The organism is Saccharothrix stipae (genome assembly GCF_054781895.1).
Genome location: NZ_BAAGTN010000007.1, coordinates 57672 through 115342 on the forward strand (window position 1 = coordinate 57672; position 57671 = coordinate 115342).

Here is a 57671-nt window from a genome sequence, read left to right on the forward strand (position 1 = left end):
CTGCACGACGTCGTGACCCACCACGTGACGGCGATGGTCGTGCAAGCCGAGGCGGCGCGGTACCTGGGCGGGTCTCCCGAGCGCCTCGACCAGGCGCTGGCCGCGATCACCGACACCGGCCGCAGGTCCATCGCCGACCTGCGGCACCTGCTCGACCTGCTGAACCCCGACCACGACGCCGATCCGCGCACGCCGTCCGTCGGCGAGCTGAGCGCACTCGTGGCGCAGACCAGGCAGGCCGGGCAGCCGGTCGAGTTCACCGAGGAGGGCGTGCCGCCGGCGGGGAGCGCGAAGGTGGTGGCGTACCGGGTGGTGCAGGAGGCGTTGACGAACGCGCTCAAGCACGCGCACGGCCGCCGGACCACGGTGCGCGTGCGGCACAGCGGGAACGAGATCGTGGTGGAGGTCGGCACCGAAGGCGGGGGTCCGTCCGCCGCGTCACCCGGTGGTGGTGGGCGTGGCCTCGCCGGGCTGCGCGACCGGGTCGGCGCGCTCGGCGGCGAGTTCAGCGCGGGCAGGCGGAACGGCGGCTTCGTCGTGCGCGCCCGCATCCCGGCCGGGATCCCGTCGTGAGCGCACCGGTGCGGGTGCTGGTGTGCGACGACCAGGCGCTGGTCCGCACCGGTTTCGCGACGATCATCGACGCGCAGCCGGACCTGGAGGTCGTGGGCGAGTGCGGGGACGGGCGCGCCGCGATCGACCTGGCCGGGCGGCTGCGCCCGGACGTGGTGGTGATGGACGTCCGGATGCCGGTGCTCGACGGCATCGAGGCGACGCGGCTGCTGGCGGGCGAGGGCGTGGCGAACCCCGTCAAGGTGCTCGTGGTGACGACGTTCAACCTGGACGAGTACGTGTACGAGGCGCTGCGCGCGGGAGCCAGCGGGTTCCTGCTCAAGGACGCGCCGCCCGCGCAGCTGCTGCACGGGATCCGCACGGTCGCGACGGGGTGGGCGCTGCTGGCGCCCGAGGTGACCCGCGAACTCGTCGGCCGGTACGCCGAGCGGATCCGGCCCGTCCAGGGCCTGCCGGACGACATCCCGCTGACCGCGCGCGAGCTGGAGGTGCTGCGCCTCATCGCGGACGGACTGTCCAACGGCGAGATCGCCGCGACCCTGGTGATCAGCCACGAGACCGTCAAGACGTACGTGTCCCGCATCCTGGCCAAGCTCGACCTCCGCGACCGGGTGCAGGCCGTCGTCTTCGCGTACCGGCACGGCCTGGCGACCTGAGCCGTGCCGCCCGGTCGGCGGTGTCGACCGGGCGCGGACGGGGGGAGGTCGCACGAGGGGGCTTCGCGGAGCTGCGGTTGTTGGGCAACGTCGAGGCGTGGGTCGACGGCACGCGGTTGGACTGGGCCACGCTCGGCAGCAGTGCGTGCCGGCCGTGCTGCTGATCGAGGCGAACCGGGTGGTGACGGCGCGGCAGGTCATCGACCGCGTCTGGGCCGAGGACCCACCGCACCGCGCGCGGGACGTGGTCGGCGGCTACTTCTCGCGGCTGCGCAAGGTGCCGGCGGCCGGGCGGCCGGAACTGACCGTCCGCGCTCAAGCGCACCCGTTCGACGAACGCGTGGCGGGTCAACTGATGCTCGCCCTGCACCGCGACGGCCGCCAAGCCGAGGCGCTGGTTCTGCTACGACCGGCTGCGCACGCGGTTGGCGGAAGAGCTCGGTGCCGATCCCGGTGCCCCGCTGCGCCGGCTGCACCAGCAGATCCCCACCGATGCCGAGGAAGTCGCCTCGCCGTCCCCGGCGGTCGCGGTCGTGGCCGGAGACCCGGCGGTCACGCCCCGGCAGCTCCCGGCGCCGCCCGAGTCGTTCATCGGCCGCCACGACGAGCTGGAGCAACTCGACCTCGCGTCGCACCGGAGCTCCACCGCCGTGGTGGTCTGCGCGGTGGCGGGCGTGGGCGGTGTGGGCAAGACCTGGTTGGCGGTCACCTGGGCACACCGCCACCTCGACCGGTTCCCCGACGGGCAGCTGTTCGTCGACCTGCGTGGCTTCAGCCCCGACCCGCGGCCGATGGAACCGGCGGTGGCCGTGCGCGGCTTCCTCGACGCCCTGGGCGTGCCACCGGACCGCATCCCGTGACCCCGCTGCTGCCCGGAGGAGGGACCTGCACCGTCCTGATCACCAGTCGGCACAAGCTCCCCGGCCTGATCACCGCGAACGGTGCCCGCCACGTGCCCTCGGACGTGCTCACCGAGCAGGAGTCCCGCGCCCTGCTGACCCGACGCCTCGGCGTGCACCGGGCGACCGCCGAACCGGCCGCGACGAGCGACCTGATCCGGTCGTGCGGCGGGTTCCCGCCGGCGCTGGGCATCGTGGCCGCCCACGCCCGGACCCGACCCGGGACCTCCCCGACGGCGAGGCGAACGCCTGGGGCACCATGGGCTACCTCGCCCACCGGACCGGTCGGCACCACGAGGCGGTCGACTGCTACCGGCGTGCCCTGAGCCTGCTCGGCGACCTCGGCCACACCTACCAGGTCGCCGCCATCCGTGACCGGCTGGGCGACCCGCACGCCGCCCTTGGCCTGCACGACCAGGCTCGCGACCTGTGGCAGGCGGCGTTGCGGGTGTACCGGGCGCAGCACCACGACGGCCGGGGACGGCGTCCAGCGACAGCTCGACGCCTTGGGCGACGTGGCGCGGAGCTGAAGCGGTGGTGATGACCGGCGCCCTGACCGGCCCCGAGGAGGAACGCAACGTCCTCCACGGGACCGGCCACGGCAACGTCGTGCGGTCCGGGTCGATCAGTAGTGGTTGCCGGGCACGTTGAGGCGCGTCTGGTAGAGGCCGAACCCGCCGCCGGGGGTGCCGGAGGTGATGAACAAGGTCCGCCCGTCCGGTCCGCCGAACGCCGCGTTGGTGGTGTTGCGGCCGGCGGAGATGGTGCCGAGGCGTGCGCCCGTCGGGGAGAAGACGTGGACGAGCCCCTCGTCGTAGGAGGCCCAGTAGAGGTTGCCCGCGCAGTCGACGGTGGCGCCGTCGGGCGTCCGCATGCTCGCGAACGTCGTGCGGTTGCCGGTGGTGCCGTCGGGGAAGACGGTGTACTTCACGATCGCGTTGCTGCCGGTGGCCCCCACGTAGAGCGTCCTGCCGTCGGGCGACAGGACGATGCCGTTGGGTTGCGGCAGCGTGTCGTCGACCAGGCCGACCACGCCGTCGCGGACGCGGAAGACGCCGGTCCGACCGCCTTGCTCGTCCGCGCGGTTGCCGCGCTGGTAGTTGGGGTCGGTGAAGTAGGTGGTGCCGTCCTGGCCGGTGGTCAGGTCGTTCGGGGAGTTGAACGCGCGCCCGAGGTGGTTGGCCGCGACGGTGGTGCGGCTGCGGTCGGTCAGGCTGTAGGAGGAGACGGTGCGGTTGTCGTGGGTGGCGGCGAGCAGCCGCGTGCCGTCGGAGGTGACCGCCAGGCCGTTGCTGCCGGCGTCGGCGATGAACGTCTCGAAGGTGGCCGGTGGCGTGTACCGGAGCACCGCCGACGGTTGGACGCGCTGCGGGCCGGTGGGGTTCTGCATGTGCGACAGCAGCAGGGTGCCCGTTCGCTGGTCCCAGGTGGGGCCTTCGAGGAAGTTGAACCCTCCCCGGACGAGCTGCGCCGCCACCGCCCGCGTCGGCAACGGCGGGCCGTAGCTCGTTCCCGGTGTGCACGGCGAGGCCGCCGCGGCGGCGGCGAACGCACCGGGCGCCGCGGGCGCCACGGCGCCCGCGATGGCGATCGCCACCGCCGTCAGCGTCCTCATGCGACGGTGACGCGGAGTCCTGCGGTGAGTCATGTGACTCCACCTTTCGTGAGCGGGAAGGTCGCGGGCCGGTCGTCCCGGCCCGCGACCGGTTCACCGTCCGAGCTCGACCTTGAGGATGCTCTCGTTGCTGTTGTTCGCGATGCTGTCCTTGTCGCCGCGGGTGCTGGTGGTCAGCCACAGGCCGCCGTCGGCGGACGGCTCCACGGTGCGCAACCGCCCGTAGGTGCCGGTGAGGTACTGCTCGACGTTGGTCAGGCTGTCACCGGAGATCTCGGCCCGGTACAGCCGCGCCCCGCGCAGGCAGGCGATGTAGAGGGCGTCGCGGACCACGGCGATGCCGCTGCACGAGGCCTCGGCGACGGGGTAGGTGCGCTTCGGTGCCACGAAACCCGGTTCGTCGCAGCTGCCGGTGGTGCCCTCGCAGCTGGGCCAGCCGTAGTTGCCGCCGCGGACGATCAGGTTGGTCTCGTCCATGACGGAGTTGCCGAACTCCTGCTCCCACAACCGGCCCTGGGAGTCGAAGGCCAGCCCCTGGGGGTTGCGGTGGCCGTAGCTCCACACCGAGGTGCCGAAGGGGTTGTCCGACGGGATGGTGCCGTCGCGGTTGATGCGCAGCACCTTGCCGGCGAGGTTGGCGCGGTCCTGGGCCCAGTCGGCGTTCTGGCCGTCACCGGTCGCGACGTAGAGCTTGCCGTCGGGACCGAAGCGCAGCCGGCCGCCGTTGTGGTACTTGTTGCGCGGGATGCCGGTGAGCAGCACCTGCGGGGTGCCCGTGAGCGCGCCGCCGGTGTAGCGGATGCGCACGATCCGGTTGTCGGTCGTGCTGGTGTGCATGACGTACAGCCACGGGTCGGCGGTGAAGTCGGCGGCCACGGCGATGCCGAGGACCCCGCCCTCACCGTCGGTCCCCGCCGCGCCCGGCACGCGCCCGACGCTGGTCTTCGTGCCGGTTGCGGGGTCGAGGCGGACGATCTCGAAGGTGTCGCGGCGGCCGTAGAGCACCTGCCCGTCGGGCAGGGTGGTCAGGCCCCACGGCAGGTCGGTCTCGGTGGCGACCCTGGTGACCGAGCACAGCGCCGTGGCGCAGGAGGCGCCCGTGGTGACGGCGACCGGCGCGCTCGCGGCGGAGCGGTTGGCCTGCGCGTCGCGTGTCCGCACCTGGTACTCGTAGCGGGTGTTGGTGGCCAGGCCGCTGTCGGTGAAGGAGGTCGTGGCCGCGCCGCTGGTCGAACCGACCTGGGTGCCGTCGCGGAGCACCTCGTAGCCCGTGACACCGATGTTGTCGGTGGCCGGCGACCAGCGGACCGTGACCGTGGTGCCGGACGCGGTCGCCGTCACGCCGGTGGGGGTGGTGGGCGGCACGGTGTCGGCCTGGCACTGCGGCACCGTGATGGTGACCGTGGGACTGGCCTGGGAGACGTTGCCCGCGGCGTCGCGGGCGTTGACGTACAGGCCCCAGGTGGCGCCCGGCACGACGGTCAGGGCGGCCGACAGCGCCGTGCCCGGCACCGAGGTCATGAGCTGGCCGTCGTGGTAGATGTCGTAGAACGCCACCCCGACGTCGTCGGTCGACGCCGACCACGAGAACGTCACCCCGGTGCACGTCAGGTTCGAGGTGCGGGGGTTGGCGGGCGCGGTCGGTGACGTGGTGTCGGTGGTGAGCCGGACCAACTGCCACTGCTGGTGGACGCCGCCGACGTCGGTCAGCTGGACGACCCTCGCGCCCTCGGCGGTGGAGGAGTTCTGCACGCCCGCGGCCTTGCCGCTGGCCCGGTTGAGCAGGCGCACGTAACCGCCCGCGGAGTCGGCCAACCGGAACTGCTGGCCGGTGCGGTTCGCGTCGGTGCTCTGCACCAGGCCGGCCCAGTCGGCGGTGGACGTGAAGCTCAGGACCTTGTTGCTGTGCTTGGACCTGATGCGGTAGTAGCCGCCGCCGGAGTCGACGAACTGCCACTGCTGCCACACGCCGTTGTCGCGGGTGTGCTGGGAGATCGGGGCACCGTCGTAGGTGGCGCGATCGCGTGCTTGCAGCACCTTGCCGCTGTTGCGGTTGACCAGCACGTACGACGCGTTGGTGTCGACGACGGCGGCCGACGCGACAGGTACCGGGAGTACGACACCGAGGCCGAGCAGCACCACCACGGTCGCCGCCACGAGGCGCGAGCGGGGGATCGGTTTCTTCCTGGTCGCGAGGGAATCTCGCATGGTGTTCCTCTCTCGCAAATGCAAGGCGATTCGCCTTGTTATCGCTAACAGAAGTGATGCGGCACCATGCTCCGTCGATGGCGGTCGACGTGCACCACAGTGATGGCGTTGTCAGACGCGCCGGTGGGCTCTCGCGGCGAGGGCGGAGCCGGGTCTGGCGTGGACCACTACCGGTCCAATGGCCATTTGCGCACGTAGAGCCATGCTTCGCCTCCTTGCGAGCAGGGTGCGTACTGGTCGTCGCCAGGTATCGGGCAGGCCCGATTGGGAGCGCTCCCAGGTCACCGTAGCGCACGCCGTTTGCCGCGGACAAGACCACCGCACGGCTACCCAATTCTCATTAGCGCTAACAAGATGAACCGGTTCGAATTCCGGGGGACGGCCGGGAGCACGACCCGGGCCGACGACCCGGCGGTATCGGCGGGCGCCGCGGGGTGCGGACGCGCGAGTCCGCACCCCGTCCGATCACCGCCCGGCCGGCGCGCCGTCGGTGACCGTGCCGGTCACCGTGACGCCGACGGAACCCGGTGTGAGCGAGGCGAGGTCGAAGCGGATCCGCTCGGCCGGTTCGGCTTCCGCGTCGGCCACCGTCAGCACGGACACGTCCTTGGTCACCTCCCCGCGCTGGAAGTAGGCCGTCACCTGCAACCCGGTGCTCGACAACGGCCGCGAGGGCAGCGGTTCCTCCTGGGAGACGCGCTGGCGGAACCACACCTCGTCGACGTCCGTTGTGGACAGTTCGACCCCGTCCGGGGCCTTCGGCAGGCCCCGGACCGTGAAGTTCGAGTCGGTCGGCGAGGACAGCGCCACCCGCCAGGTCAGGGTGCCGCCCTCGGCGACCACGTCGGTGACCGGGGTGGCGGTGATGGTCGGCACCGGGTCGTCGTTCGGCACCGTCAGCCGGTCGGTGTGGTGGCCGACGACCACGCCGCGCACCGCCTTGACGAGCACCAGGCGCCTCATGTCGAAGCTCCAGCGGGTGTTGCCGTTGACTTCCACCGGCACCTCGACCTCGCGCTGCCCGGGCTCGATCGCCACCACCTGCTCGGTGTACGCGCGGGCGTCCTCGTTCTGGACGAACACCCGCACGGAGCCCTCGCCGTCGCCGGTGACCGAGACCGGGAACCGGACGGTCCGCGTGCCGGAGTCGCCCTCCTCGACGGTCAGCGCACCCACGTCGAGGCGGGGCAGCGCCACCGGGCGCGGGGCCGGCAGGCCGGGTGCCCAGCCGTGGGCGTCGATGAGCCACGCCTGCCCGGAGCCGCCGTGCGGGACGAGCTCCAGCTCGGCGACGTGGCGCAGGTCGACGCCGTGCCTCGGCAGCGGCACGCGGACCTCCTGCGCCCAGCGCGCGGAGATCCGCTCGGTGGCGGGCAGCCCGTCCAGCGTCACCGACCCCAGCCGCGCGCGACGCCCGGCGGTGTCGGTGACGGCCACGTCGAAGCGGTTGGCCGCGGTGTTCGGCGGCACGGCCAGCCGCAGCGCCAGGTGCCGCGCCCCGGCCAGGGAGACCGGCGCGCCGGGGCGCACGGTCGCCGCCCGCCCGTCCTCGGTCCACCGCAGTGCCACGGCGAACCTGCCCGATTCCGGCACGATGCGGTTGAACCGGACGAAGTGCGGTGAGGGCCGGGTGTTGGCCGGATCGACGCACGCCGCGGCCGGGTCGGCCGAGACCTGCGCGCACACCTGCGCGGTCCCGGCCGCCGAGGTCGCGCCGTCGGGGACGACGAACGGGGAGCGCGCGCCGCCGACGGCGTGGCTGAGCACGCGTGCCGGGTCGGCCGAGGGCGCGCGGACGCCGGACCCGTCGAGCAGCGGCAGCACGCGCCGGTCACCCGCGACGAACAGTCGTGCCGCCGCGGCGATGTAGGTGGCGCCCGCGGTCTGCTGCTGTTCGGCCGTGAGCCGGGTGGCGGTGCCCGGCGAGCACACCGCGTCCTCGGGCGGGGAGCGGAAGTCGTCCTGCGCCGGGGCCTCCGCCTGACCGGGCGTCCACTCGGTGTTGAAGTAGTTGTGGTTGGCGCCGACGAAGTACAGCGCGCTGTGCAGGGCCGAGCCGCGGCTGACGCCGCGGGTCGCGTCCGCGTACAGCTGCCCCTGGAGGTCGGACACGTCGCCGTCGCAGCCGGGCAGGATCGTCACCGACGGCACGTCCGGCGCCGGGTTGTGCCCGAAGATCGTCGGTCCGATGAGCACGTCGCCCCTGATCGTCCAGCGCACCGGCCCGTCGTGGCCGCTGCCGGGGGCCGGTGGGGTGAGGCTGTCGATGGCCGCCCGGTTGACGCCCTCGCCGCCGCGGGAGTGCCCGACCAGGAGCACGTCGGCGAGGTCGGCGACGGGTGCGGCGCGCACGACCGCGGGCGCGGAGTCGCGACCGGCGCCCGCCCAGTCCGCCCACCTGGCCAGGTGGGCGCGGACCAGCGCCGACCGCGCGCCCGCGCCCGCCTCGACGTCCAGCGTGTCGTGGGCGTTGACCGCGTTGGCCGACACGGACACCGTCACGTAGCCCTGCGAGGCCAGCAGCCGCTGCGCCTGGAGGTAGCCGCGGTGGCTCGGCACCGGCTTGGCCGGCGCCGGGCAGGGCCACTCCAGCAGCATCTGGGTCCCGTTGTAGCAGGTGATGTGCCTGCCGTGGAGGAACAGCGCCAGCGGCCGCCTGCCCGGCGCGCCGGTCGGCGCGACGACCACGGCCTTCATCTCCAGCGGCACCGGGTAACCGGGCACGGTGATCGGGTCGAGTTCGTACTCCCCGTCGTGCGTGGAGAACGGGCCGGGCCGGCCGGGATCGGTGTTCCCGGCGGGCAGCGCCGCGGGCGGTGCCGCGACGGCCGCGGTCGACGGGGGCGCAGGTTCCTCGGCGTCCAACCTCCGGCCGGACAACCGGACCTGGAGCCGGTCGGCGTCGTCGACCCCGGCCGCGTCCAGGGTGAAGGTGCGCAGGTCGGTGGAGGGCCGCGGCACGCCAAGCAGCCGGTCGCCCTCCCAGAACTCGACCGCGGCGCCGCCCGGCGGGACGGGGGCGGGCGCGGTCCACGCCAGCCGCGTGCCGGTGATCGCCCACCCGGGCGGTGCCGGGTCCGGCGGCTGTCCGGCCTGGGCCGTCGCCGTCAGCGGCGTGATGAGAGCCGCTGCCACCAACGCGGGTAACAAGAGTGCCATCGAGCGCATGTGCGATCCCCCTAGACCGGCCGACGTCCGACCAGTTCTAGCGGTGCCGGACACCGCCCCACAAGCGTTGGCGAAACTGTTGCGGGGGGTTCCACAGTGGACTAACGCGGGTGGCCGGCCACGAGGCGGGTGAGGAACTCGGCGTTGTCGCCGGTCTGGCGCAGGCCGTCGAGCAGCACGTCGATCGCGTCCTCCTTGCCGGCGAGCGCCCGGCGCAGCACCCGGGTGGCCGCGTTCTCGCCCCGGGTCAGCAGGAGGTCGTCGCGGCGGGTGCCGGACTGGTGCACGTCCACGGCGGGGAACACGCGTCGGGCGGCGCTCCTGCGGTCCAACCGCAGCTCGGCGTTGCCGGTTCCCTTGTACTCCTCGAAGAGCAGCGCGTCGCCCGCGGAGCCGGTGTCCACCAACGCGGTGGCGATGATGGTCAGCGAACCGCCGCCCTCGAGGTTGCGGGCCGCACCCAGGAACCGCTTGGGCGAGGTGAGGGACCCGGCGTCGACACCGCCGGACAGGGTCCGCCCGGACGCCGGTGCGGCGAGGTTGTAGGCGCGGCCGAGCCGGGTCGCGGAATCCAGCAGCACCACGACGTCGCGGCCCAGCTCCACCAGGCGCTTGGCCCGCTCGACGGCCAGTTCGGCGAGCGCGGTGTGGTCGCGCGGCGGGTGGTCGAACGTGGCGGCGACGACCTCGGCCGGCACCCCTCGGGCCAGGTCGGTGACCTCCTCCGGGCGTTCGCCGACCAGGACCAGCATCAGGTGGCACTCCGGGTGGTTCTTGGCGAGGCCGTGCGCGATCGCGCGCAGCACGGTGGTCTTGCCGGCCTTGGGCGGCGCGACGATCAACGCGCGCTGCCCCTTGCCGATGGGCATCAGCAGGTCGACCACCCGCGTGGTCAGCTCGTGCGGCTCGGTCTCCAGCCGCAGCCGGTCGTCCGGGTGGGTGGGCACGAGGTCGGTGAAGGACGGACGTGCGGGGGAGTGGCGCGGGTGCGCACCGTTGACGGCCTCGACCGTGACCAGCGGCGCCATCTTGCCGCCGCGGGCGGTGGGTGCAACCCTGCCGTGGATCTCGTCGCCGCGCCGCAGCCCGTGCTCGCGCACCAGTTGCGCCGCAACGGCGATGTCGCCCGGGGCCGGCAGGTAGCCGTCGGTGCGGAGCACGGCGCCCCGGTCGGTGATGTCCAGGATGCCGGAGGTGAGCCGGTTTTCGGGATTTTCGTGGTGGTTCAAGGGTTTCTCCCTGATCTCGGGAATGGTGCAGACGCGGCCGTGCCGCGGTGGGACCCGTCGACAGGTCGGGAAAGGCTGCGAGAGCCACGTCCGGCCGGTTCGGGATTTCGTGAGAACGTCCGTGGAGGGGACTGAGCCGCCTAGATCCACGAGAACGAGATGCCACGCATGGTAGCCGTTGGGTCGGACGACGCGCAAGCGTGTCCGGGGCGCCGCTACCCGGCGGGGGTGAAGTCACCTCGGACGGAGTGGTCGCCGTCGGCGGCCGTGGCTTGCGCGCGGTAACCGTCGGTGCGGGCGTCGCGTGCGCCGTTGGGGTGGTTGTACTGGGCCGCGAAGGCGTGGTGGCCGGCGGGCACCGTGCGGTCCGGCTTGAGGGTCCAGCGGTGGACCAGCACGCCGTCGACCTCCTGCGTGGTGACGGTGAAGTCGTCGCCGGGGCCGGTCTGCCACTGGCCGGTGTTCTGCACGCCGCCGGTCTGCGTGATGCGCAGTTCCACGGTGAGCGCGGTGAGCGGCTGGGTGGTGGTGAGGACGAGCCTGCTCTGGGTCCAGTAGGCGTGGCTGTGCGGGTCGATCGAGCCCTCGGACGACAGCGGCCCGTCGGAGGGCCGCTCGTCGGTGGGCGAAGCCGGGTTCGGGACGCCCTGCGTCGACCGGCCTGCGGTCGTCCGGTCCGGCTTGCCCTGTGCGGGCGGTGGAGCCGAGGTGTCGGTGGTGCGAGCGGGGGCCGTGGAGCCGGCGGTGGTGCCGGGAGAGGTGGCGGTGGCGCTGGTCGCGCTGTCCGGGTGCGCCGGTGAGGTCCGGACGATGCCGGTGACGACGAGGCCCGCGGTCGCCAGGATCCCGGCCGCGGCGACGCCCGCGAGCGCCACCTTCGGCCAGGACCGCGCGATGCCCGGCGTCCGGCGGCGGACGGTGGCGCCGGCCGTGCCGCGTTGCACGCGTGCCAGCATCCGACCGAGATCGGGCTGGTGCGCCTCGGCGGCCTCCCGCAGTTGCCTGCTGATCTCCTCGTTCACCGACTCCTCCTCCCCGCCACCACGTCCCCCGCCGCACGCACGCCGAGGATCCGTTCCAGTTCGGCCAGCCCCTTCGAGGTCTGGCTCTTCACCGCGCCGACCGATATCCCCAGCGCCAGCGCGGTGTCCTTCTCCGACAGGTCGAAGGCGTGCCGGAGCACGACGCAGGCCCGCTTGCGGAACGGCAGCCGGTCCAGGGCCGCCCGCACGTCCACCACGGCGGCCACGTCCGGGTCCTGCGCCTGCTGCGGACGGTGTGACCAGAACAGCGCGACCCGGCGGCGCTCCCGGGTCGCGCCGCGGATCCGTTCCCGCGCCAGGTTGGCGACCACGCCGCGGGCGTAGGCCAGCGGGTGGTCGGCCGCGCGCAGCCGGTCCCAGCGCTGCCACAGGGCGATCAGGGCGTCGGCGGCCAGGTCGTCCGCGGCATCCGCTTCACCGGTCAGCAGGTAGGACAGCCGGGACAACTCGGCGTAGTGCCGCTGGAAGAACGCGTGGAACTCCGCCGAGGTGTCATCAGCGAGCATCTCTGTCGGCTGCCCTCTCCCTACCCATGTGCCCGGTGGTCAGGACGGTTCTCCGTACAGCACGCCGCGGCCGTTGGTGCCCACGTAGACCCGGCCGTACACCTCGGGGTCCCCGGTGATGACACCGGCTGCGGCGCCGCCGAACTGGTTCCGGTCGTCGTTGATCCGCACCCAGGCCCCGCCGCCGTCGGTGGAGCGGAAGATCCCGGTGACGCCGTTCACCGTGCCGATGAGGTAGAGGGCGTGGTAGCGGGCACCGGGGGCGGCCTTGCCGAACCCGACGGCGGCTGCTCCCTGCACGCTGCCCAGCCCCTGGAAGCTCACCCCGCCGTCGGTGGAGCGCGAGAGCCCGCTGCCGTCGGCGATCCACAGGTCGCCGGCGTGGCCGGGGGCCGCCTTCAGGTGTCCACCGGGGAGACCGGTGGCGCGGCCGGTGAAGCTCCTGCCGCCGTCGGTGCTGGCGAACAGGGTGCCGCCGCTGAGCGCGTAGAAGGTGCCCGCAGTGGCGCGGTCGGCCACCACCGCCGTGCCCGCGGGCAGGCCGGAGGACGCCGTCCAGGTCTTGCCCCGGTCCGCGGAGACGTGGGGCAGCTGCCCCGACGCGGTCCACACCACGGCGCCGCCGTCCGCCGAGATCGCCACGGCGCCGCCGCCCGCGGCGCTCACCGGAGCCCCCGCGAACGGCGTCCAGGTGGCACCGCCGTCGGTGGAGTGGGCACCCCGCTCCTCGCCGCCGTAGCCGACCCGCACCACGACGTTCGGCTTGGCCTGCGCGAAGTCGATGCCGGTGGTGTTGGTGAAGCGCGGTCCGGACGACGCCGCGGCCGGCACCTTCTCCACGTCGTCGTGGCGGAACCCGCCGATGTCCCCCAGGGCGCTGACCAGCTTGCCGCCGGGCGGCACGACCAGGCCGAGGACCGCGGTCTCCTCCAGCCCGCGCACCGGAACCGTCCAGTGCGTGTCGCCACCGCGGTCCGCCGCGGTCACGTCCCGGCTGGCCCACAGACCCGCGCCGGTGCCGTACAGGACGTGCCCGGAGTCGAACGGGTCGATGGCCAGCGCGCCCATCCAGTGACCGATGCCCGTGCCCACGTACGGCGCGGCGGAGGCGTCCCGGACGGACGTGGCCCCGAGGGCCTTCCAGGTGGCGCCGCCGTCGGTGGAGCGGTACAGCTCGTCCGAGGGCCACCAGCGGTCGAGGGTGGTGACCATCACCGTGGACGGGCGTTGCGGGTCCACCGCCAGCCCGGCGTAGCCGAAGCCGGCGCCGGGGATCGGCGAGATGTCCTTCCAGTCCCCGCCGGACGGCGTGTGCTTCCACACCGAACCGGCCTTCACCCCGTTCGGGCCGGGGACGTCGGTGTACGTCACGTACAGCGAACCGTCACCGGACAGGACGCCGTGGTGCGGCAGCTGCCCGGTGGGCTGACCGGGCACGGCCTGCCAGGTGCCGCCGCCGTCGGTGGAGCGGTACAGCGAGGTGGTCTTGTCGGCGACACCCACGTAGATCGTCTTGCTGCCGGCGGGCCCGAAGGTCACGAAGGACAGGCCCACCCCGCTGCTGCCGCCGTCCTTGACGGGGAAACCGGCGACCTGGCTCCACGTCACGCCGTGGTCGGTGCTGCGCCACAGCCCGTTCTTGCGGGTGCCCAGGTAGAGGGTGCGGTGGTCGGCGGGGTCGATCGCGAGCCGCTCACCCATGGACCGGCCGTCCTCGTTGGCGCCCAGCTTGAACGGCAGGTCGGTGCGCTGGAACGTCCTGCCCTGGTCGGTGGAGCGCAGGACCGCGCCGTTGCCCGCCCAGTCGTTGGTGTAGGTGCCGGTCGCCAGGTACACGCGCTCGGGGTCGACCGGGTCGGTCGCCACGCTCTCGATGCCCAGCATGTTCCAGTCCGAGACCCAGTCGGTCAGCGGGACCCACTGGCCCGCCTTGCCGTCCCAGCGGTACGCGCCGCCCATGTCGGTGCGCGCGTACAGCAGGTCCTTGCGGGTGGTGTTGAAGACGAAGCCGGTGACGAAGCCGCCACCCGCGATCCGGACGTTGCGCCAGGTGTAACCACCCGTGCCGGTCGACGGCTTGGACGGCGTGGTCGGGGCGGCGGACGTGCTGGGTGAGGGCTTGGGCGCGCCGGTGGCCATCGCGGGGCGCGACGGCCTGGCGACGGTCTTCGCCCGGGCCGGCCGCCAACGCTGGTCGGCGCCGCCCCGGTCGGCGGAGTGGACGACCGCTCGGCCGTCGGAGCCGTCGTTCGCGCCCAGGACCATGCCGCTGCCGCGCGAGACGATCTTCACCGCACCGTCGCCGGCATCGGTGAGCTGCCACTGCTGGGTGACGGCGCCGGTGTCCGACTGCTGTTCGACGTTGGCCGGTGCGGTCGAACCGCTCCGCACGCCCAGGACCTTCCCGCTGTTGTGGTTGACCAGTTGGTAGTAGCCGCCTTCCACGGGCCGCAACCGCCACTGCTGGCTCGCGGCGTCGGCGGCGAGCTGCTCCTGCTGGATCCGGGCGCCGTCCGCGTCGTCCGCCCCGGCCACGTCCAGCGCGTTGCCGTTGTGCACGGAGACGAACTGGTAGTAGGCGTCCGCGTCGACCGTCGCCGCCCCCGGGTTGTCGTCCCGCATGAACAGCAGGTAGGGACCGACGAACGCGGCCACGCCCAGCGCCACGGCGATCGCCGTCCAACGCCCGCGGCGGCGTCCGCGCGGCACGGCGCCACCGGTGCGGCGCACGCGCCGGCCGGTGGACTCGGTCTCACTCATAGCAGCACTCCTCGACTCGGACCTGCCCCCCAGTTGCCGCCGCTCGGCGAAAGGTTGCCGCCAAGTCGAAGATTTCCGTTCGGACCTCGTCGCCCGCCGCGCGGGCTCGGCAGGAAGGGACGGCCACTGTGGACACCGCCGTCGACCTTCGCCTGAGGTCACTGCGGATGTGAACGCTAACTTCGAGGAGGTGCGAGGGCAAGGAGGTCCACGCGTATCGAGACGATGATGACCGTCTCACGTGGACCGGTTTCTTGACATCCGCGCCATCTCGGACCCCCAATGTTAGCGCTAACGAAACGTGCTCGTGTCAACCAGGGAGTACAGGATGCAGACAGGATCACGGCGGCTCATCGCCTGCGCCGCCGCGTTGATCGCCGCCACGCTGCTGCCCACCGCACCGGCGGCCGCGGAATCCAACGGTGGCACACGGGTCATGCCGCTGGGCGACTCGATCACCGAGGGGACGCAGGTGCCCGGCGGCTACCGCATCGGGCTGTGGCAGCGGTTCGGCGGCGGGAACCACCGCGTGGACCTCGTCGGCGGGGAGTTCAACGGCCCGTCGTCGTTGGGGGACCACGACCACGAGGGCCACCCGGGCTGGCGCATCGACCAGATCGACGCGAACGTCGTGACCTGGCTGCGCAACACCAACCCGCGGACCGTGCTGCTGCACATCGGCACCAACGACGTGCTCCAGGAGCACGACCTGGCCAACGCGCCCGCACGCCTGTCGGCCCTCGTCGACCGCATCACCGCGACCGCGCCGGGCGCCGACGTGTTCGTGGCGACGATCATCCCGATCGGCGGCGATGCGCGGGAGTCCGCCGCGCGCGCGTACAACGCCACGATCCCCGGAATGGTGCGGAGCAAGGCCGACGCGGGCAAGCGCGTGCACCTGGTCGACATGCACGCCGCGCTCACCACCGCCGACCTGATCGACGGGGTCCACCCGACCGCCGCCGGCTACGACAAGATGGCCGCGACCTGGTACGCCGCGCTGCGCGCCGTGCCCGGCAGCATCGGCGATCCCGCCCCGCCCACGGCCAAGCAGATCGTGGGCGTGCACTCGGGTCGTTGCGTGGACGTTCCGGGGGCGACCGGCACCAACGGCACGCAGGTCCAGCTGTGGGACTGCCACGGCGGCACCAACCAGGGCTGGGCCTACACCGCCGACCGGCAACTGGTGGTCTACGGCGGGAAGTGCCTGGAAGCCTCCGGCTGGGGTTCGGCCAACGGCACCCGGGTGGCGATCTGGGACTGCCACGGCGGCGCCAACCAGCAGTGGAACGTCAACGCCGACGGCACGATCACCAACGCGCTGTCCAACCTGTGCCTGGACGCCTCGGGCTGGGGCTCGACCAACGGCACCCCGCTGGTCCTGTGGTCCTGCACCGGCCAGGCCAACCAGCGCTGGAGGTCCTGACCGCGGCGGGCGGCGGTGGCGCGGTGCGGTGGGTCTTCCGGCCCTGGAGCCGTGACGGGGCGTAGGGTCCGCGCATGGCCGTGGGTGGCAGCAGGCGGGTACGTGCCGCGCGCAAGCGGAAGCGTCGGATGGAGCGCGTGGAGAACGACCTCACCGTGGCGGAGTGGAGCGCGCTCAAGGTGGCGTGGGGCGGCTGCGCGTACTGCGGGGCAACCGGTACCCCTCTCCAGAAGGACTGCGTGCAGGCGCTGTCGCGCGGAGGGCGGTACACGCTCGACAACATCGTGCCCGCGTGCGGATCGTGCAATGCGAGCAAGTGCAACGACGAGGTCACCGGCTGGCTGCGGCGCAAGCGGCTGGACGAGGGTGCGTTCCTGCTCCGCCACGTGCGGGTGAACGCCGAGCTGGCGCTGCGGTTCGGGAGCCAGGCCGTTCCGGGTGGCCCCGCGCACGACGAGGCGCGGGGCTAGCTCGCACCGGGCCGGGCGGGTGTCGCCTCAGCCCGACCCGGTGTCGAGGGCTGGCGAGGCGGTGTCCGTGTCGGCGCCGTTGTCGGCCCGGCGTTCGGTGCGGCCGGTTCCGTGCCAGTCCAGGCAGAGCACGGTGGCGTCGTCCCGCAGGTGATCGCGGCAGGCTTGCCGCACGGCCCTGGTCACCGCCCGCACCACCTCCCTGGCGTGCAGCCCGTCGGTGGCTCGGAGCAGCGCGGGCAGGTCCGCGCGGGCGGCGTCCCGTTCGACCATGCCGTCGGTGAGCAGCACCAGCCGGTCGCCGGGTGCCAGGTTCAGCCGTTGCACCCGGTACGCGTACGGGTTGACGCCGAAGAGCAGGTCGATCTCCAGGTCGATCGGCGCCACCACGCCGTCGCGCAGCAGCAGCGGTGCGGGGTGACCGGCGTTGACCAGCTCGACCCCTCCTTCGCCGAGGTCCACGCGCAGCAGCAGCCCGGTCGCCAGGGATCCCCCGCCGTGGTCGAGCAGCGCCTGGTTGGCCTGCCGCGCCTGCTCGGCCAGGTCTCCGCCGGCCCGGCGTGCCCGGCGCAGCGCACCGACCAGCAGGGTCGCGGTCAGCGCCGAGGCCACGTCGTGGCCGACGGCGTCGGTCATCGACAGGTGCAGGGTGTCTCGGTCCAGGGTGTAGTCGTAGGTGTCGCCGCCGATGTCGTCGGCGGGCACCAGGGCGCCGGCGACGGTGAACTGGGCGGCTTCGCAGCAGGACGCCGTGGGCAGCAGCTGGTGCTGGATCTCCGCGGCCAGGCTCATCGTGGTGGTGCGCCGGCCGGCGTGGTAGAGGTCGGTGAAGCGGCGGTCGGTGACGATGACGTAGGCCAGCGCGTGGGCGGCCTCGGACAGCTGCGCCAGCATCTCCTCGTCCAGGGAGGGCACGGTCACCTCCAGCACGCCGACGCAGTCGCCGCGGTTGGTCACCGGCAGCACCACGCGCACCCCGTCGCCGTCCCGCGCCCGCCACGGCCGCTGGGTGCGCAGCACCTCTTCGTAGGCGCTGTCGCGCAGGTCGACGCCCTCCGCACCGACCCCGCCGAGGTCCCGCGTGGTCGAGGTCAGCCGCACCAGCCGTTCGTCGACGAGGTCGACCAGCAGGAACGACACGTCGAACGCCTCGAACCGCTTCGCCAGGTCGCGCGCGACGACCTCGATGGACTCCACCGGCGGCGCCGTCTCGGCCGCCGACAACACGTCATACGGGCGCAACCCGCCACCATCCACGGCAACCTCCGGCCAGCCGGGTTCCACCCAACCACATGATTCACACCTGCACGGCCCACCGTTGGGGGAGTCGTGGCCCGGACGGCACGGGGTTGCTCCGGTGACGGCACCCGGTCGGCTCACACGATCGCGTCGAGGCGGGACATGTCCTCGTCGGTCAGCCGAAGCCCGGCCGCCGCCACGTTCTCCTCCAGGTGCGCCGGATCGCCGGTGCCGGGGATGGCGAGGACGTTCGGGCCCTTGTGCAGCGTCCAGGCGAGGCGGACCTGGGCGGCGGTGGCGCCGTGCGCCTTCGCGACCTGTGCGATCACGTCCCTGCCGGTCTCGTCGGCCGGTCCGAACGGCGACGCGCCGGGGATGCCCGCGCCGATGGCGAAGAACGGGACGAACGCGACGCCGTTGGCCGCGCACAGCTCGATGAGCGCGTCGTCCTCCCGCCGCGTGACGAGTCCGTACTGGTTCTGGACGCACACCACCGGTGCGATCGCGAGGGCCTCTCGCAGGTGCTCGACGCCCACGTTCGAGATGCCGAGGTGCCGGATGAGACCCTCCTGCCGGAGCTCGGCGAGCGCCTGGAAGCGGTCCGCTATCGAGCCTTCGCCACGGTCGAGGTTCCGGCCGATGCGGAGGTTGACGACGTCGAGGTGGTCGAGGCCGAGCTGGCGGATGTTCTCCTCGACCTGGCCGCGCAGCCCTGCCTTGTCGTCCGCGTGGACCCAGTCGCCGGACGGGTCGCGGCCGGGGCCGACCTTGGTGGTGATGACCAGGTCCTCCGGGTACGGCGCGAGGGCGGTGTTGATCAGCTCGTTGGCGGAGCGCAGCGCGGAGAAGTAGAAGGCGGCGGTGTCGATGTGGTTGACACCCAGTCGGACGGCTCCGCGGAGGACCTCGACGGCCCGCGCGCGGTCGCTGGGCCCACCGTCGGCGTTGCTCATCAGCCGCATGGCCCCGAAGCCGAGGCGGTTGACCGTGCGGTCGCCCAGCTCCCAGGTGCCGGCGGCCGTCGCGTCGATCGTTGTGCTCATGATCCCAGCTTGGGTTCTTCGGGTACCGACCGCCGGGGATGGCAACTTCCTGCCGACGTCGGCGATGGGGTTGCGCCGTGGGCACACTTGGTGGCATGAGCCTCGACCACGTGCCCGTCCTCCACGGTGACGAGGAGCTGTACCGCCGGACGGCCCACCTGTTCGCGACGGCGAGCGAGGTCACGTGCGCCGCGCGGGACCTGAACACGTGGGCGGCGACGCGGCCGCGCCCCCGTGACGACCGACTGGTGCCGACGCCGAGGCCGACGCCGACGCTGCGCAAGCTGTACCGGCCGGAGGTGTTGTTGCACCCGTCGATGGCGCAGCACGTGCGTGCGGCCTCGGCGCGGGGCGCGGCCGTGCGGATCACGCGGGACGACATCAACGAGACGATCATCATCGACCGCCGCTTCGCGATCCTCGCGGGTGACGTGGTGGACGGCCGCCGGGGCTACGGCGTCGTGACGGAGCCGACGGTGGTGCAGAACGTGGCGTCCCTGTTCGACGCCGCCTGGCGCTCGGCGACCGACCTGGCGGTGTACGACGCCCAGCACACGGAGCTGTTCACGCTGGTGCCGCAGGTGCTGGAGCTGCTGGCGTCGGGCTGCAAGGACGAGACGGCGGCCCGCGCGCTCGGCCTGGGCGTGCGGACCTACCGGCGGCGGGTCGCGGAACTGATGACGGCCCTGGGCGCCGAGTCCCGCTTCCAGGCCGGCGCGAGAGCCCGTGACCTCGGCCTGATCTGACCCCGCCTCCCGATCACCTCGCCGACCGCCCGGGGGCAAGTGTGACGACGGTTCGAAGGGGGCACATTCGTGGGTGACCACGGCGCTGCCGGCGGCCGGACCGCAGGAGCACGAGGGTGGTGGACCAACGGAGGAGGCGGGTGGCGATGGGCGGCGGGCGGCGGGGTGTGGTGGGGGACGAGGTCGCCGATGTGCTGGTCCGGCGGCTGGACGACGTCACCGGTGCGTTGGAGGGGCTGTGCGAGGCGCTGGACCGGGAGGAGGAACTGCCGGTCATCCTCGACCGGATCTGCAGACAGGTGGCGCGCGCCATCCCCGGCACCGAGATGGTGAGCGTGACGCTGCTGTCCGACGACGGTCCCGTGACCGGCGCGGCGACCCGGCCGGAGGCGCGGGAGTTGGACGTCGCGCAGTACCGCGCGGACGAAGGGCCGTGCCTGCAAGCCGCGCGGACCGGTGAGGTGGTGCACGCGACGGCGGTCCAACTGCCGGACCGGTGGCCGGCCTTCGCCGCGCGGGCCGCGGGGTTCGGCGTCGACGGTTTCCTGTCGGTGCCGTTGTGCGTCGACGAGGACACCCCCGGCTCGCTCAACCTCTACAGCGGGCGGGCGGACGGTTTCCGCGCGCTCGACGCGGCCCTGCTGGAGCTGTACACCACCGCCGCCGAGGCGGCGTTGCGCAACGCCCGCCGCTACCTGCGCGCGCGTCAGCAGGCCGTTCACCTGCGCCGCGCGTTGACCTCACGGGCCGTCATCGAACAGGCCAAGGGCATCGTGATGGCCGTGCACCGGGTGGGCGCCGACGAGGCGTTCGCGATGCTGGTCGACCGGTCGCAGCGGGAGAACGTCAAGCTCCGCGACTTCGCGGAGCGCTTCGTCGACGACGTCCTCGCTGCCGACGGCTGACGGTCCTGGCCCCTGACCGCGCTCACGTCGGCCGGTCACTCCGCGAGTCGGTCCAGTGGGATGCGGCGCGCCAGCACGTCACTCGCGACGTCGACCACCGAGCGGCTCGTGGCGAAGGCGTGCGCCCGCAGCCTCGCGAACGCGTCCTCCAGGTCGACCCGCAGCTGCGCGGCGAGCATCCCGGTGGCCATGTTGACGTCCTGGTAGGAGATGGCCCGGTGCCGTTCGTCCTCACCCACCAGTTCGGTGTGCCGGAGCAGCGCGAGCGTGATCACGTCGGCCAGCACCAGCGCGTCGGCCACCGCGTCGGGCGACAGGCCGCCCGGACGGCGCCGGTAGAGGTCCAAGGTGCCCAGCCGGATGCCTCCGGCCCGCAACGGGAACGCGAGCACCGCCGCCACGCCCGCCGCCGTGCCCGCTTCCGCGAACCCCGGCCAGCGCACCTGGTCGACCCGCACGTCCGCGATGAGCACCGGGCCGCCGGTGGCGAACGCCTCCACCGCGGGCCCCTCACCGAGGGTGTACTGGATCTCCTCCAGCCCGGACGCCCACGGGTCGCTGGCCCCGAGCACCTCCTCCGCCCGCGACGCGCTGCGCAACGTCAACGCCGCGCCCTCGACACCGGCCACGACGCCGACGCACACCGCGCACACCGCACGCGCCCAGTCGGCGCGGCCCGGTTCGCACTCCGCGATCATCCGCGCCAGCAGGTCTCGACGCCGCCCGTCCACATCCGTCCCCGTCGTCACCGGTGAGGTGCACCGCCGGCGGTGCACCCCCAGCCCGACGAGGCCGCGGCACCACCTGCGGTCGGTCCGCCCGCGCGGACCACCTCCGCCGGTGCGGACTCCCAGGACGAACCTAACCCCGCGACCCCGACCTCCGCACGCGCGCTGCGGCACGCCATACCCGGGGACCGGCCGCGCGCCAGTGCCGCCCGACCCGGTCGTGCCGAGGGGTCACTTGCCGCGCGGGTAGGTCTTCTGGACCTGGCCCTGCAGGTTCGCCTGGAGGAACGCGCCACCGTAGCCGTCGATCACGTACACCTTCAGCGACGGGGTCTTCTCGATGATGTCGCTGTCGACGATCATGTACCGCAGGGTCGGTTGCGGGACGCCCAGTTCCTTGTTCGCCCGCTCGAACAGCGCGGGCAGGGCGTCCCAGTTCACCTCGTTCAGGTCGATCACGGGGCGGTCGGCGTCGACCCCGTCCGGGCCCTTCCTGGTCGCCTTGCCGCCCTTGTACTCGAACTCGTCGAAGCCGTGCGCGACCGCCGCCGTCGGGGCGACTGCCGTCGCGTGGTCCGGCCACAGCGTCAGTTCGGACACCTTGGTCCCACCGATCACCTCGCCGAGGGCGCCGACCGCCTTGCGCGCGCCGGCGGGCGTGAGCAGGTCGTCCTTCACCGCGTCGGCCGCCGTGGTCGTCGGGCCGTTGGGCAGACCGACGTTCGACTGGGTGGTCACGGGGGTGGTCGACGACGAGCCCGCACGGGAGTCGCGCGGGTCGTCCGGGCGGGTCAGGTGGACCACCAGCAGGGTCACCGCGACGATCAGCACCACCCCGAGCAGGGAGAGCACCACCGCACCCGTCCGCTTGCGCGGCACGGGCAGCGGGGTGGGGTAGGACTGCGGGTAGCCGGGCGGACGCGGCCCGCCGACCGGTGTCGGCGTCGGTCCGGACGGCCAGTGCGACTGGGGCTGAGGACCGCTCGGCGGCCCCTGGACGGCGAACCCCGCGGGGGTGGGAGGTCCCTGGACGGCGAACCCCGCCGGGGTCGGAGGTCCCAGGAGCGGGGACGAGTCGCGCTCGGCCGCGGCGAACATCTGGTCCAGCACCTCGCCGGTCGGCCGGTCGGCTGGGTCGTTGCGCAGGGCGGCGTTGAGCGCGGGTGCGAGGGCGCCCGCGCGCCGCGGCGGCGGGACCGGCTCGGTCATCACCGCGGCCAGGGTCGCCATCGTGCTCGCGCGGCGCATCGGGTGGTAGCCCTCGACGGCCACGTACAGCAGCATCGCCAGCGACCAGAAGTCCGACGCGGTGTGCGTCTCGTCGCCGCGCAGCCGTTCCGGGGCGATGTACTCCGGGGACCCGATGACGTCGCCGGTCGCGGTGAGCTGGGTCGAGCCCTGGAGGGCGGCGATGCCGAAGTCGGTGAGCACGGCGCTGCCGTCGGTGCGCAGCAGGACGTTGCCCGGCTTGACGTCGCGGTGCATCACGCCCGCGGAGTGGGCCGAGCGCAGTGCCGCGAGCACGTCCCGCCCGATGCCCGCCGCCTCGACCGGGCTGAGCACACCCTCGTTCAGCCGCGCGTCCAGCGACGTGCCGCGGACCAGTTCCATGACGATCCACGGGTACGGCGAGTCGGCCGACTCGATGATTTGGTAGATCGACACGACGTTCGGGTGCTGCAACCGGGCGAGCGCGCGGGACTCGCGCAGCACGCGCTCCCGCAGCTGGGCGGCCATCGCGGAGTTGCCGTCGATCTGGTCGGCGTCGGCCGGGCGGACCTCCTTGATGGCCACCTCGCGGTGCAGCCCCAGGTCGAGGGCACGCCAGACCGTCCCCATCCCACCGCTGCCCAGCCTCTCCAGCAGCTCGAACCGGCCGTCGAGGATCCGCCCGGTGTGCTCTCGCTCAGACACCGCGTCACGCTAGCAACCGGCCACTCGGGGGCGAAGAACCGGCGGTACCCGGAACGGATGGCGGTCGGCTCCCGTCGTAAGCGGCGACCAGGAGCGGGGAGGCCGCATGACGTATCCGCAGCAGCCGTTCGGCGGGCACGACCCGTCCGGTCGATTCCCGCGACCGACACCGCCTCCGGGGTACCAGGGTCCGCCGAGGCGGAGCACCGGGGTGATCATCGCGGTGGTCGTGCTGGTGCTGGGTGGGATCGGGTTGACCGGGTTCGTCGCGCCCGGCTTCTTCCTCGGGGACGGCGGCACGGGTGGCAGCAGCACGACCCCGCCGCCCAGGACGTCCTCCTCCGTGCCGCCGGGCGCCGACCCGGAGCGGCTCGTGGACGCGGTGGTCGAGGCCCTGGGCTCGCAGGACACCGACTTCCTCAAGGGTGTCGCCTGTTCGGAGGCCGGGTCCGCGGTGCACAAGGTCATCGACGACGTCGCGCCGTTCCGCGGGGCCGAACCCGTGGGCAACCCGAAGACGTCCACCGACGCGGCCGTGGGGACCTTCGAGGTGGCCACCGCGTGGAAGAGGGAGAAGTTCGAGGTCGAGGTCGTCCGGGACGGCGACACCTGGTGCTGGCACAACATCGCCCGCGCCGACGTCGGCAAGACCAGCGCCGCCCCGACCGGCTCGACCACCGCCGCCCCGACCCCGCCCGGCACGCCGACCGCGGGCGGGAAACCGGTCGACCCCGCCGGGTTGGAGACCCTGCGGGCCTTCGTGGACAACGTCAACGCGGGCGACGCGGCCGAGGCCAAGGCGCAGCTCTGCGCGGACGCCATCAAGCAGCCGCGGCACGTCGACGAGCTGATCGGGTACGAGCCCGACCTCGCGATCGACTCGACGAAGGACGGCATCACCTCCGGACCGGGGTCCTTCCAGCTCTACCTCCGGGGCACCGCCAAGGGGCAGGAGGTCGACGGGAACTCCGGGAGCGTGTGGGTGACCAACCTCGACGGGCCGTGGTGCGTGCACGCGTTCTCCGTCGTCGTCATCTGACGACGACGGAGAGGCGCGCGGCCCGCCGTACGTCCGGGCGCTGACCCCGACCGTGCCGGGTCGTTCGCCGCCGTGTAGGCAGTTGTCGGGCAATCGCGGTCGAGGGGGCGTCATGAGCGACGAGCAGTTCACCAAGGGTCACGTGATCACGCTGATGATCACGTCGTTGATCGGCGTCGGGTTCGGTGCCGGGTGGTGGTTCTCCGGCGTGGCCTCGGTGACGGGCGGCGCGGCCGTGCTGACGGTCGTCGGTGTCGCGATCGCCCTGGGCCTGACCGGCTGGGTGTTCCGCCTCGGCCGCTCCGGTGGCGGGCTGCCCCCTGGTGGCGGCCGGTCCGACAGCCCGTTCGGCAAGGGGTACGGCATCGCGGTGCTGCTGATGGTGGTCGGGATCTTCGCGGGCGCGCGGGTGCTGGCGGCCCTCGACCTCCCGCAGGCGACCCCCGCCTGGGTGTTGTTCGTCGTCGGCGCGCACTTCGCGCCGTTCGCGAAGCTCTTCGGCTCCGACCGGTACCTGCTGCTGGCCGCCCTGCTCTGCGGGACGGCCGTGCTCGCGGTGGTGCTCGGCGCGCTCGGGGCGGAGTGGTCGTGGCGGCTGGTGCCCGGCTTCGGCGGCGCGGCGGTGCTGTGGGGGACGGTCGTGGCCGGTCTGAGGGACGGGCAGAGGTTGGTGGCACGGGCGGCCGCGCACGCCGGTTAGGCGATCGCGCGGCAGCTGGGCCCGGGTGAGCCGAGCCGGTGGGATCGTCCGGGCTGTCGACCGGCCGGGGGCTGATCTTCGCGTTGCTCATGTGGGAGGCTCGGGGGGGAAACCGCCGAAGTGGTGTCGGCGGTCGGGAAGGACCTCCACCCATGTTCTCTTGGCCGCGTGTTGTTCCGGTGCTGCTCCTGGCGCTCGCCTCCACGGGTGTGGCGCTACCGGCCCGGGCGGAGTCGTCGCACCACGTGGTGTCCATCGCTCGGGCGCGGACCTTGCCGTTGGACGCGGTGGTCACGGTCGAGGGCACGGCCACGACGCCGTCGGGTGCGTTCGAGTCCAGCTTCTTCGACCGGGGCTTCGCGATCCAGGACCGGAGCGGGGGGATCTACGTCAGCGTCGCGGTCGACCTGGGCGTCGCACCGCGCGATCGGGTGCGGGTGACCGGCACGCTGCGCAGCAGCGCCGGGTTGCTCATCCTCGTCCCCGCCGACCCGGGCGCGGTCCGCGTGCGCGGCAGGGGTTCCGCGGTCCGGCCGAGGCCGCTCGCCACCGGTGCCGTCGGCGAGGCCACCGAAGGGCTGCTGGTGCGCGTGGCCGCCACGATCACCCGCGCCCCGGAGTCCGACCTGCCCTACGGCCACAAGTTCTACGTCGACGACGGCTCCGGCGAGCTCACCATCTTCGTCAACACCCAGACCGGCATCGACCTCACCGGCCTCGCCGCGGGGCAGACCGTCCGCGTGACCGGCTTCAGCAGCCAGTACGACACCCACTACGAGATCGACCCGAGGTTCCCGGCCGACATCACCGTCACGTCGTCGGGAGGGAACCGGCCGCGCGCAAGCGCCTAGCGGCGGCGGGCCCCGGTGCTCGACCGCAACGAGATGGGCGGTTCGAGCAGGGCGTTGCGTGGTGCCGCGGCCGGGTCGGCGATCTGCTCGACCAGCAGGTCCACCGCCAGGCGGGCCATCTCCTCGGCGGGCACGTCGGCCGCGGTCAGCTGGGGGTGGAAGCCCTCCGCGAGGCGGCTCGCGATGACGCCGGTGATCGAGAGGTCGCGCGGCACGTCGAGGCCTGCCCGGTGCAGGGCCTGCTGGAGGCCGGGGAGCGCGGCCTCGTTGATCGTCACCACCGCGGTCACCTCGGGCCAGCGGCCCCGGATGTCCTCGAAGCACGCCAACCCGGCCGCCGGTTCGTCGGCGCAGCACACGGTGCGGGCGGTCAGCCCACGCGCGCCCGCCGCCTCCAGGAAGCCGGCCGACGACCGCAGGGCGGGTCCGTAGCCCGCGGCCACCAGCTCGTCGGACCGGTTGACCAGCACCACGTCCTGGTGGCCGAGGTCGGCGAGGTGGTGCACGCAACGCCGGATCAGCGCCGCGTAGTCCACGTCGACCCACCACGACGCGCCGGGGTGCTCGACGTGGCCGATGGTCACGAACGGCAGCCCGGCCTGCTCCAGGCGCGCCACCCGCGGGTCGTCCAGCAGGATCTCCATCAGGATCACGCCGTCGACCCGGCGACCGGTGACGATCCGCTCGAACGACCGGTCGTGGTCGCCGCCGCTGGGCGACAGCAGCACGTCGAGGTCGTGCGTGGCGGCGACCTCCACGACGCTGGCCACGAAGCCGAGCTGCGCGTCGGTGAGCCGGCTGCTGGCGGGCGGTATCACCAGGCTCAACGTGCGGGTCCGCCCCTCGGCGAGCGCCCGCGCGCTGGCGTTGGGCCGGAAGCCCAGCTCGTCGATGACCTCGTTGATCCGCCGGGCGGTCGCCGTGGACACCGGCCGCTTCCCGCTCAGCGCGTAGGACACCGTGCTGCGCGACACGCCCGCGCGCTTGGCGATCTCCCCGATGTTCATGCGCACTCCGTTCAACCGGTTCGACTGGTGTCGATGATAGGCCACCGAGGTATTGCACGGGTTCGTGCGGGCCGTTAGGTTGACCGGATCTCCCACTGGTCGAACCGGTTCGACCCGAGGTCTGACGGGTCGCCGACGCCGCCGCCAGGAAGGACCACCCCATGAGCCCCTCACCGATCACCCAGCGGTTCGCCGTCGCCCTGGTCGCGGCGGGATTGACCCTGTCCGCCTGCTCCTCGTCCACCGGCGGCTCCGGCGACACCGGCGCGGGCGGCACGTTCGCCGTCTGGGACCCGTACCCGCAGTTCGACGGCTCCTCGCAGTGGGTGAAGGTGATCGAGGACTGCGGCGCGAAGGCCGGCGTCAAGGTCGAGCGCCAGGCCTACGACACGTCGGACCTGACCAACAAGGTGCTGCTCGCCGCCCAGCAGGGCGTCGCCCCCAACGTGCTGGTGGTGGACAACCCCGTGGTGTCCACGCTCGCCGAGGCGGGCGTGCTCAAGCCCAACCAGGACACCGGCCTGGACGCCTCCCAGGCGTCACCGAACCTCATGGCGGCGGCCGAGTCGGACGGGAAGACCTACGGCGTGCCGATCGGGGCGAACACGCTGGCGCTCTACTACAACAAGGCGGTCCTGACGGCGGCCGGCGTCGACCCGGCCTCGATCAAGGACTGGGCCTCGCTGGACGCGGCGCTGACGAAGGTCGTCGCGGCGGGCAAGAAGGGCATCACGTTCTCCGCGATCGGCACCGAGGAGGGCACGTTCCAGTTCCTGCCGTGGTTCTGGGGCGCGGGCGCGCAGCTCACCGACCTGTCCTCGGCGCAGGCCGTGGCCGCGGTGGAGCTGTGGAAGTCCTGGGTGGACAAGGGGCACGCGCCGAACTCGGTCATCGGCAACACCCAGACCACCAGCTGGCAGGAGTTCGCCACCGGCGAGTACGCCTTCGCCGAGAACGGCACCTGGCAGCTGGGCAAGGCCGGGTTCGAGTACGGCGTCATCCCGATCCCGTCGCGCACCGGCGGTGTCGCGCCCGCCCCGACCGGCGGCGAGTTCGTCACCGTGCCGATCCAGGACGACACGGGCGCGGAAGCGACCGCGGCGAAGATCGCCAACTGCCTCACCGGCCCGGACACCGTGCTGGCCACCGACACGGCCTTGACCTACGTCTCCGCCGTCGCGTCGGTGCAGGAGCAGCAGGTCTCCGCCAACCCGGAGCTGGGGGTGTGGGTGGAGGCGGTGAAGTCGGCCAAGGGCCGCACCGGCGACAACCTCGGCACCCGCTACCCGAGGATCTCCCAGCCGCTGTGGAGCGCGGTGCAGGCGGCGCTCACCGGGTCGAAGGCGCCGGCGGACGCGTTGAAGGACGCCCAAACCGCCGCGGCCGCGGCGACGAAGTAGGGCGCGCGACCGGATGCGCAAGCACCTCGTCGGCTGGGCGTTCCTGAGCCCGGTCGTGGCCTACCTGCTGCTCTGCTACGCCTATCCGCTGGTGACGACCATCGACCTGAGCATCCGCGACTACACGGTCCGGTCGTTCGTGCGCGGTGGCGCCCCGCTGACCGGACTGGCGAACTACCTGACCGTGTTCGCCGATCCCACCTTCCGGACCGCGCTGCTCAACACGGTGCTCTTCACGGTCGTGTCGCTGGTGTTCCAGTACGGCATCGGGCTCGCGATGGCGGTGTTCTTCTCCCGGAGCTTCCGGCTGTCGGCGACCCTGCGGGCGCTGTTCCTCGTGCCGTGGCTGCTGCCGCTGATCGTGTCGGCCTCGACGTGGGCGTGGCTGCTCAACAGCGAGGCCGGCGTGGTCAACGCGGTCCTCGGCTTCGTCGGCGTCGACGGCGTGCACTGGCTGACGTCGCCGGACTGGTCGCTGGTGTCGGTGACCATCGCCAACATCTGGATCGGCATCCCGTTCAACCTCGTCGTGCTCTACAGCGGCCTGCGCAACATCCCGGCCGCGGTGTACGAGGCGTCCGCGCTGGACGGCGCGAACTCGTGGCAGTCGTTCCGGCACATCACCTTCCCCCTGCTGCGGGCGGTCTCGACGGTCACGCTGCTGCTGGGCCTGGTCTACACGCTCAAGGTGTTCGACATCATCTGGATCATGACCCGCGGCGGGCCGAGCGGGTCGTCCACCACCCTGGCCACCTGGTCCTACGAGCTCGGCTTCGGCAACGCGCTGCCCCGCTTCGGGCCGAGCGCCGCGGTGGGCAACGTGCTCATCCTGATCGCCCTGGTGGCGGGTCTGGTGTACGTGCGCGTGCAGCGCGAGCAGGAGGCGTCGTGACGCGCTCGTGGTGGCGGACCGCGGTGGGCCTGCTGCTCACCGCCGTGATGCTGTTCCCCGTCTACTGGATGGTCAACGTCTCGCTCACCCCGGCGAGCCGGATGCGCAAGTCGCCGCCGGACCTGTTCCCCGTGACGCCGACGTTCGACGGGTACGCGCGGGTGCTCGACGAGCAGCTGCCTTACTTCGGCACCAGCCTCCTCGTCGGGGTGGGCACCGTCGTGCTGACGTTGGCGCTGGCCGCGCCCGCCGCGTACTCGCTGGCGAAGCTGCGCCCGCGCGGTCGCGGGACGCTGCTGTTCGTGCTGCTGGTCGCGCAGATGATCCCCGGCATCGTGATGGCGCTCGGGCTCTACGGGATGTTCGTGCGCCTGGGCATCACCAACACGGTGTGGGGACTGGTCCTCGCCGACTCCACGATCGCCGTGCCGTTCGCCGTGCTGGTCCTCACCTCGTTCCTGTCGGCCGTGCCCGACGAGGTCGTGCAGGCGGCGCGGATCGATGGCGCGGGCGCGTTCCGCGTGTTCTGGTCCGTCGTGCTGCCCGCCGGCCGCAACGGGCTCGTCACCGCCGGGCTGTTCGCGTTCCTGTGGGCGTGGTCGGACTTCCTGTTCGCCACCACCCTGGACAGCGGCGGCGCGCTGAAACCGCTGACGCTCGGCATCTACCGCTACATCGGCAACAACAACCAGGAGTGGAACGCGATCATGGCCACGGCCGTCGTCGCGTCCGTACCCGCCACCGTGCTGCTCGTGCTGGCCCAGCGCTTCGTCGCCGCGGGCGTCACGGCGGGCGCCGTCAAGAACTGAAGGGGAAGCCTGTGGACGACTTCTCGGTGCGGGAGATCCCGTTCAGCCACCCGGGGGCGTGGTTCGGGATCTCCCCGGTCACCGCGCTCGCCACGTACGCCGACGACCTGCACCTGGTGTCGCACCGCAACGGGATGCACGCGGTGCTGTCGTTGGTACCCCTGGCCGCCGCCGGTCCGGTCGACGTGACGGCCGATCCGGCGGTGTTGACGTGGACGGCGGTGCGGGGGAGGGCCGAAGCGGCCTTCGAGTCACCCTCCGCGTTGCGGGTCACCGGTCACGGCCTGGGCATGCGCATCGCCGCCGCGGACCGGACTCTGACGCCGTTCACCGGGACCTACTTCTTCCACGACCAGGTCACCTCGTCGTACGTCTTCACGTCCTACGAGACCGGGCACCGCTACCGCCTGACCGTCCTTTCGGGACAGTTCGACGTGGTGGGCGCGAGCGCGCTGGGCACGGCGGACCGGGCGGTGCTGATCGGCGAGGACGGCGGTGCGTGGGAACTCGTGCTGGAGGAGTTGACCACGGCACGCGCGGCGTTCTCCTCCGACGCGACGTTCACCGAGGTGGTGGCGGCGGCCCGGCGGTCCTTCGAGCGGTTCACCGACGCGGTCGCGCCCTGGCGCGGTGACCGCACGCCGGCCGCCGAACTGGCCTGCTACGTGCTGTGGTCGGCCACCGTGGCGCCGGCCGGGTTCGTCAAGCGACCGGCGGTGCTGATGTCCAAGCACTGGATGGACAAGGTGTGGAGCTGGGACCACTGCTTCAACGCGCTGGCGCTGGCGGCCGGAGCGCCGGAGCTGGCCTGGGACCAGGTGCAGGTGGTGTTCGACCACCAGACCGAGGAGGGCGCCCTGCCCGACTCGATCACCCACGCCGAGGTGCTGCACAACTTCGTCAAGCCGCCGATCCACGGCTGGGCGGTGAGCCGGCTGCGCGAGCGCCTGCCCGGCGGTCTGCCGGCCGCGGAGCTGCCGCGCCTGTACCGGCAGCTGGCCGCGTGGACGACGTTCTGGCTCGACCACCGCCGCGTCCCGGGGGAACCCTTCCCGCACTACGAGCACGGCAACGACAGCGGCTGGGACAACTCCACCGTGTTCCGCGAGCAGGGGCTCGTGCAGACCGCCGACCTCGCCGCGTTCCTCGTCGTGCAGATGCGGGAACTGGCCCGGCTGGCGGAGGAGATCGGCGACCCGGCCGCCGCGACGCGCTGGACGCGGGAAGCCGACACCATGCTCACCGAGGTGCTCGACCGGCTCTGGAACGGCACCAGGTTCACCAGCCGCCAGCTCGACGGCACACCCCGCACCACGGCGAGCCTGCTCGACCTCGTGCCCGTCGTCCTCGGCGCCGAGCTGCCCGCCGACGTGCACGCCGAGGTCGCCGCCGCCGTGGCCGCCCACCTGACCCCGGTCGGTCTGGCCACCGAGCTGCCCGACTCGCCGTGGTACGAAGCCGACGGCTACTGGCGCGGTCCGGTGTGGGCGCCGTCGACCGTGCTGATCGAGGACGGCCTGCGGCGGGGAGGGGCGGTGGCGCTCGCCGACGAGGTCAGCGCGAGCTTCCGCGCCGTGTGCGAGAAGTCCGGCTTCGCCGAGAACTTCGACGCGCTCACCGGCCAGGGCTTGCGCGACCGCGCCTACACCTGGACCGCGAGCGCCTACCTGGTGCTGGCCGGGGACGCGGAGCGCCGACTGCTGGACGGCCCGCGCGCCGGAGGTGGGTGACGCCGCCCGACGGTCGGCCGAACGGCGTATTCGATCACTGACGCTGGACAACGACGCCCAAGTGCGCTGAAGTGGAAGGCACTGGGGGCATCACTGGGGGCTGTCCACGAAGCTTTCTCCGTGCATCGCCGATGCACGGGGGATTTCGCGCGCGTCAGCGCGAGTCCTCGACCGTGCCGCAAACCCTCGCCGACAGTCATGTGACGAAGGGGTGTTTCCGTGCGGAAGAAACCGTTGTCGTTATTGGCCGCCGTGCTCATGGTGGGCGCGGGAGCCGCGGCGCTGCCGGGTCCCGCCGCCGCCGCGGCGGGACCGGGTGCCGTGATCGAGGTGAAGCTGTCGGCCGGGGCCGACGTCGCCGCCGTGCGGCAGGTGTTGGGCGACCGTGAGATCGCCAGGACGACGCCGCTGTTCGCGCGACTCGACCACCGACTGGCGACGCTGCGGCCGATGGGCGCCCAGTCGTCGCCGGGGCTGGCGCGGTGGCACCGCGTCCAGCTCACCCCGGGCGTGGACGCCGAGGCCGCGGCGCGGAAGCTGACCGCGCTGCCCGGCGTCGAGATCGCCTACCAGCGGACGGAGGGCAGCGACCCGGTCACACCGGACTTCTCCGGGCAGCAGGGCTACTCGGACCCGGCGAGCAGCAGCGGCATCGACGCCGACTACGCGCGCACCGTCACCGGCGGCAAGGGCGCCAACGTCAAGGTCGTCGACCTGGAGCGGAACTGGAACCCCCAGCACGAGGACCTGTCCAAGCTGCGGTTGCCCGGTGCGCTCATCCCCAACCACACGCCGAACTTCACCCCGAGCAGCATCGAGCACGGCACGGCCGTCACCGGTGTGGTCGGCGCCGACGACAACGGGTTCGGCGTGACCGGCCTGGTCCCCGAGGCGGGCCTGCACTACACCAACGTGGTCAACGCGGAGTACGGCTACGACCTGGCCAACGCGCTGCTGACGGCGGCTGCGGGCGTGGACGTCGGGGACGTGCTCATCATCGAGCAGCAGGTCGTCCACTGCGGCAACCACGCGCCGATGGAGGTGTGGGACTCGGTGTACGACGCGATCGTCACCGTGGTGCAGTCCGGGCGGCACGTCGTGGAGGCCGGCGGCAACGGCAACCAGAACCTCGACGACCCGTGCTTCGGCGCCCGGTTCCCGGCCGACAAGGCCGACTCCGGCGCGATCATCGTGGGCGCCGGCTCCGCGCCGGGCTGCACCGGCACGCCGCGGACCAAGCTGAGCTTCTCCAACTACGGCAGCCGGGTCGACCTGCAGGGCTGGGGGGAGTGCGTCACCACCACCGGCTACGGCGCCCTGTACGGGACGGGGGCGAACGACAAGTACACCGGGGGCTTCAACGGCACGTCGAGCGCGTCGCCGATCGTCGCGTCCGCGCTGGCGTCACTGCTCAGCGTGGCCGAGGCGAACGGCCAGACGCTGTCCCCGGCGCAGGCCCGCGAGATCCTGATCGCCACCGGCACCCCGCAGAGCGGCAGCCAGGAGATCGGCCCGCTGCCGAACCTGCGGACCGCGATCGACAACTACCTGGCCGGAGCCGAGTTCCCGGAACGGGTCGCCAACCCGGGCGCGCGGTACGCGATCCGGGGCCAGGCGGCGAGCCTGGCGATCCAGGCGTGGGACGGCAACGACGACGCGCTGACCTACTCGGCCACCGGCCTGCCTCCCGGCCTCGGCATCGCGGCGAGCACGGGCGTTATCTCGGGTACCCCGACCACCTCCGGCACCTACACCGTCACCGCGTTCGCCACCGACGGTGCGGGCTCGCCCGGGCAGACCACGTTCACCTGGACGGTCTCCAACCAGTGACCGGGGGCGCGGCCGCCCGCCGACCGCGCACGCGGGAGGTGGGCGGCCGCGCCGCGGAACTTGTTTCGCCGGGAGTGGAACCGTCGCCCTGGGATCCTCCACATGGGCGAGGATGGCGGTATGGCGGACATTTCCTCCTTGCCCGAGAAGCGCGCCCGCACGCCGGAACGCGCGCCGGAGCCGTTGTGGCGGGTGGTGCTGGGCCGGAGCCTGCGCGCGGCCAGGGAGGAGCGGGGTAGCCGGTTGGTCGACGTCGCGGAGCGGGCGGGCGTCTCGCCGCAGTACCTGTCGGAGATCGAACGCGGTCGCAAGGAGCCCTCCAGCGAGATGATCGCCGCGGTCACCGGTGCGCTCGGTGTCGACCTGGCCGACCTGCTCGCCGGGATCGCCGGCGACGTCCGGCACCTGCGCGGCGCGGGTCCCGCGGTCGGGCGCGGCACCGCGGGACCCGTGCTCATGGCCGCCTGAGAGGTCTCAGGCCCGGTGTTCGAGGACGTGGTCCGCGAGCCCGTAGCCGACGGCGCTCGCCGCGTCGAACACGCGGTCCCGGTCGGTGTCGTGCCGCAGCTGTGCGACCGCGCGACCGGTGTGCAGCGAGAGGATCTCCTCCAGCTGCGTGCGCACGCGCACGACCTCGTCGGCCTGGAGGATGAGGTCGGGGATGGTGCCGCGGCCCTGCGCCGCGGGCTGGTGCAGCACCACCCTGGTGTGCGGCAGCACGAAGCGGTGCCCGGCTCGGCCGGCGGCCAGCAGCACCGCGCCGGCCGCGACCGCCTGCCCGACGCACGTCGTCGCCACCGGCGCCTTGATGTAGCGCATGGTGTCGTACAGCGCGAGCATCGCGGACGGGTCGCCGCCCTCGCTGTTGATGTACAGGTTGATCTCGCGGTCCGGGCTGTCCGCCTCCAGGTGCAGCAGCTGGGCGATCAGCGCGTTGGCCACCCCGGAGTCGATCGCGGTGCCCAGGTAGACGATCCGCTCGGACAGCAGGTGCGAGTAGACGTCCATGATCCGCTCGCCGCTGGTGCTGCGGGTGATGACGTTGGGGATGGTGTAGGTGCTCATGCGCGGGCTCCCGTCGGCGAGCCGAGCCCCAGTTCGTGGGTGCGCACGGGCACGACCTGGTCGAGGCTGTCGACGACGTGGTCGATGAAGCCGTACTCGCGTGCCTGCTCGGTGGTGAACCAGCGGTCGTGCAGGGAGTCGGTGAAGATCCGGTCGACCGGCTGGCCGGTGTCCTGCGCGATGATCCCGAGCACGGTGTCGCGGGTGTGGCGCAGGTCGTCCGCCTGCACCTGCACCTCGACCGCCGATCCGCCGATCCCCGCCGAGCCCTGGTGCATCAGGATGCGGGCGTGGGGCAGGGCGAAGCGCTTGCCCGGCGTGCCCGCGGACAGCAGGAACTGCCCCGCGCTGCACGCCAGCCCCAGCGCGAGCGTGGCCACGTCGCACGGCACGAGCCGCATCACGTCGCGGATGGCCAGCATCGCGGGTACCGAGCCGCCCGGCGAGTGGATCCACAGCGCGACGTCCTTCGCCGGGTCCTCACCGGCCAGGGCGAGCAGCTGGGTGGCGAGCACCGTCCCGTTGTCGTCGTCGAGCACGCCGTCGAGGACCAGCACCCGTTGGCTGAGGAACCGTTCGCGGAGCCGGTGGTCGAACAGCGGCTGCTTCTGGTTGTCGGTCATGCGTCCGACAATGCCGACGCCCCGGTGCGGTTCGCCGGTCGTGCTGCTGTGAGCGGATCAGCTCTCGGCAGGGCGGGACGGGCGCGGGTCCCGAGCTCGGCGCGTCGGACGACGGCTACCGCGCGCGTTCAGCGGTCGCGGTGCACCATCGCTCGGGCGAGGTCGGCCAGTTCCGCCGCCGCACGCGGTGCGGGCTTGATCGAGTCGAGCCGGCGCAACGCCCGGGCGAGCAGCAGTTCCGCCTGCTGCTCGCTCCACGCGCGACCGCCCGCCTCCTCGACGAGACGGGCCGCGCGGGCCGGTTCGGCGGCCACCGCGTGCCCGTCCCCCTCGTACAGCGCGGCGAGTTCCCGTCCCGCCGGTGTGCCCGAGGTCAGCGCGGCGACCACGGGCAGGGACTTCTTCCGGGCGCGCAGGTCCCCGTGCACCGGCTTGCCGGTCACCGCCGCGTCGCCCCAGATCCCCAGCAGGTCGTCGACGTGCTGGAACGCCACCCCCAGGCACAGGCCGAAGTCCCGCAGGCCCGCCACCTCGGCAGGCCCGGCGCCGGCGAACATTGCGCCGAGGGCACCGGCGCAGGCCAGGAGGCCGCCCGTCTTGCGCTCCACCATCGCCACGCACTCGGCCGGCCCGATGTCGTGCCTGCCCTCGAACGCGAGATCGGCCTGTTCGCCCTCGACCAGGCCGAGCACCGTGGCGTTGAGCACGCGCACGCCGGCCAGGGCGCTCGGGTGCCCGCCGGCGGCGAGCACGTCGAAGGCCAGCGCCAGCATCGCGTCCCCGGTCAGGATGGCGTCCTGGATTCCGAAGACGTGCCACGCGGCCGGCCGGTGCCGTCGGGTCCGGTCCCCGTCGAGCACGTCGTCGTGCAGCAGCGTGAAGTTGTGCACCAGTTCCACCGCCGCGGCGGCCGGCACGGCGGAGGTCGCCGTGCCGCCGACGGCCTCGGCCGCCAGCTGGGCCAGCACCGGGCGGATGGCCTTGCCGCCGACCCCGTCGGTCGGGTTGCCGTGCTCGTCCCACCACCCCAGGTGGTAGCCGGCGACGTGCCGCACCGAGGCGGGCAACCCGTCGACGGCGGCACGCAGGGCCGGTTGCACCATGGCGCGACTCCACGCCACGACCTCGCGCACCGGTCGGGCTCGCGCGTCGGCTTCGGGTGGCACAACGCACCTCCGGTCGGTCGGTCGGGCGGAGTTCGGGGTCGTGCGCGGCCGTCAGGCGAGTTGGCGATCCACTATGGACGGTGACAGCACGTGCTGCACCACCATCGCCGCCGCGCCCAGCACGCCGGCGTCGTCACCGACCTGGGACGGGACGATGCGCAGGTTCTCGGTGGCCAGCGGCAGCGAACGTCGGTAGATCGCCTCGCGCACCCCGGCCAGCAGCATCTCGCCGGCCAGCGCGAGCGTGCCGCCCACGACGATCAACGACGGGTTGAACATGCTCACGCACGCGGCCAGGACCTCGCCGATCGTGCGACCCGCCTGCCGCACGAGCTGGCCCGCTTCGAGGTTGCCCGCCCGCACCAGTGCGACGACATCGGCGCTGGTGTGCGCCTCGATCCCCTTGGCGCGCAACGCGGCGGCGATCGCGGACCCGCTGGCGACCGCTTCGAGGCAGCCGGTGTTGCCGCAGCGGCACGGCATGTCCCCGGCGTTCGGGGCCAGGATGTGGCCGAGGTCGCCCGCCGCGCCCACGACGCCGCGGTGCAGCTCGCCGTTGCTGATGAAGCCGGAACCTATACCGGTGGCCACCTTCACCACGATGACGTGGTCGGCCTCCGGGAAGCACTTCGTGTGCTCGCCCAGGGCCATCAGGTTCACCTCGTTGTCCACCAGGACCGGCACGCCGAGTTCCCCGCCGATGCGCCCCGGCACGTCGTAGCCGTCCCACCCCGGCATGATCGGCGGGTTGTTCGGCCGCCCGGTCGAGTGCTCGACCGGGCCCGGCAGGCCGATGCCCGCTCCCGCGACCCGCACCGAGTCGAGTCCGGCCTCGGCGAGCAACGACCGCCAGGTCTTGACCAGCACCGGCAGGACCACGTCCGGGCCGTCGGCGATGTCCTGGTCGATGCGCCGCACGGCGAGCGGTGAGCTGGTCAGGTCCGTGACCGCCACGGTGGCGTGGGTGGCACCGACCTCGGCGGCGAGGACGACCCTGGCCCGCGCGTTGAACACGAACCGGCCGGCCGGTCGGCCGCCGGTCGACGCCTCGCTGCCCCCCTCGCTGACCAGACCCGCGTCGAGCAGCGCGTCCAGCCTGGCCCGCACGGTCGACCGGGCCAGCCCGGTCACCGAGGTCAGCTCTGTCCGGGTGCGCGGCACGCCGTCGCGGAGCAGGCGCAACAGCTCTCCGGCGGACGCGGCTCCGAGGTAGGGGGCGTCTTCTTTCACCCTGTGATTGAACCAGAGAACGGGACCATCTGTCGCAGTTCGGCGAAACCTCCCTGACTTTTGATTGACATCCGCCATTAGCCCCCTTACGGTTCGCCGCATGACTGTGACCCACCTAACTCAAACGGCCGAAAGCGGTCGCGCCGAGCCTCGGACACTGCGGATCGCCGTGGTGGGCACTGGGTTCATGGGCCGCGTGCACGCGGAGGCGGCACGGCGTGCGGGCGCCTCGGTCGTCGCCGCGGTGGCGAGCACCGCGGCTGGTGCGACCGACGCCGCGAGGGCCGTCGGTGCGGAACGCGGTTACCCCGATCTGGCCTCGCTGCTCGCCGAGTCCGGGGCCGACGTGGTGCACGTGTGCACGCCCAACGTCCGGCACGCCGAGGCCGTCCGGGCCGCACTGGCCGCGGGTGCGCACGTGATCTGCGAGAAGCCGCTGGCCACCGGCGTCGCGGACGCCACCGCGGTGGCCGACGCGGCAACGGTCGCCGGCCGCGTGGCCGCGGTGCCGTTCGTCTACCGGTTCCACCCGATGGTCCGCGAGATGCGCGCGAGGTTGGCCGCCGGTGAGGCGGGCGTCGTCTCCACGGTCACCGGCGGCTACTTGCAGGACTGGCTGTCCCGCCCGGAGGACGACGACTGGCGGGTCGACCCGGCGCTCGGCGGTCCCTCGCGCGCGTTCGCCGACATCGGCTCGCACTGGTGCGACCTGGTCGAGTTCGTCACGGGGGACCGGATCCACCGGCTGTCGGCCCAGACGGCGACCGTGCAGCAACGGGCGCGGGCCGCCGCCGTGCCGACCGAGGACGTCGCCGCCGTCCAGTTCACCACCGCGTCCGGGGTCCTGGGCACGCTGGTCGTCTCGCAGGTCGCCGCGGGCCGCAAGAACCGGCTGCACGTCGAGGTGTCCGGCACCGGGTCCAGCTTCGCGTTCGACCAGGAGGACCCGGAGCGGCTGTGGGTGGGCAAGCGGGAAGGCAGCCAGGTGCTCCTCCGCGACCCGTCGACCCTGTCGCCCTCGGCGGCCGCGTACGCGCGGTTGCCCGCCGGGCACGCGCAGGGCTACCAGGACTGCTTCGACGCCTTCGTCGCCGACACCTACCGGGCCGTGCGCGGCGAGGGCAGCCCGGACGGCCTGCCGACGTTCGCCGACGGCCTGCGCGCGGTCCGGATCACCGACGCCGTGCTGTCCTCCGCCGCGTCCGGTGGTGCGTGGGTGGAGGTGGACCGGTGACGGCCGGTGGTGACGTCGTCGTACGGCTCACCGGGATCACCAAGAGCTTCCTCGGCGTGCCTGTGCTGCGCGGTGTGGACCTGGAGCTGCGCGCGGGCGAGGTGCATGCGCTGATGGGTGAGAACGGTGCGGGCAAGTCGACGCTGCTCAAGGTCCTCGCGGGCGTCCACCGGCCCGACTCCGGCCAGGTGGAGGTCAACGGCGAGCCGGTCGTGTTCGCCACGCCGCGCGACGCCCAGCAGGCGGGTATCGCGATCATCCACCAGGAGTTCAACCTGCTGGAGCACCGCACCGTCGCGGAGAACGTCTACCTCGGCCGTGAGCCGGTCCGCCGGGGGCAGGTGGACCGCCGGAAGATGGAGGCGGACACCAAGGGGCTGCTGGACTGGCTCGGCGAGGACGGGGTCGACCCGGCCGAGACGGTCAACCGGTTGTCGGTCGCGCAGAAGCAGGTCGTGGAGATCGTCAAGGCGCTGTCCACCGACGCCAAGGTGCTGGCGATGGACGAGCCGACCGCCGCGTTGGCCGACCACGAGGTGGAGTTGCTGTACGACCTGGTCGACCGGTTGCGCACCAGGGGCATCGCGATCCTCTACGTCTCGCACCGGATGCGCGAGGTGTTCGACCTCGGCAAGCGGATCACCGTGCTCAAGGACGGCGCTTTCGTCATCTGCGCGCTCGCCGCCGAGCTGAGCTCCGACCAGCTCGTGCGCCACATGGTCGGGCGGTCCCTCGACGCGCTCTACCCCGACCGCGCGGCCCCGGAGGACCTCGGCGAGGTGCGGCTGGCGCTGCGCGGCGCGGGCAACGACCGGGTCCGCGGCGTGACGTTCGAGCTGCGGGCGGGCGAGATCGTCGGTGTCGCCGGGCTCCAGGGCTCCGGGCGATCCGCGATCGCGCGGGCGATCTGGGGCGTGGAGCCGTTCACCACCGGCAAGCTGGAGGTCGACGGCGTCGTGCGGCGGATCACCGACCCGCGTGCCGCCGTGCGGCTGGGCATCGGGTACGTCACCGAGGACCGCAAGGGCGAAGGGCTGGCGCTGCGGCAGTCCATCCGGGACAACGCGCTGCTCGTCCGCCGCGCGGCGCTGACCGGCGGCGCCGGTCGCCGCAAGTCCGACCTCGGCGAGCTGCTGCGGTCCGTCGCGGTCGTGGGGCGTGGCGAGCACCAGGAGGTGCGCTACCTGTCCGGCGGCAACCAGCAGAAGGTCGTGCTGGCCAAGTGGCTCGCCGTGGGGCCGCGCGTGCTGGTCGTGGACGAGCCGACGCGCGGCATCGACGTCGGCGCGAAGCAGGCGGTGCACCGGCTGCTGCGCGACCTGGCCCGCAACGGGGTGGCGATCCTGATGATCTCCTCCGAACTGCCCGAGCTGATCGGCATGAGCGATCGGATCCTGGTCGTCCACGAGGGCGCGATCGCGGGCGAACTGCCCGCGGGCGCCGGTGAGGAAGCCGTCATGGGCCTCGCCACGGGGCACGGTAGGGGAGAAGTGGCGTGAGCGTCGCACCGGGGAAGATCGAGACGGCGGGCGTGGCCCGCCGCGGCCGAGTCCGGCGGTTCAGCTTCACGCCGACCGTGACCGTCTACCTGGCACTGGTGGCGCTGCTCGTGGTCGGCAGCGTCCTGGTCGGCCTGAACGGCGGCGTGCTGCTCGACCAGGGCGGCATCCTCAACATCCTGACCCGCAGCACCGTGCTGGGGCTGGTCGCGGTCGGGCAGACCATCGTGATCATCACCGGCTCGCTGGACCTGTCGGTGGCCTACCTGGTCGGGCTGTGCTCGCTCGTGGCGGCGGAGACCATGGCGGGCAGCGACGGGATGATGGTGCCCGGCGTGCTGCTGGCGCTCGGCGTCGCCGCGGTCGTCGGCCTGGTCAACGGCCTGGTCGTGACCGTGCTGAAGGTCAACGCGTTCATCGCGACCCTCGGTGTGGCGCTGATCCTGCGCGGCTACCTGGAGGACAACTACACCGGACCGGCGGGCAGCGTGCCGCGGGCGTTCCAGCACCTCGGGTTCGACCGCATCGGCCCGGTCCCGATCGGTGTCCTGCTCATGCTCCTCGTCGCCGCGGCGGCGTGGTGGTACCTCAGCCGCACCCGCGGCGGCTACCACACCTACGCGGTCGGCGGTGACGTGGACGTCGCGCGGTTGTCCGGTGTGCGCACCGGCCGCACGATCGTCGTCGCCCACGTGCTGTGCGCCGTCGCCGCCGGTCTCGCCGGGGTGTTCCTGGCCAGCAGGCTCGGGTCCGGCGCGCCGTACGTCGGCACCGACGCCGGGTACGACCTGGAGTCCATCGCGGCGGTCGTGCTGGGCGGCGCGGCTCTCGCTGGTGGTCGCGGCGGTGTCGTCGGCACGATCGGCGGCGTCCTCATCCTGGCCACCCTCGACACCGTCTTCGACGACCTCGCGGTCGACCCGTTCTTCAAGGACGTCGTGCGCGGCATCGTCCTCATCGTCGCGGTGGCGCTCTACGCGCGCCGCAAGCTCTCCAGGAGGTCCGCGTGAGCGCGCCGACCACGTGGCGTCCTCGGCTGGCGGAGGGCACCGCGCCCGTGCTGGTGGTGCTGGCCGTGCTGCTGGTGGCGCTGGCCTTCGCCGGTCCCGCCTACGCCGAACCGACCGGGTACCTGGCGCTGCTCAAGCGCGCGGCGCCGCTGGTGCTCCTGGCCATCGGCCAGTACTTCGTCATCGTCTCCGGCGGGTTCGACCTGTCGGTCGGCTCGCTGGTCACCGCCGAGGTGGTGATCGCGGCCCGCCTGATCGACGGCCAGGAGTCGGCGACCGGCTGGGTGATCGTGCTGCTGCTCGGCTTCGGCCTGCTGGTCGGCCTGGTCAACGGGCTGGTCACGACCAAGCTGCTGGTGCCGTCGTTCATCGTGACGCTCGGGATGCTGCTCATCCTCGACGGCGCGGTGTTCCTGTGGACCGGTGGCGCGCCGCGCGGCGCGCTGTCGCCGTCGTTCCGCGTGTTCGGTCGCGGCGGCGTCGACCTGCCGGTGCTCGGCCACCTGCCGTGGTCGGTGGTGATCCTGCTGGTCGTCCTCGTGGCCGCGGTGCTGTTCATGCGCAGCGGCACCGGCCGCACGCTCGTCGCGGTGGGGGACAACGAGAACGCGGTGCGCCTGGCCGGCGGGCGGGTGGACCGGCTGAAGGTGCTGGCGTTCGTGCTGTCCGGGTTGCTCGCGGCGCTGGCCGCGATCCTGCTCGGCGGGTTCGCGGGCGTGTCGGCACAGGTCGGTGAGGGCCTGGAGTTCCGCGCCATCACCGCCGTCGTGCTCGGCGGCGTGCTGCTCGGCGGCGGACGTGGTTCCGTCGTCGCCGCGGCGGCCGGCGCGCTGACCCTCGAAGCCCTCTTCTCGCTGCTGAACCTGCTCGGCGTCTCCGGTGCGCTGGAGTCCGCCGTCCAGGGCGTGATCATCATCGCCGCGGTCGCCTACGCCGCCCTCGGCGTCAACCCCCGGCTCAGGTTCCGGCCCCGTGCGGGCACACCCGAGCCCGCTCGCCACCAGTCACCGCCGCACAAGGAGAACCGATGAACAGGAAGTGGTCCGTCGTGGCCGTCGCGGGCCTGCTGGCCATGGCCGGCTGCAGCAGCGACCTGCCCGCCGACACCGGCACGCCCGGCACGACGGGCGCGTCGAAGGACGCCGGCGCGAAGTCGGAGTTCTTCGACCAGGCGCAGTACGAACGCCAGTTGAAGTTCCGGTCGACCGCCGCCGAAGGTCCGGCCGACAAGCCGTGGGAGCAGATGCTCGACCCGCAGCTGGTCGACACGGCGAAGTTCGCCAAGCCGGGTGGCGAGCACCACCTGTGCTTCTCCAACGCCGCGGTGAACAACCCGTGGCGGCAGGTCGGGTTCAAGACGATGAAGGAGGAGGTGAAGCTGCACCCGGAGATCACGAAGTTCACCGTGCTGGACGCGGAGGCCAAGGACGACAAGCAGATCAGCGACATCCAGTCGTTCGCCTCCCAGGGGTGCAGCGCGCTGATCGTGTCGCCGAACACGACCGCGACCCTGACCCCCGCCGTCGAGGCGGCCTGCAAGACCAACGTGCCGGTGATCGTGTTCGACCGCGGTGTCAACTCCACCTGTCCCGTGACGTTCATCCACCCGATCGGCGGGTTCGCGTTCGGCGCGGACGGCGCGGAGTTCCTGAAGGAGAAGGTGAAGGCGGGCGGCAAGGTCCTGGCGTTGCGCATCCTGCCCGGTGTGGACGTGTTGGAGCAGCGGTGGGCGGCGGCCAACGAGATCTTCGCGGGCAGCGAGCTGAAGGTGGTCGGGGTGGAGTTCACCGACGGTGACGCGGCCAAGACCAAGAGCATCGTCAACGACTACATCCAGCGCGAGGGGCAGATCGACGGTGTGTGGATGGACGCGGGGGCGACCGCCGTCGCCGCGGTCGAGGCGTTCCAGGACGCGGGTGCTCAGATCCCGCCGTTCGTCGGCGAGGACCAGCAGGACTTCCTGCGGATGTGGGCCGAGCAGAAGATGACCGCCGTCGCCCCGACCTACCCCACCTACCAGTGGCGCACCCCGGTCATCGCCGCGCTGAAGATCCTCAACGGTCAGCAGGTGCCGAAGGAGTGGGTGCTGCCGCAGCCCAAGGTCACCCAGGACACCCTCCAGAGCTTCCTGAAGCAGGACATGCCGCCGCTGCACTACGCGATGTGCGGGTGCGAGTCGATGGCCGGTTACCCCGCGCCCTGGAAGTGACCCCGCAATTCCCTTCCGGATGGAGGAGCAGTGCACGCGATCGGTGTGAGCACGTGGGTCTGGACGTCGCCGCTGCGTGACGACACGATCGCCGAGCTGGCCCCACGGGTGGCCGGATGGGGGTTCGACGTGCTCGAACTCCCGGTGGAGGAGGTCGACGACTGGGACCCGGCGCACGCCGCGCGGGTGCTGGCGGACCACGGGCTCGCCGCGACCGTGTGCCTGGTGATGGCGCCGGGCCGGGAACTGGTTGCGGCGGAGCCCGCGACCATCGGCGCCACCCAGGACTACCTGCGGCGGGTCGTGGACATCGCGGTGGAGGTGAGTTCGCCGGTCATCGCGGGTCCGGCGTACGCGTCGGTGGGCCGCACGTGGCGCATGTCGGCGCGGGAGCGGAGTGATCGGATCGCCGAGTTGCGCGACAACCTGGCGCCGGTGGTCGAGCACGCCCGTGCGGCGGGCGTGCGGGTCGCGGTGGAGCCCTTGAACCGGTACGAGACCAGTCTGCTGAACACGATCGGGCAGACGCTGGCGGCGTTGGACGGGCTGCCCGTCGACGGGTGCGGCGTCGGGGTCGACGTGTACCACCAGAACATCGAGGAGAAGCACGTCGGCGACGCGATCCGGTCCGCCGAGGGCCGGATCGCGCACGTCCAGGTGTGCGGCAACGACCGCGGCGCACCGGGTGCGGACCACCTCGACTGGCCCGACATCACCGCCGCGCTCGCCGAGGCGGGCTACACCGGGCCGCTGTGCATCGAGTCGTTCACGGGCGAGAACGCGAGCATCGCGACCGCCGCGTCCATCTGGCGCCCGCTCGCGTCGACCCAGGACGCGCTCGCCGTGGACGGGCTCAGGTTCCTGAGGGAGGTGGTCGGCACCAGCTGAGCGGGCGTCACCCCCAACTCACCGGCGCCGGCACGCCGGGCGGAACAGAAAGCGTGTGGAGGATCGTGAGAACCCCTGTATTCCGCTTGCGCACCGTCTTCGGGCCGCTGCTGGCGTTCCTCGTCGTGGCCGGGTTGCTGCCGGCGACCGCGGCGGCGCACCCCGGCCACGACGCGCCGGCCGAGTTCCGAGCCCTGCTGTTCACCAAGACCGCCGCGGGCGCCTACCGGCACGACTCGATCCCGGCCGGCGTGGCGATGGTCGAGAAGCTCGCCGCGGACCACCACTTCGAGGTCGTGCACAGCGAGGACGCCAACCAGTTCACCGACGCCAACCTGGCCGGTTTCGACGTCGTCATCATGCTCCAGAACGGCGGCATGGTCTGGGACACCGACGCCCAGCGCGCGGCCGTGAAGAAGTTCGTCAACGACGGCGGCGGCATCGTCGCCGTCCACAACGCGACGGACATGAACATCGAGGGGTCGTTCCCGTGGTGGGACGACTTCGTCAACGGCGGCGCGCACATGACCGCGCACTCCGCCAACGGCCTCACCGCCACCTCCTACCAGATCGACGAGGTGCACGAGTCGACCAGGCACCTGCCGGACCGCTGGCTGAAGGCCGAGGAGTGGTACAACTTCAAGCCCGGCATGCGCGGCAAGGTGCACCCGCTGGTCGAGGTGGAGGAGAAGACCTACAACCCCGGTTCCGAGGCGATGGGCCACGACCACCCGATCTCGTGGTGCCGTGACGCCGAGGGCGGCCGGGTGTGGGCGACCGCCATGGGGCACAACGCCGCCGACTACACCGAGCCGAACTTCGTCGCGCACGTGCTGGGCGGCATCCGCACCGCCGCCGGCGTCGTGCCGTCGGACTGCGGCGCCACGGTCGACGCCAACTTCGAGAAGGTGACGCTGGACGACAGCACCCGCGCGCCGACCACGCTGGACGTCGCGCCGGACGGGCGGGTGTTCTTCACCGAGCTGCTCGGCGAGATCCGGGTGCACGACCCGGCCGCCGGCGCCACCTCGACCGCGCTGTCCCTGCCCGTCTACAGCGGCGGCGAGGACGGCCTCGTGTCCCTCGCGCTCGCGCCGGACTTCGCCACCAGCAAGCACCTCTACGTGTACTACTCGCCCGCGGGCACGGCCGAGATCAACCGGCTGTCCCGGTTCACCGTCGAGGGCGACGTGATCCGCCCCGACAGCGAGAAGGTCGTGCTGGAGGTGCCCGCCTCGCGCCGGGAGGAGCCCGGCCACACCGGCGGGTACCTGGAGTTCGGGCCGAACGGCAACCTGTACGTCGGTGTCGGCGACGACGTCAACCCGTTCCAGTCCAGCGGGTACGCGCCGGTGGACGAGCGCCCGGGCCGTGACCTGTTCGACGCCCAGAAGACCGCGGCGAACACCAACGACCTGCGCGGCAAGATCCTGCGCATCCACCCGGAGCCGGACGGCACCTACACCATCCCGGCGGGCAACCTGTTCCCGCCGGGGACCGAGAAGACCAGGCCCGAGATCTACGCCATGGGCTTCCGCAACCCGTTCCGCTTCAACGTGGCCTCCGACGGCACGCTCTACGCGGCCGACTACGGCCCGGACGCGGGCGGCGACAACCCGTCGCGCGGCCCCGGCGGGCTGGTCGAGTGGAACGTCATCGAGGAGCCGGGCAACTACGGCTGGCCGTACTGCATCGGCAACAACACCCCGTTCAACGACTTCGACTTCGCGACCAACACGTCCAAGGCGAAGTTCGACTGCGCCAACCCGGTGAACGACTCGCCGAACAACACCGGCCTCACCGCGCTGCCCCCGGTCAAGGCCGCCGACGTGTGGTACGGCAACGGCGCCGAGGGCGACGAGTTCCCCGAGATGGGCACCGGCGGCGAGGCGCCGATGGCGGGGCCGCGCTACGAGTTCGACCCGAACCTGGTGTCCGACGTCAAGTTCCCGGAGTACTACGACGGCAAGCCGTTCTTCTACGACTGGACGCGCAACAAGTTCTGGACGTTCTCGCAGGACGACCAGGGCGGGCTGCTCAAGATCAACGAGTGGTTCAAGAGCGCCGCGCCGCTGGCGCCGATGGACGTGAAGTTCGGCCCGGACGGGGCGATGTACGTCGTGGAGTGGGGTGGTGGCTACGGCCGCGACAACCCGGACTCCGGCGTCTACCGGATCGACTACACCCAGGGCAACCGGCGGCCGACCGCGAAGGCGACGGCGACGCCGTCCTCGGGCCGGGCGCCGCTGCCGGTGGAGTTCTCCGGCACGGGGTCGACCGACCCGGAGGGCGCCGCGCTGACCTACGCGTGGACGTTCGGTGACGGCGGCACGTCCGACCAGGCCGAGCCGACCCACACCTACCAGGCCGACGGCGTCTACAACGCGCAGCTGACCGTGACCGACGCGCTCGGCAAGAGCGGCGTCACCAACGTCCAGGTGACGGTCGGCAACACCGCGCCGTCGGTGACCATGACATCGCCGGTCGACGGCGGGTTCTTCGACTTCGGCGACAAGGTGGCGTTCGACCTCGACATCACCGACCCGGAGGACGGCGAACCGGACTGCGCGAAGGCGGTCCTGCAACCCGCGCTAGGCCACGAGGCGCACGCGCACCCGATCGACCAGATCAACGCGTGCGAGGGCGAGTTCTCCACCCTGGTCGACGAGGGCCACGCCGACGCGGACATCTTCTACTCCGTCGACGCGTCCTACACCGACCGCGGTGCGGGCGCACTGCCGCCGCTGGTCGGCCGCGACCTCGCGGTGATCCAGCCCAAGCACAAGCAGGCCGAGTTCCACCAGGAGTCCTCGGGCGTCCTGGTCGGGTCCGACCCCGCCGCCGAGTCGGGCAAGCGGGTCGGCGACATCGGCGACGGCGACTGGATCGCCTTCCACCCGGTGAACCTGCACCGGATCGACCGCGTCACCGCACGGGTGGCGTCCGCGGGCGCGGGCGGCTCGATCGAACTGCGCAAGGACTCGCCCACCGGTGACCTCCTCGCCACCATCGCGGTGCCGGAGACCGGCGGCCTCGACCGGTACGCGACCGCGCCGGACGTGGCGGTGACCGACCCCGGTGGCACGGTCGAGCTGGTCGCGGTGTTCCGCGGCCCGGCCAACCGGTTCACGCTCGACTCGTTCTCGTTCATCGGCAAGGGCGTGTCGGTCAACGCCGCGCCGCACGTGGTCGTCAAGGCCGACCCGGCGACCGGCACCGCGCCGTTCACCACCAGGCTTACCGCGACGGCCACCGACGCGGAGAACGACGCGCCGTTCAGCTACGCGTGGGACCTGGGCGACGGCACGTCCGCGACCGGTGCCGCGGTGGACCACACCTACGCCGAGAACGGCACGTACCAGGCGTCGGTGACGGTCACCGACGCCGCGGGCCGGTCCAAGAAGGTGTCCACCCCGGTCGTCGTCCGCAACGCGCCGATGCCGCCGATCACCTGCGCGAACCCCGACCCGGACATCTCGCTGGACGACGAGTTCGACGGTGACCGGCTCGACGGCTGCCGCTGGGACGCCGTCGTCCGACCGGACCTGCCGTCGATGCGCATGGGCGGCGGTCGGCTGAGCATCGACACCCTGCCCGGCGACATCAACGGCGGGTCGAACGACAACCCGCGCAACTTCATCCTCCAGAACGCGCCCGAGGGCGACTGGACGCTGGAGACGAGGATCGCCGCGCCGCTGGTCGAGCAGTGGCAGCTCGCCGGGTTCATGGTGTACGGCAACGACGACGACTACGTGAAGTTCGACGTCGTCGCGCGCAACGCACCGGGCCAGGCCGTGACGCTGGGCGCCGAGCTGGTGGCCGAGAACAACGGGCAGTTCGGCTCGGGCGGCAACCGGTCCGTCCTCATCGGCACACCGGAGAGCGGGTGGTGGCACCTGCGGCTGAAGAAGACGGGCAACGCCTACGCCGCCGAGATCAGCGACGGCGGCACCACGTGGACGTCACTCGGCGACCCGGTGACCAACGACGTGCCGAACCCCAAGTTCGGGTTGATGGCGATCGGCCCGAGCCAGACCAGGGGCCCGGTGACGGTCGACTTCGACTACTTCCGGGTGTCCGGTGTGGACACGATCGCGCCACAGGTCACGGCGGCGGTGGACCCGGCCGCGCCCAACGGCACGGGCGGCTGGTGGACCACGCGGCCGACGGTGACCATCACCGCGGTGGACGTCGGGTCCGGCGTGGCCCGCACCGAGTACCGGATCGGCGACGGCGGGTGGACGCCGTACACCGCGCCGTTCGCGGTACCCGGTGACGGCACGCACACGGTGCAGTACCGGGCCACGGACGTGCGCGGCAACACCTCCGAGCCCGGCTCGGTGACGGTCAAGGTCGACGCGACCGCACCGACGGTGCAGGTCACCGGGCTGCACGACGGCGTGAGCTACGGCCACGCGGAGGACCGGGTGGTCGGCTGGCAGGCCGGCGACGCCGTCTCCGGGATCGCCACGGTCACCGCCACGCTCGACGGCAGGCCGATCACGTCGGGCACGAGCGTCCCGATGCACACGCTCGCGCTCGGCGCGCACACCCTGGCGCTCACCGCGACCGACAAGGCGGGCAACAAGCGGGACGTGGCGGTGTCGTTCACGGTCACCACCTCGCTGCCCGACCTCCAGGCGATGGTCGACCGGTTCGCGGCGGAACGGCGCATCCCGTCGTCCACCGCCCGCGGCCTCGACCGCGACCTGGACGACGCCCGCCGGCTGCTGTTCGACGGCAAGCCCGCCAAGGCGATCGAGAAGTTGCTGGGCTTCCGCGACGCGGTTTCCCGCAAGGTGGGCGACCGGGTCGTGCGCGACCTGCTGGTCGCCGACACTGATGTGGTGATCGCGGCGCTGCGGAGGCAGTCGAGCGGTAGTTGAATCGCGAGGGCCGGAGCCGCCGTGCTCCGGCCACCCGCGCGTGGGGGCGGTTGCCGGACCGCACCCCCGCCCGACCGGTGCCAGGACGTCCGCGTCCCGGCGCCGGTCGGTGACCGTTCTTGGAGTGGCGCTGACGAAGGAGGGGGCCAATGACGGACCAACCCACCGGGCTGTGGCTGATCGGGGCACGCGGATCGGTCGCGACGACGGCGATCAGCGGACTGCTGGCGCTGCGCGCGGGCCTGGCGCCGCCGACGGGCTGCGTGACCGAACGGCCCGAGCTGGCCGGTGTCGGCCTGCCGGGCTGGCCCGACCTGGTCGTCGGCGGGCACGACATCGTCGACACACCGCTGGTCAAGCGTGCCGAGCAGCTCGCGGACAGCGGCGTGCTGCCGCACCGCCTGCTCGGCGCGATCGCGGACGGCCTGCACGCGGCCGACGCCGCGATCCGACCCGGCTACCACCCCGTGACGCACCCCGGCAGCCAGGCCGACGCGGCCCGCCGGCTGGCCGCCGACATCGGCGACTTCCGCGAGCGGCACGGCTTGGCCCGCGTCGTCGTGGTCAACGTGTCCTCGACCGAACCTCCCGTGCCGGCCACACCCGAGCACGACGACCTGGCCGCGTTGGAGGCGGCGCTCGCCGACCCGACGCGCGCGGTGCTGCCGCCCAGTTCGGTGGCGGCGTACGCGGCGCTGCGCGCGGGCTGCCCCTTCGTCGACTTCACCCCGTCCACCGGCATCGCCCTGCCCGCGCTCGACGAACTCGCCCACCGCGAACGGCTGCCGTACGCGGGGCGGGACGGCAAGACGGGGGAGACCTTGCTGCGGACGGTGCTCGCGCCCATGTTCACCGCGCGGGCGCTGCGGGTGCGGTCGTGGGCGGGCACCAACCTGCTGGGTGGTGGCGACGGCGCGACCCTGGAGGACCCGGCGCACGCGGACAGCAAGCTGGAGTCGAAGGCGCGCGGCCTCGCGGCGTTGCTCGGCGACGACGTCACCGCGCCGCTGCACATCGACAACGTGCCCGACCTCGGTGAGCAGAAGACGGCGTGGGACCACGTGTCGTTCGAGGGGTTCCTCGGGGCGCGCATGTCGCTGCAACTGACGTGGACCGGGCTGGACTCCTCGTTGGCCGCGCCGCTCGTGCTCGACCTCACCAGGCTCGTCGCCGCGGCGCACGCCGCCGGCCGGGTCGGTGCGCTGGGTGCGCTCGCGTTCTTCTTCAAGGACCCGCTGGGCAGCGACGAGCACCGGTTCGCCGAGCAGACCCGCGAGCTGTACCGGTGGGCGGGGGAGCTGGGATGAGGGCGTACGCGGAACTGGTCCGGGCGCCCGCCGCGCTGACCGTGCTGGGCGACACGCTCGCCGGTGCGGCGGCGGCCGGGGTGCCGTTGCGGGGCAAGCGCTTGCTCCTGCCGTTGTCGTCGGTGGCGCTGTACTGGTCCGGGATGGCGTTGAACGACTGGGCCGACCGCGCGCTCGACGCGGCGGAACGTCCCGAGCGCCCGATCCCGTCCGGCCGGGTCGCCCCCCGTGCCGCGTTGACCGCCGCCGTGGCGCTCAGCGCGGCCGGGCTCGGGCTCGCCGCGCTGGCCGGCGGGCGGGACTCGCTGGCGGTCGCGGTGCCGTTGGCGGCGGCGGTGTGGTCCTACGACACCGTGCTGAAGGACACCGCGGCCGGACCGCTCGCGATGGCCGCGTGCCGGGGGTTGGACGTGGTGCTGGGCGCGGGGCGGGAACGGGCGGTGGGCGCGCTGCCCGCCGCCGCCGTGATGGCCGGGCACACGCTCGGCGTCACGGTGCTGTCGCGCGGCGAGGTCCGGGGCGGGTCGACCGGTGTGGCGAAGGCGGTGCTCGGTGGCACGGCCGTGACGACGGTGACCGCGCTCGCCCGGCCGGGGCGGACCTGGCGGCACCGGTTGGGCGCGATCGCCGGCGCGGCCACGTACGCCGTCACGGTGGGCCGTGCGCAGCTGGCGGCGGTGCGCGACCCGGGCGCGGGCACGGTCCGCTCGGCCACGAGGACCGGGATCCACGGCATGGTGCCGCTGCAATGCGCCCTCGTGGCGCGCGGTGGCTCACCGGCCGTCGCCGCCGGCCTGGCCCTGGTGCTGCCGCTGGCCCGCGCGCTGAGCCGGAAGGTGGGGCCGACATGACGTTCCGCCTCGGCTACGGCACCAACGGGTTCGCCAACCACCGGCTGGACGACGCGCTCGCGGTGATCGCCGACCTCGGCTACACCGGGGTGGCGCTCACCCTCGACCACCACCACCTCGACCCGTTCGGCCCGGACCTGCCGCGGCAGGTCCAGCAGGTGGCGACGCGGCTCGACCGCCTCGGCCTGGGCGTCGTGGTGGAGACCGGCGCGCGGTACCTGCTGGACCCGTGGCGCAAGCACCACCCGACGCTGGTCAGCGACGCGCAGGAGGCCCGGGTGGACTTCCTGCTGCGTGCCGTGCGGATCGCGGCCGACCTGGGCGCCGACTGCGTGTCGTTCTGGTCCGGCGTGGTGCCCGCGGGCGTGGACGACGACGAGGCGTGGCGGCGGATGCGGTCGGGCGTCGCGGCGGTCCTGGACGGCGCGGCCCGGTACGGCATCCCGCTCGGGCTGGAACCCGAGCCGGGCATGCTGGTCGAACGCCTGGACCAGGCGCTGGACCTGCGCGCCGAACTCGGCTCGCCCGCGCTGCTCGGGATCACGCTGGACGTGGGCCATTGCGTCGCCGTCGAACCCCGGGACGCCGCCGCCTGCATCCGCCGCGCGGGCGACCTGCTGCTCAACGTGCAACTGGACGACATGCGGCCGGGTGTGCACGAGCACCTGGAGTTCGGCGAGGGCGAGCTGGACCTGGCCGCCACCCTCGCCGCACTGGACGAGATCGGCTACACCGGCCTCGCCGCGGTCGAACTGCCCCGGCACAGCCACGCCGCACCGGACGTGGCGCGCCGGGCCATGAGCGCGCTGCGCGAGGCGTCGCCCGAGCCGGCGCCGGAGCACCCGTGGCTGGCGGAGGCCGAACGCACCGTGCGGACCGACCCCATGTCGATCCGGACGTTCTTCCCCGCGGTCGGCCGGGCGGTGGGCCGGGAGGCGTTGCGCGGCGCGTCCGACCCGCTCGGCGTCGTGCACGGCACCGTGGACGACGTGGCCCGCACCCGGTTGTTGACCGCGCTCGCGGCGACGACCGGTCCGGAGGAGCTGTCGACCGAGCTGACCTCGCTCTACCGCTTCGGTGACGACGCCGAACGCCGTGGCGTCCTGCGCGGGCTCGCCTCCGTGGGGGACAGGGCGGTCGCGGCCGGCGTCGAACTCGTCAAGGACGCGTTGCGCACCAACGACACCAGGCTCGTCGCGGCGGCGCTCGGACCGTTCGCCGCCGACCACCTCGACGCCCACGCCTGGCGCCACGGCGTGCTCAAGTGCTTGTTCCTGGGCATCCCCCTCACCGCCGTGGCCGGGCTGGGCCGGCGCGCCGACGCGGAACTGCGGCGCATGGTCGGCGCGTTCGCCGACGAACGCCGGGCCGCCGGCCGCGCCGTGCCCGACGACGCGCTCGAACTGCTGAGGAGCGAGAGCTGATGCGCATCTTCGACCCGCACATCCACATGACCTCGCGGACGACCGACGACTACGAGGCGATGCACTCCGCCGGGGTGCGGGCGTTGGTCGAGCCCGCGTTCTGGCTGGGCCAGCCGCGCACGAACGTCGGCTCGTTCACCGACTACTTCGACGCCCTGATCGGCTGGGAGAGGTTCCGGGCGGCGCAGTTCGGCATCCGGCACCACTGCGCCCTCGCGCTCAACCCCAAGGAGGCCAACGACCCGCGCTGCACCGCCGTGCTCGACGTGCTGCCGCGTTACCTGGCCAAGGACGGCGTGGTCGCGGTCGGCGAGATCGGCTACGACTCGATGACCCCCGAGGAGGACGAGGCGTTCGCGCGGCAGTTGGAGCTGGCGGTGCGGCACGACCTGCCCGCGCTGGTGCACACACCCCACCGGGACAAGGCCGCCGGCACGGCGCGCACGCTCGACCTCGTTCGTGAATCCGGACTGCCACCCGGACGGGCGCTCGTCGACCACCTGAACGAGACGACGGTGCGTGCCGTGGCCGAATCGGGGTGCTGGATGGGTTTCTCGATCTACCCCGACACGAAGATGGACGAGGACCGGATGGTGGCGATCCTGCGCGAGTACGGCACGGACCGGGTGCTGGTGAACTCGGCCGCCGACTGGGGCCGGTCCGACCCGCTCAAGACCCACAAGACCGGCCTGGCGATGCTCGCCGCCGGGTTCGACGAGTCCGATGTGGACAAGGTGCTGTGGCGCAACCCGGTCGAGTTCTACGGCCAGAGCGGTCGGCTGGTCCTGGACGACGCCGCGACGGGGGAGACGTTCGCCGGGAACTCGGTGCTGCGGGGCGAACGCCCGTGACGTCCATCGCCTACTGCACCAACGTCCATCCGGCCGAGGACCTGGCCGGGGTGGTCGCGCAGCTCGACCGCTACGCCGTCCCGGTGCGGGAGGAGCTGGGCGTGGACGCCCTCGCGCTCGGGCTGTGGCTGGCCGAACCCGTCGCCCGCGGCCTCGCCGAGGACGAGACGGCCCGCCGGCGCCTGGCGGCGGACCTGCGGGCCAGGGGCCTTGAGGTGAGCACCCTCAACGCGTTCCCGTACGGCGGGTTCCACCACGAGGTGGTCAAGCACTCCGTCTACCACCCGCCGTGGACCGACCCGCGACGCACCTCGTACACCCTCGCGTGCGCCACCGTGCTCGCCGACCTGCTGCCCGATTCGGCGTCCTTCGGCAGCATCTCGACGTTGCCGCTGGCCTGGCGCGAGCCGTGGTCCGGTGACGACGACGTGCGCGCCCAAGCCTCGCTCGACCTCGTCGCCCGCACGCTTCGCGCCGACGCGGCACGACACGGCAGGCCGATCAGGCTGGCGGTCGAACCCGAACCCGGCTGCGTGCTGGACACCGTCGCCGACGCGGTCTCCTGGCTGGCCGACCGCGTCGACCACGACCACATCGGGATCTGCCTGGACACCTGTCACCTGGCGGTGTCCTTCGCCGACCCGGCCGAGGCGGTCGCCGGCATCCGCCGCAGCGGGCTCCCGGTGGTCAAGGTCCAGGCGTCGGCGGCGCTGGAGGTCGCCGAGCCGGGCACCGACGAGGGCAGGCGCGCCATCGCCGCGTTCGCCGAGCCGCGCTACCTGCACCAGGTCCGGGAGAACGCGCCCGGCGGGGTGCTCGCCGCCGACGACCTGCCCGCGGCGCTGACCGACCTGCCGGCCGCGCACCCGTGGCGGGTGCACTTCCACGTCCCCCTGCACGCCCGGCCCGAGGCGCCGCTCACCGCCACCACCGACGTGCTGCTGACGGCGGTCGAGGCGGTCCGGGCCACCTCGGACGCCCTGCCGCACGTCGAGGTCGAGACCTACACGTGGGCGGTCCTGCCCGGCGCGGGCGCGGACCTGGCCCCGGGCATCGCCGCCGAACTGCGCTGGGCGTCGGACCACATCGGAGGCACACCATGAACCCGCTGGTCGTCATCGACGTCGTCGGCATGACACCGGACCTGCTGCCGCACATGCCCAACCTGGCCCGCCTCGGCCGCCGTGGCTGGCAGGCCGAGCTGGGCACCGTGCTGCCCGCCGTGACGTGCAGCGCCCAGTCCACCCTGCTGACCGGGCTCACCCCGGCCCGGCACGGCATCGTCGGCAACGGCTGGTACTTCCGCGACCTCGGCGAGGTCCACCTGTGGCGCCAGTCCAACCGGCTGGTCGGCGGCGAGAAGCTGTGGGAGACCGCCCGCCGCGCGCGCCCCGGCTACACCGCCGCGAACATCTGCTGGTGGTACGCGATGGGCGCCTCGACCGACGTCACCGTCACCCCGCGCCCGATCTACCACGCCGACGGCCGCAAGTCGCCCGACGCCTACGTCCGCCCACCCGCCCTGCACGACGAGCTGGTCGGCGAGCTGGGCGAGTTCCCGCTGTTCCAGTACTGGGGGCCGACCGCGGCGCTGAGGTCCAGCGAGTGGATCGTCGGCGCGGCCCGCCGGGTGCTCGCCGCCCAACGCCCCGACCTGCTGCTGGTCTACGTCCCGCACCTGGACTACGACCTCCAGCGGTTCGGCCCCTCCGGCCCGGAGGCCGTGCGGGCGGCGGCCGACGTGGACGCCGCGCTCGCACCGCTGCTCGCCGACGCCGAGGCGGCCGGCGCGACCGTCGTGGCGTTGTCCGAGTACGGCATCACGGCGGCGCGCAGGCCCGTCGACATCAACCGGGCGCTGCGCCGCGCCGGGCTGCTGGAGGTCTACGCGCAAGCCGGCACGGAGCTGCTCGACCCGTGGACCTCCCGCGCGTTCGCGGTGGCCGACCACCAGATCGCCCACGTCTACGTCGCCGACCCGGCCGACATCCCGCGAACCAGGGCCGTGCTGGCGGAGCTGCCCGGCGTGGACACCGTGCTCGACCGCGAGGCACAGGCAGGCGTCCACCTCGACCACGAGCGGTCGGGCGAGCTGGTCGTCGTGGCCGAACCCGACGCCTGGTTCACCTACTACTACTGGACCGACGACGATCGCGCACCGGACTTCGCCCGCGGCGTGGACATCCACCGCAAACCGGGCTACGACCCGGCCGAGCTGTTCTTCGACCCGGAGGACCCGTTCGTCAAGGCCAAGGCCGGGCTCAACCTGGCACGCAAGAAGCTCGGCCTCCGCTACGCGATGAACGTCGTGCCGCTCGACCCGTCATGCGTGCGCGGCACGCACGGCAGGCTCCCCGACCGCGCCGAGGACGGCCCGGTGCTGCTGTGCTCCGATTCCGCCGTGCCGGCCGAGGTGGAGCGGACCGGCCGGATCGCCGCCACCGACGTCCGCGACCTCTTGCTCTCACTGCAAGGCATCTCCGCGCCCGTGCGGGAAACCAGCCGATGAGCCGGCCGGGCAGGTCGTTCGGCTGAGGGTGAGCGGCAGGGTGCGCGACACCGGCGGTGTCGCGCACCCTTCGGTGAGCGCCGCGGACCCGTCGTGGTCAAAGGGTCAACGGTGGTCGGTGCTCGTCGGGATCAGGGCTGCACGGTGAAGGTGTAGCTCTTCTGGCCCGTGGTGACCGCGCCACCGGCCGCCTTGGTCGCGGTGACCTCGAAGACGGCGGTGTAGGTGCCCGCCGCCTCGAACGCCCAGTTGGCGTGGGCGTGGCTGTTGATCGCCGAGGTCCGGCTGTCGGGCAGGCCGTTGCCGCTGTCGAACCACACGGTCACGGACCCGCCGAAGCCGGTGGTGTAGACGCTGAAGTCGGCGGGACCGGTGACCGACACGAGCTTCACGGTCAACGAGTTGTTCAGCAGCACGCCGGCGGGGACGCCGCTGGTGTCCAAGCCCGGCCACAGGATCCCGCTCACGGAGTTCTGCGGCAGCACCCAGAACGTCGAACCCGGTGCGCCGAGGAACGAGTACGCGCTGCCGGACGGCACGGTGGACTTGCTCGCCGGGACGGCGTTGAGCGTCACGGTCGTCGGGTCGCGGTCGACCGCGGGTGACGCGGTGCCGTCGCGGAGGTCGAGCGTGAGCGCGGTGCCGGTCCAGTCGACGTCGAGGACGTCGACGTGGCCGGCGGAGAGGGTGACCGCCGCGTGCGCGGTTCCCGTGGTGAGCAGGGCGAGCCCGGCGGCGAGCGCGGCGGCGGTGAGGCGGGCGATCATCGGTTCACCTTGAACGTGTAGGTGGCGGGGTCGGACACGACGCGGGCACCGGTCGAGGCGAGGGTGCCGACGGCGCGGACGGTGATGCTGTACTGGCCGGCCGCCTCGAACGCCCAGTTGGCGTGCAGGTGACCGCCGGGCGTCAGGTCGACGCGGTCGGGCAGGCCGTCGCCGCTGTCGACCAGCACCGCCGGCGCGCCGACCGCGTCGGTGGTGAAGATGCTGAAGTCGTCGGGGCCGCAGACGCCCACCACGCGCAGGCGCAGCGAGCCGTCCACGAAGACGCCGGGCTCGACCTCCTCCGCGGCGATGCCCGGCCACAGCAGGTTCGGGTCCTCGACCTCGGGCAGCACCCAGACCGGCGCGCCGGGAGCGCCGAGGAAGGCGTAGGCGGGGTCGGCGGGCACGGTGGTCTTCGCCGCGGACTTGGCGACCAGGAGCACCTCGGAGGGCGCGTACTCGGCCTCGGCGGCCTCGTCGTGGACGTGCAGGTCGAACGCGCCGTCCTCGTAGGCGACGCCGAAGACGTCGACGTGGCCGGTGTCGATCGTGACGACCGGTGCGGCCGTCGCGGGTGCGGCGGCGAGGCCGGCCAGGCCGGTCACCGCTGTCATGAGCAAGGCGATGCGTGCAGTCGTGCGCAAGGTCGGTGCACTCCGTTCGTGCGGGTGGGCGCGGTCCAGGGAGGACGCGAGTGGAGCGTCGCACATGAAAATCGTTACCGACAGCGGCCGGATGGTCTATTGAAAACGGTTGTCGTTCGAAT

General features: G+C 72.8%; 48 protein-coding genes (1 of these 48 only partly in view). 30 read left to right on the forward strand and 18 right to left on the reverse strand.

All coding sequences use genetic code 11. The features are described from left to right. The 4 genes from ACYVLT_RS13085 to ACYVLT_RS13100 all read left to right on the forward strand — a co-directional run. Positions 1–573 carry the 3' end of a sensor histidine kinase gene (locus tag ACYVLT_RS13085; protein WP_461120421.1) on the forward strand. The gene continues 573 nt to the left of window position 1, outside the view, so 573 of the gene's 1146 nt are visible here — the last part of the coding sequence; its start codon lies beyond the left edge, outside the window; it ends in the stop codon at positions 571–573. Continuing rightward, on the forward strand, positions 570–1229 hold the full coding sequence (locus tag ACYVLT_RS13090; protein ID WP_461120422.1) for a response regulator: 660 nt from the start codon (positions 570–572) through the stop codon (positions 1227–1229). Before ACYVLT_RS13085 ends, ACYVLT_RS13090 begins: the two co-directional genes overlap by 4 nt. A gap of 425 nt (positions 1230–1654) precedes the next feature. Further along, positions 1655–2089: a hypothetical protein gene (locus ACYVLT_RS13095; protein WP_461120423.1), complete on the forward strand. Its 435-nt coding sequence runs from the start codon at positions 1655–1657 to the stop codon at positions 2087–2089. Between the two features lie 202 nt (positions 2090–2291). Beyond that, positions 2292–2669: a tetratricopeptide repeat protein gene (locus ACYVLT_RS13100; RefSeq protein WP_461120424.1), complete on the forward strand. Its 378-nt coding sequence runs from the start codon at positions 2292–2294 to the stop codon at positions 2667–2669. 84 nt (positions 2670–2753) lie between these two features. Here ACYVLT_RS13100 and ACYVLT_RS13105 read toward each other — a convergent pair whose 3' ends face one another. The 7 genes from ACYVLT_RS13105 to ACYVLT_RS13135 form a co-directional block, all read right to left on the reverse strand. Next, a complete protein-coding gene (locus ACYVLT_RS13105; RefSeq protein ID WP_461120425.1) occupies positions 2754–3743 on the reverse strand; it encodes an SMP-30/gluconolactonase/LRE family protein in 990 nt (329 codons plus the stop codon). Positions 3744–3836: 93 nt separating this feature from the next. Next, positions 3837–5951, reverse strand: a complete 2115-nt coding sequence (locus ACYVLT_RS13110; protein ID WP_461120426.1) for a PQQ-dependent sugar dehydrogenase — start codon at positions 5949–5951, stop codon at positions 3837–3839. Positions 5952–6416: 465 nt separating this feature from the next. Further along, positions 6417–9110: an alpha/beta hydrolase family protein gene (locus tag ACYVLT_RS13115; protein WP_461120427.1), complete on the reverse strand. Its 2694-nt coding sequence runs from the start codon at positions 9108–9110 to the stop codon at positions 6417–6419. 110 nt (positions 9111–9220) lie between these two features. After that, on the reverse strand, positions 9221–10348 hold the full coding sequence (locus ACYVLT_RS13120) for a transcription termination factor Rho, short form (RefSeq protein ID WP_461120428.1): 1128 nt from the start codon (positions 10346–10348) through the stop codon (positions 9221–9223). 215 nt (positions 10349–10563) lie between these two features. Further along, complete coding sequence (locus tag ACYVLT_RS13125) at positions 10564–11370, reverse strand: hypothetical protein (protein WP_461120429.1); 807 nt, start codon at positions 11368–11370, stop codon at positions 10564–10566. Next, positions 11367–11897: a SigE family RNA polymerase sigma factor gene (locus ACYVLT_RS13130; RefSeq protein WP_461120430.1), complete on the reverse strand. Its 531-nt coding sequence runs from the start codon at positions 11895–11897 to the stop codon at positions 11367–11369. Before ACYVLT_RS13130 ends, ACYVLT_RS13125 begins: the two co-directional genes overlap by 4 nt. Before the next feature lie 39 nt (positions 11898–11936). Next, positions 11937–14657, reverse strand: coding sequence for an RICIN domain-containing protein (locus tag ACYVLT_RS13135; protein ID WP_461120431.1), 2721 nt, complete (start codon positions 14655–14657; stop codon positions 11937–11939). Positions 14658–14985: 328 nt separating this feature from the next. On the opposite strand from ACYVLT_RS13135, the gene ACYVLT_RS13140 reads away from it, so the two are divergent. Then, positions 14986–16083 carry an RICIN domain-containing protein gene (locus tag ACYVLT_RS13140; RefSeq protein WP_461120432.1) on the forward strand — a complete coding sequence of 366 codons (1098 nt, stop codon included), beginning with the start codon at positions 14986–14988 and terminating at the stop codon, positions 16081–16083. A 74-nt stretch (positions 16084–16157) separates the two neighbouring features. Beyond that, positions 16158–16553, forward strand: a complete 396-nt coding sequence (locus ACYVLT_RS13145) for an HNH endonuclease (RefSeq protein WP_461120433.1) — start codon at positions 16158–16160, stop codon at positions 16551–16553. A gap of 27 nt (positions 16554–16580) precedes the next feature. Here ACYVLT_RS13145 and ACYVLT_RS13150 read toward each other — a convergent pair whose 3' ends face one another. Further along, a complete protein-coding gene (locus ACYVLT_RS13150) occupies positions 16581–17795 on the reverse strand; it encodes a PP2C family protein-serine/threonine phosphatase (protein WP_461120434.1) in 1215 nt (404 codons plus the stop codon). Positions 17796–17929: 134 nt separating this feature from the next. Then, positions 17930–18835, reverse strand: coding sequence for an oxidoreductase (locus ACYVLT_RS13155; RefSeq protein WP_461120435.1), 906 nt, complete (start codon positions 18833–18835; stop codon positions 17930–17932). A gap of 95 nt (positions 18836–18930) precedes the next feature. On the opposite strand from ACYVLT_RS13155, the gene ACYVLT_RS13160 reads away from it, so the two are divergent. Next, a complete protein-coding gene (locus tag ACYVLT_RS13160; protein ID WP_461120436.1) occupies positions 18931–19581 on the forward strand; it encodes a DNA-binding response regulator in 651 nt (216 codons plus the stop codon). A 146-nt stretch (positions 19582–19727) separates the two neighbouring features. Further along, entirely contained in the window at positions 19728–20486 is a 759-nt protein-coding gene (locus tag ACYVLT_RS13165) for an ANTAR domain-containing protein (protein WP_461121116.1), read from the forward strand. Between the two features lie 35 nt (positions 20487–20521). On the opposite strand, the gene ACYVLT_RS13170 is transcribed toward ACYVLT_RS13165, so the two are convergent. After that, positions 20522–21235 (reverse strand): GAF and ANTAR domain-containing protein, encoded by a 714-nt coding sequence (locus ACYVLT_RS13170; protein WP_461120437.1) that lies wholly within the window; start codon positions 21233–21235, stop codon positions 20522–20524. A 210-nt stretch (positions 21236–21445) separates the two neighbouring features. Beyond that, on the reverse strand, positions 21446–23128 hold the full coding sequence (locus tag ACYVLT_RS13175) for a serine/threonine-protein kinase (protein ID WP_461120438.1): 1683 nt from the start codon (positions 23126–23128) through the stop codon (positions 21446–21448). A 106-nt stretch (positions 23129–23234) separates the two neighbouring features. On the opposite strand from ACYVLT_RS13175, the gene ACYVLT_RS13180 reads away from it, so the two are divergent. The 3 genes from ACYVLT_RS13180 to ACYVLT_RS13190 all read left to right on the forward strand — a co-directional run bounded on the left by ACYVLT_RS13180 (position 23235) and on the right by ACYVLT_RS13190 (position 25718). Further along, positions 23235–24167, forward strand: a complete 933-nt coding sequence (locus ACYVLT_RS13180) for a hypothetical protein (RefSeq protein WP_461120439.1) — start codon at positions 23235–23237, stop codon at positions 24165–24167. Positions 24168–24279: 112 nt separating this feature from the next. Further along, positions 24280–24867: a DUF7010 family protein gene (locus ACYVLT_RS13185; RefSeq protein ID WP_461120440.1), complete on the forward strand. Its 588-nt coding sequence runs from the start codon at positions 24280–24282 to the stop codon at positions 24865–24867. A 152-nt stretch (positions 24868–25019) separates the two neighbouring features. Then, on the forward strand, positions 25020–25718 hold the full coding sequence (locus ACYVLT_RS13190; RefSeq protein WP_461120441.1) for a hypothetical protein: 699 nt from the start codon (positions 25020–25022) through the stop codon (positions 25716–25718). On the opposite strand, the gene ACYVLT_RS13195 is transcribed toward ACYVLT_RS13190, so the two are convergent. Beyond that, positions 25715–26725 (reverse strand): LacI family DNA-binding transcriptional regulator, encoded by a 1011-nt coding sequence (locus tag ACYVLT_RS13195; protein ID WP_461120442.1) that lies wholly within the window; start codon positions 26723–26725, stop codon positions 25715–25717. The genes ACYVLT_RS13190 and ACYVLT_RS13195 overlap by 4 nt on opposite strands. A gap of 161 nt (positions 26726–26886) precedes the next feature. Here ACYVLT_RS13195 and ACYVLT_RS13200 point away from each other — a divergent pair, with 161 nt between their 5' ends. The 6 genes from ACYVLT_RS13200 (at position 26887) to ACYVLT_RS13225 (ending at position 33854) form a co-directional block, all read left to right on the forward strand. Next, complete coding sequence (locus ACYVLT_RS13200) at positions 26887–28125, forward strand: sugar ABC transporter substrate-binding protein (RefSeq protein ID WP_461120443.1); 1239 nt, start codon at positions 26887–26889, stop codon at positions 28123–28125. A 13-nt stretch (positions 28126–28138) separates the two neighbouring features. After that, entirely contained in the window at positions 28139–29017 is an 879-nt protein-coding gene (locus ACYVLT_RS13205; RefSeq protein WP_461120444.1) for a carbohydrate ABC transporter permease, read from the forward strand. A 47-nt stretch (positions 29018–29064) separates the two neighbouring features. Then, positions 29065–29826 (forward strand): carbohydrate ABC transporter permease, encoded by a 762-nt coding sequence (locus ACYVLT_RS13210; RefSeq protein WP_461121117.1) that lies wholly within the window; start codon positions 29065–29067, stop codon positions 29824–29826. Between the two features lie 11 nt (positions 29827–29837). Further along, positions 29838–31556 (forward strand): amylo-alpha-1,6-glucosidase, encoded by a 1719-nt coding sequence (locus tag ACYVLT_RS13215; RefSeq protein ID WP_461120445.1) that lies wholly within the window; start codon positions 29838–29840, stop codon positions 31554–31556. A gap of 219 nt (positions 31557–31775) precedes the next feature. Further along, on the forward strand, positions 31776–33386 hold the full coding sequence (locus ACYVLT_RS13220; RefSeq protein WP_461120446.1) for a S8 family serine peptidase: 1611 nt from the start codon (positions 31776–31778) through the stop codon (positions 33384–33386). A gap of 120 nt (positions 33387–33506) precedes the next feature. Then, entirely contained in the window at positions 33507–33854 is a 348-nt protein-coding gene (locus tag ACYVLT_RS13225; RefSeq protein ID WP_461120447.1) for a helix-turn-helix domain-containing protein, read from the forward strand. A gap of 6 nt (positions 33855–33860) precedes the next feature. Here ACYVLT_RS13225 and ACYVLT_RS13230 read toward each other — a convergent pair whose 3' ends face one another. From ACYVLT_RS13230 to ACYVLT_RS13245, 4 genes are all read right to left on the reverse strand, one after another. Continuing rightward, a complete protein-coding gene (locus ACYVLT_RS13230) occupies positions 33861–34451 on the reverse strand; it encodes a ClpP family protease (RefSeq protein ID WP_461120448.1) in 591 nt (196 codons plus the stop codon). Next, positions 34448–35074: a ClpP family protease gene (locus ACYVLT_RS13235; protein WP_461120449.1), complete on the reverse strand. Its 627-nt coding sequence runs from the start codon at positions 35072–35074 to the stop codon at positions 34448–34450. Before ACYVLT_RS13235 ends, ACYVLT_RS13230 begins: the two co-directional genes overlap by 4 nt. A gap of 128 nt (positions 35075–35202) precedes the next feature. Next, positions 35203–36240, reverse strand: coding sequence for a family 2 encapsulin nanocompartment cargo protein polyprenyl transferase (locus tag ACYVLT_RS13240; RefSeq protein WP_461120450.1), 1038 nt, complete (start codon positions 36238–36240; stop codon positions 35203–35205). A 51-nt stretch (positions 36241–36291) separates the two neighbouring features. Further along, entirely contained in the window at positions 36292–37470 is a 1179-nt protein-coding gene (locus ACYVLT_RS13245; RefSeq protein ID WP_461120451.1) for an ROK family transcriptional regulator, read from the reverse strand. Between the two features lie 100 nt (positions 37471–37570). Between ACYVLT_RS13245 and ACYVLT_RS13250 the strand changes: the two genes are divergently transcribed. The 13 genes from ACYVLT_RS13250 to ACYVLT_RS13310 all read left to right on the forward strand — a co-directional run bounded on the left by ACYVLT_RS13250 (position 37571) and on the right by ACYVLT_RS13310 (position 56138). Next, on the forward strand, positions 37571–38704 hold the full coding sequence (locus ACYVLT_RS13250) for a Gfo/Idh/MocA family protein (RefSeq protein WP_461120452.1): 1134 nt from the start codon (positions 37571–37573) through the stop codon (positions 38702–38704). Next, the gene (locus ACYVLT_RS13255; protein WP_461120453.1) at positions 38701–40203 is read left to right on the forward strand and encodes a sugar ABC transporter ATP-binding protein; all 1503 of its coding nucleotides are present in this window, start codon (positions 38701–38703) and stop codon (positions 40201–40203) included. The genes ACYVLT_RS13250 and ACYVLT_RS13255 overlap by 4 nt, the downstream gene beginning before the upstream one ends. 17 nt (positions 40204–40220) lie before the next feature. Then, a complete protein-coding gene (locus ACYVLT_RS13260; RefSeq protein ID WP_461121118.1) occupies positions 40221–41213 on the forward strand; it encodes an ABC transporter permease in 993 nt (330 codons plus the stop codon). Next, positions 41210–42244 (forward strand): ABC transporter permease, encoded by a 1035-nt coding sequence (locus tag ACYVLT_RS13265; protein ID WP_461120454.1) that lies wholly within the window; start codon positions 41210–41212, stop codon positions 42242–42244. The genes ACYVLT_RS13260 and ACYVLT_RS13265 overlap by 4 nt, the downstream gene beginning before the upstream one ends. Then, on the forward strand, positions 42241–43422 hold the full coding sequence (locus ACYVLT_RS13270; RefSeq protein ID WP_461120455.1) for a substrate-binding domain-containing protein: 1182 nt from the start codon (positions 42241–42243) through the stop codon (positions 43420–43422). The genes ACYVLT_RS13265 and ACYVLT_RS13270 overlap by 4 nt, the downstream gene beginning before the upstream one ends. A 30-nt stretch (positions 43423–43452) precedes the next feature. After that, positions 43453–44310 carry a sugar phosphate isomerase/epimerase family protein gene (locus tag ACYVLT_RS13275; protein WP_461120456.1) on the forward strand — a complete coding sequence of 286 codons (858 nt, stop codon included), beginning with the start codon at positions 43453–43455 and terminating at the stop codon, positions 44308–44310. A 65-nt stretch (positions 44311–44375) separates the two neighbouring features. Next, a complete protein-coding gene (locus ACYVLT_RS13280) occupies positions 44376–49196 on the forward strand; it encodes a ThuA domain-containing protein (protein ID WP_461120457.1) in 4821 nt (1606 codons plus the stop codon). A 149-nt stretch (positions 49197–49345) separates the two neighbouring features. Continuing rightward, positions 49346–50503 (forward strand): inositol-3-phosphate synthase, encoded by a 1158-nt coding sequence (locus ACYVLT_RS13285; RefSeq protein WP_461120458.1) that lies wholly within the window; start codon positions 49346–49348, stop codon positions 50501–50503. Further along, the gene (locus tag ACYVLT_RS13290; protein ID WP_461120459.1) at positions 50500–51354 is read left to right on the forward strand and encodes an SCO3242 family prenyltransferase; all 855 of its coding nucleotides are present in this window, start codon (positions 50500–50502) and stop codon (positions 51352–51354) included. Before ACYVLT_RS13285 ends, ACYVLT_RS13290 begins: the two co-directional genes overlap by 4 nt. Then, positions 51351–52778 carry an EboA domain-containing protein gene (locus ACYVLT_RS13295; protein ID WP_461120460.1) on the forward strand — a complete coding sequence of 476 codons (1428 nt, stop codon included), beginning with the start codon at positions 51351–51353 and terminating at the stop codon, positions 52776–52778. Before ACYVLT_RS13290 ends, ACYVLT_RS13295 begins: the two co-directional genes overlap by 4 nt. Next, positions 52778–53629 carry a TatD family hydrolase gene (locus ACYVLT_RS13300; protein ID WP_461120461.1) on the forward strand — a complete coding sequence of 284 codons (852 nt, stop codon included), beginning with the start codon at positions 52778–52780 and terminating at the stop codon, positions 53627–53629. The genes ACYVLT_RS13295 and ACYVLT_RS13300 overlap by 1 nt, the downstream gene beginning before the upstream one ends. Beyond that, positions 53626–54732 (forward strand): metabolite traffic protein EboE, encoded by a 1107-nt coding sequence (eboE, locus tag ACYVLT_RS13305; protein WP_461120462.1) that lies wholly within the window; start codon positions 53626–53628, stop codon positions 54730–54732. The genes ACYVLT_RS13300 and eboE overlap by 4 nt, the downstream gene beginning before the upstream one ends. Then, a complete protein-coding gene (locus ACYVLT_RS13310; RefSeq protein WP_461120463.1) occupies positions 54729–56138 on the forward strand; it encodes an alkaline phosphatase family protein in 1410 nt (469 codons plus the stop codon). Before eboE ends, ACYVLT_RS13310 begins: the two co-directional genes overlap by 4 nt. Before the next feature lie 131 nt (positions 56139–56269). Here the strand turns inward: ACYVLT_RS13310 and ACYVLT_RS13315 are convergent, their stop codons facing one another. Together ACYVLT_RS13315 and ACYVLT_RS13320 are read right to left on the reverse strand one after the other, a co-directional pair. Beyond that, a complete protein-coding gene (locus ACYVLT_RS13315) occupies positions 56270–56905 on the reverse strand; it encodes a choice-of-anchor M domain-containing protein (protein WP_461120464.1) in 636 nt (211 codons plus the stop codon). Then, positions 56902–57519: a choice-of-anchor M domain-containing protein gene (locus tag ACYVLT_RS13320; protein WP_461120465.1), complete on the reverse strand. Its 618-nt coding sequence runs from the start codon at positions 57517–57519 to the stop codon at positions 56902–56904. Before ACYVLT_RS13320 ends, ACYVLT_RS13315 begins: the two co-directional genes overlap by 4 nt. Positions 57520–57671 lie beyond the last annotated feature (152 nt).

Coding starts and splice junctions, on each gene's coding strand:
- ACYVLT_RS13105 (WP_461120425.1), bottom strand. CDS start 3,743: ATGAGGACGCTGACGGCGGTGGCGATCGCCATCGCGGGCGCCGTGGCG.
- ACYVLT_RS13320 (WP_461120465.1), bottom strand. CDS start 57,519: ATGACAGCGGTGACCGGCCTGGCCGGCCTCGCCGCCGCACCCGCGACG.
- ACYVLT_RS13165 (WP_461121116.1), top strand. CDS start 19,728: ATGGGCGGCGGGCGGCGGGGTGTGGTGGGGGACGAGGTCGCCGATGTG.
- ACYVLT_RS13210 (WP_461121117.1), top strand. CDS start 29,065: ATGCTGTTCCCCGTCTACTGGATGGTCAACGTCTCGCTCACCCCGGCG.
- ACYVLT_RS13200 (WP_461120443.1), top strand. CDS start 26,887: ATGAGCCCCTCACCGATCACCCAGCGGTTCGCCGTCGCCCTGGTCGCG.
- ACYVLT_RS13195 (WP_461120442.1), bottom strand. CDS start 26,725: ATGAACATCGGGGAGATCGCCAAGCGCGCGGGCGTGTCGCGCAGCACG.
- ACYVLT_RS13230 (WP_461120448.1), bottom strand. CDS start 34,451: ATGAGCACCTACACCATCCCCAACGTCATCACCCGCAGCACCAGCGGC.
- ACYVLT_RS13145 (WP_461120433.1), top strand. CDS start 16,158: ATGGCCGTGGGTGGCAGCAGGCGGGTACGTGCCGCGCGCAAGCGGAAG.
- ACYVLT_RS13135 (WP_461120431.1), bottom strand. CDS start 14,657: ATGAGTGAGACCGAGTCCACCGGCCGGCGCGTGCGCCGCACCGGTGGC.
- ACYVLT_RS13140 (WP_461120432.1), top strand. CDS start 14,986: ATGCAGACAGGATCACGGCGGCTCATCGCCTGCGCCGCCGCGTTGATC.
- ACYVLT_RS13205 (WP_461120444.1), top strand. CDS start 28,139: ATGCGCAAGCACCTCGTCGGCTGGGCGTTCCTGAGCCCGGTCGTGGCC.
- ACYVLT_RS13295 (WP_461120460.1), top strand. CDS start 51,351: ATGACGTTCCGCCTCGGCTACGGCACCAACGGGTTCGCCAACCACCGG.
- ACYVLT_RS13310 (WP_461120463.1), top strand. CDS start 54,729: ATGAACCCGCTGGTCGTCATCGACGTCGTCGGCATGACACCGGACCTG.
- ACYVLT_RS13180 (WP_461120439.1), top strand. CDS start 23,235: ATGACGTATCCGCAGCAGCCGTTCGGCGGGCACGACCCGTCCGGTCGA.
- ACYVLT_RS13250 (WP_461120452.1), top strand. CDS start 37,571: ATGACTGTGACCCACCTAACTCAAACGGCCGAAAGCGGTCGCGCCGAG.
- ACYVLT_RS13315 (WP_461120464.1), bottom strand. CDS start 56,905: ATGATCGCCCGCCTCACCGCCGCCGCGCTCGCCGCCGGGCTCGCCCTG.
- ACYVLT_RS13110 (WP_461120426.1), bottom strand. CDS start 5,951: ATGCGAGATTCCCTCGCGACCAGGAAGAAACCGATCCCCCGCTCGCGC.
- ACYVLT_RS13190 (WP_461120441.1), top strand. CDS start 25,020: ATGTTCTCTTGGCCGCGTGTTGTTCCGGTGCTGCTCCTGGCGCTCGCC.
- ACYVLT_RS13225 (WP_461120447.1), top strand. CDS start 33,507: ATGGCGGACATTTCCTCCTTGCCCGAGAAGCGCGCCCGCACGCCGGAA.
- ACYVLT_RS13270 (WP_461120455.1), top strand. CDS start 42,241: ATGAACAGGAAGTGGTCCGTCGTGGCCGTCGCGGGCCTGCTGGCCATG.
- ACYVLT_RS13235 (WP_461120449.1), bottom strand. CDS start 35,074: ATGACCGACAACCAGAAGCAGCCGCTGTTCGACCACCGGCTCCGCGAA.
- ACYVLT_RS13290 (WP_461120459.1), top strand. CDS start 50,500: ATGAGGGCGTACGCGGAACTGGTCCGGGCGCCCGCCGCGCTGACCGTG.
- ACYVLT_RS13300 (WP_461120461.1), top strand. CDS start 52,778: ATGCGCATCTTCGACCCGCACATCCACATGACCTCGCGGACGACCGAC.
- ACYVLT_RS13115 (WP_461120427.1), bottom strand. CDS start 9,110: ATGGCACTCTTGTTACCCGCGTTGGTGGCAGCGGCTCTCATCACGCCG.
- ACYVLT_RS13285 (WP_461120458.1), top strand. CDS start 49,346: ATGACGGACCAACCCACCGGGCTGTGGCTGATCGGGGCACGCGGATCG.
- ACYVLT_RS13130 (WP_461120430.1), bottom strand. CDS start 11,897: ATGCTCGCTGATGACACCTCGGCGGAGTTCCACGCGTTCTTCCAGCGG.
- ACYVLT_RS13155 (WP_461120435.1), bottom strand. CDS start 18,835: ATGAGCACAACGATCGACGCGACGGCCGCCGGCACCTGGGAGCTGGGC.
- ACYVLT_RS13185 (WP_461120440.1), top strand. CDS start 24,280: ATGAGCGACGAGCAGTTCACCAAGGGTCACGTGATCACGCTGATGATC.
- ACYVLT_RS13160 (WP_461120436.1), top strand. CDS start 18,931: ATGAGCCTCGACCACGTGCCCGTCCTCCACGGTGACGAGGAGCTGTAC.